Origin of the sequence: Pseudomonas sp. MF6747 (assembly GCF_963890955.1) — a bacterium.
GTDB lineage: Bacteria > Pseudomonadota > Gammaproteobacteria > Pseudomonadales > Pseudomonadaceae > Aquipseudomonas.
Map to the genome: position 1 here is coordinate 1 of NZ_CAWPSZ010000023.1, position 57671 is coordinate 57671.

General features: G+C 60.1%; 47 protein-coding genes and 1 pseudogene (1 of these 48 running past the window's edge). 16 read left to right on the forward strand and 32 right to left on the reverse strand.

Annotation, left to right across the window (positions count from 1 at the left end):
* Positions 1–859: 859 nt before the first annotated feature.
* From sixA to AACW30_RS18890, 3 genes are read right to left on the reverse strand one after another with little or no spacing between them, the layout of a single operon-like run.
* Entirely contained in the window at positions 860–1309 is a 450-nt protein-coding gene (gene sixA / locus AACW30_RS18880; protein ID WP_119739586.1) for a phosphohistidine phosphatase SixA, read from the reverse strand.
* Complete coding sequence (locus tag AACW30_RS18885) at positions 1306–1653, reverse strand: DUF4389 domain-containing protein (RefSeq protein ID WP_119739584.1); 348 nt, start codon at positions 1651–1653, stop codon at positions 1306–1308. Before AACW30_RS18885 ends, sixA begins: the two co-directional genes overlap by 4 nt.
* 10 nt (positions 1654–1663) lie before the next feature.
* Positions 1664–2689 (reverse strand): NAD(P)H-dependent glycerol-3-phosphate dehydrogenase, encoded by a 1026-nt coding sequence (locus AACW30_RS18890; RefSeq protein WP_200622994.1) that lies wholly within the window; start codon positions 2687–2689, stop codon positions 1664–1666.
* A 195-nt stretch (positions 2690–2884) separates the two neighbouring features.
* On the opposite strand from AACW30_RS18890, the gene AACW30_RS18895 reads away from it, so the two are divergent.
* The 5 genes from AACW30_RS18895 (at position 2885) to fabB (ending at position 9831) form a co-directional block, all read left to right on the forward strand.
* Complete coding sequence (locus AACW30_RS18895) at positions 2885–5005, forward strand: TonB-dependent receptor plug domain-containing protein (protein ID WP_325167506.1); 2121 nt, start codon at positions 2885–2887, stop codon at positions 5003–5005.
* A 1-nt stretch (position 5006) separates the two neighbouring features.
* Positions 5007–5936, forward strand: a complete 930-nt coding sequence (locus AACW30_RS18900) for an ABC transporter substrate-binding protein (RefSeq protein WP_200622995.1) — start codon at positions 5007–5009, stop codon at positions 5934–5936.
* Positions 5933–7834 (forward strand): ATP-binding protein, encoded by a 1902-nt coding sequence (locus AACW30_RS18905; protein ID WP_119739576.1) that lies wholly within the window; start codon positions 5933–5935, stop codon positions 7832–7834. The genes AACW30_RS18900 and AACW30_RS18905 overlap by 4 nt, the downstream gene beginning before the upstream one ends.
* A 249-nt stretch (positions 7835–8083) precedes the next feature.
* On the forward strand, positions 8084–8599 hold the full coding sequence (gene fabA / locus AACW30_RS18910) for a 3-hydroxyacyl-[acyl-carrier-protein] dehydratase FabA (RefSeq protein ID WP_003210552.1): 516 nt from the start codon (positions 8084–8086) through the stop codon (positions 8597–8599).
* Between the two features lie 11 nt (positions 8600–8610).
* Complete coding sequence (gene fabB, locus AACW30_RS18915) at positions 8611–9831, forward strand: beta-ketoacyl-ACP synthase I (RefSeq protein ID WP_200622996.1); 1221 nt, start codon at positions 8611–8613, stop codon at positions 9829–9831.
* Positions 9832–10008: 177 nt separating this feature from the next.
* On the opposite strand, the gene AACW30_RS31595 is transcribed toward fabB, so the two are convergent.
* The 3 genes and pseudogenes from AACW30_RS31595 to AACW30_RS18925 all read right to left on the reverse strand — a co-directional run bounded on the left by AACW30_RS31595 (position 10009) and on the right by AACW30_RS18925 (position 12754).
* A complete protein-coding gene (locus tag AACW30_RS31595) occupies positions 10009–10872 on the reverse strand; it encodes a methyl-accepting chemotaxis protein (RefSeq protein WP_371924121.1) in 864 nt (287 codons plus the stop codon).
* Positions 10864–11748 (reverse strand): annotated as a pseudogene (locus AACW30_RS31600) (MCP four helix bundle domain-containing protein); the annotation flags it as partial. The gene AACW30_RS31595 and the pseudogene AACW30_RS31600, both read right to left, overlap by 9 nt.
* Positions 11732–12754, reverse strand: coding sequence for an amidohydrolase family protein (locus tag AACW30_RS18925; RefSeq protein WP_200623001.1), 1023 nt, complete (start codon positions 12752–12754; stop codon positions 11732–11734). The gene AACW30_RS18925 and the pseudogene AACW30_RS31600, both read right to left, overlap by 17 nt.
* A 142-nt stretch (positions 12755–12896) precedes the next feature.
* Between AACW30_RS18925 and AACW30_RS18930 the strand changes: the two genes are divergently transcribed.
* Together AACW30_RS18930 and AACW30_RS18935 are read left to right on the forward strand one after the other, a co-directional pair.
* On the forward strand, positions 12897–13313 hold the full coding sequence (locus tag AACW30_RS18930; protein WP_145164970.1) for an OsmC family protein: 417 nt from the start codon (positions 12897–12899) through the stop codon (positions 13311–13313).
* 64 nt (positions 13314–13377) lie between these two features.
* On the forward strand, positions 13378–14244 hold the full coding sequence (locus tag AACW30_RS18935; RefSeq protein WP_200623003.1) for a pirin family protein: 867 nt from the start codon (positions 13378–13380) through the stop codon (positions 14242–14244).
* Between the two features lie 98 nt (positions 14245–14342).
* Here AACW30_RS18935 and AACW30_RS18940 read toward each other — a convergent pair whose 3' ends face one another.
* The 4 genes from AACW30_RS18940 to AACW30_RS18955 all read right to left on the reverse strand — a co-directional run bounded on the left by AACW30_RS18940 (position 14343) and on the right by AACW30_RS18955 (position 18056).
* Entirely contained in the window at positions 14343–15071 is a 729-nt protein-coding gene (locus tag AACW30_RS18940; protein ID WP_200623005.1) for a dienelactone hydrolase family protein, read from the reverse strand.
* 65 nt (positions 15072–15136) lie between these two features.
* The gene (gene htpG / locus AACW30_RS18945; protein WP_200623007.1) at positions 15137–17041 is read right to left on the reverse strand and encodes a molecular chaperone HtpG; all 1905 of its coding nucleotides are present in this window, start codon (positions 17039–17041) and stop codon (positions 15137–15139) included.
* Between the two features lie 89 nt (positions 17042–17130).
* Positions 17131–17583, reverse strand: a complete 453-nt coding sequence (locus tag AACW30_RS18950; RefSeq protein WP_106576734.1) for a PaaI family thioesterase — start codon at positions 17581–17583, stop codon at positions 17131–17133.
* Positions 17580–18056, reverse strand: a complete 477-nt coding sequence (locus tag AACW30_RS18955) for a PaaI family thioesterase (RefSeq protein ID WP_200623010.1) — start codon at positions 18054–18056, stop codon at positions 17580–17582. The genes AACW30_RS18950 and AACW30_RS18955 overlap by 4 nt, the downstream gene beginning before the upstream one ends.
* A 158-nt stretch (positions 18057–18214) precedes the next feature.
* Here AACW30_RS18955 and AACW30_RS18960 point away from each other — a divergent pair, with 158 nt between their 5' ends.
* Positions 18215–18472, forward strand: coding sequence for a hypothetical protein (locus AACW30_RS18960; protein ID WP_106576736.1), 258 nt, complete (start codon positions 18215–18217; stop codon positions 18470–18472).
* Positions 18473–18574: 102 nt separating this feature from the next.
* Here AACW30_RS18960 and AACW30_RS18965 read toward each other — a convergent pair whose 3' ends face one another.
* From AACW30_RS18965 to sdhC, 11 genes are all read right to left on the reverse strand, one after another.
* Positions 18575–19315 (reverse strand): DUF599 domain-containing protein, encoded by a 741-nt coding sequence (locus AACW30_RS18965; protein WP_200623012.1) that lies wholly within the window; start codon positions 19313–19315, stop codon positions 18575–18577.
* 215 nt (positions 19316–19530) lie between these two features.
* Positions 19531–20844, reverse strand: a complete 1314-nt coding sequence (gene brnQ, locus AACW30_RS18970) for a branched-chain amino acid transport system II carrier protein (RefSeq protein WP_106576738.1) — start codon at positions 20842–20844, stop codon at positions 19531–19533.
* A gap of 418 nt (positions 20845–21262) precedes the next feature.
* Positions 21263–22144, reverse strand: coding sequence for a succinate--CoA ligase subunit alpha (gene sucD, locus AACW30_RS18975; RefSeq protein WP_003172813.1), 882 nt, complete (start codon positions 22142–22144; stop codon positions 21263–21265).
* The gene (gene sucC, locus AACW30_RS18980) at positions 22144–23310 is read right to left on the reverse strand and encodes an ADP-forming succinate--CoA ligase subunit beta (protein WP_003233235.1); all 1167 of its coding nucleotides are present in this window, start codon (positions 23308–23310) and stop codon (positions 22144–22146) included. The genes sucD and sucC overlap by 1 nt, the downstream gene beginning before the upstream one ends.
* Positions 23311–23512: 202 nt before the next feature.
* Entirely contained in the window at positions 23513–24949 is a 1437-nt protein-coding gene (lpdA, locus tag AACW30_RS18985; protein ID WP_106576739.1) for a dihydrolipoyl dehydrogenase, read from the reverse strand.
* A gap of 99 nt (positions 24950–25048) precedes the next feature.
* Positions 25049–26281 (reverse strand): 2-oxoglutarate dehydrogenase complex dihydrolipoyllysine-residue succinyltransferase, encoded by a 1233-nt coding sequence (odhB, locus tag AACW30_RS18990; protein ID WP_106576740.1) that lies wholly within the window; start codon positions 26279–26281, stop codon positions 25049–25051.
* A gap of 44 nt (positions 26282–26325) precedes the next feature.
* Entirely contained in the window at positions 26326–29157 is a 2832-nt protein-coding gene (locus tag AACW30_RS18995) for a 2-oxoglutarate dehydrogenase E1 component (protein ID WP_106576741.1), read from the reverse strand.
* 261 nt (positions 29158–29418) lie between these two features.
* Entirely contained in the window at positions 29419–30123 is a 705-nt protein-coding gene (locus AACW30_RS19000) for a succinate dehydrogenase iron-sulfur subunit (RefSeq protein ID WP_003172807.1), read from the reverse strand.
* 11 nt (positions 30124–30134) lie between these two features.
* Entirely contained in the window at positions 30135–31907 is a 1773-nt protein-coding gene (gene sdhA, locus AACW30_RS19005) for a succinate dehydrogenase flavoprotein subunit (protein WP_106576742.1), read from the reverse strand.
* A 3-nt stretch (positions 31908–31910) separates the two neighbouring features.
* The gene (sdhD, locus tag AACW30_RS19010) at positions 31911–32279 is read right to left on the reverse strand and encodes a succinate dehydrogenase, hydrophobic membrane anchor protein (protein WP_003172805.1); all 369 of its coding nucleotides are present in this window, start codon (positions 32277–32279) and stop codon (positions 31911–31913) included.
* Positions 32273–32647, reverse strand: coding sequence for a succinate dehydrogenase, cytochrome b556 subunit (sdhC, locus tag AACW30_RS19015; protein ID WP_106576743.1), 375 nt, complete (start codon positions 32645–32647; stop codon positions 32273–32275). The genes sdhD and sdhC overlap by 7 nt, the downstream gene beginning before the upstream one ends.
* 364 nt (positions 32648–33011) lie before the next feature.
* Here sdhC and gltA point away from each other — a divergent pair, with 364 nt between their 5' ends.
* Positions 33012–34301: a citrate synthase gene (gene gltA / locus AACW30_RS19020; protein WP_078047629.1), complete on the forward strand. Its 1290-nt coding sequence runs from the start codon at positions 33012–33014 to the stop codon at positions 34299–34301.
* Positions 34302–34638: 337 nt separating this feature from the next.
* On the opposite strand, the gene AACW30_RS19025 is transcribed toward gltA, so the two are convergent.
* The 3 genes from AACW30_RS19025 to AACW30_RS19035 form a co-directional block, all read right to left on the reverse strand.
* Entirely contained in the window at positions 34639–36297 is a 1659-nt protein-coding gene (locus AACW30_RS19025) for a cation acetate symporter (protein WP_106576744.1), read from the reverse strand.
* On the reverse strand, positions 36294–36605 hold the full coding sequence (locus tag AACW30_RS19030) for a DUF485 domain-containing protein (protein WP_106576745.1): 312 nt from the start codon (positions 36603–36605) through the stop codon (positions 36294–36296). The genes AACW30_RS19025 and AACW30_RS19030 overlap by 4 nt, the downstream gene beginning before the upstream one ends.
* A gap of 217 nt (positions 36606–36822) precedes the next feature.
* A complete protein-coding gene (locus tag AACW30_RS19035) occupies positions 36823–37674 on the reverse strand; it encodes a glycine betaine ABC transporter substrate-binding protein (protein WP_200623014.1) in 852 nt (283 codons plus the stop codon).
* 331 nt (positions 37675–38005) lie between these two features.
* Between AACW30_RS19035 and AACW30_RS19040 the strand changes: the two genes are divergently transcribed.
* Complete coding sequence (locus tag AACW30_RS19040; protein WP_106576747.1) at positions 38006–39559, forward strand: glycoside hydrolase family 17 protein; 1554 nt, start codon at positions 38006–38008, stop codon at positions 39557–39559.
* 90 nt (positions 39560–39649) lie between these two features.
* On the opposite strand, the gene AACW30_RS19045 is transcribed toward AACW30_RS19040, so the two are convergent.
* Positions 39650–40018, reverse strand: coding sequence for a hypothetical protein (locus AACW30_RS19045; protein WP_106576748.1), 369 nt, complete (start codon positions 40016–40018; stop codon positions 39650–39652).
* Positions 40019–40253: 235 nt separating this feature from the next.
* Between AACW30_RS19045 and AACW30_RS19050 the strand changes: the two genes are divergently transcribed.
* Both AACW30_RS19050 and AACW30_RS19055 read left to right on the forward strand, forming a co-directional pair.
* Entirely contained in the window at positions 40254–41552 is a 1299-nt protein-coding gene (locus tag AACW30_RS19050) for a serine/threonine protein kinase (RefSeq protein ID WP_106576749.1), read from the forward strand.
* Positions 41545–42333 carry an MlaA family lipoprotein gene (locus AACW30_RS19055; protein WP_119739561.1) on the forward strand — a complete coding sequence of 263 codons (789 nt, stop codon included), beginning with the start codon at positions 41545–41547 and terminating at the stop codon, positions 42331–42333. Before AACW30_RS19050 ends, AACW30_RS19055 begins: the two co-directional genes overlap by 8 nt.
* Before the next feature lie 64 nt (positions 42334–42397).
* Here the strand turns inward: AACW30_RS19055 and AACW30_RS19060 are convergent, their stop codons facing one another.
* From AACW30_RS19060 to AACW30_RS19085, 6 genes are all read right to left on the reverse strand, one after another.
* Complete coding sequence (locus tag AACW30_RS19060) at positions 42398–42769, reverse strand: DUF805 domain-containing protein (protein ID WP_200623016.1); 372 nt, start codon at positions 42767–42769, stop codon at positions 42398–42400.
* A 147-nt stretch (positions 42770–42916) separates the two neighbouring features.
* Positions 42917–43822 carry a DUF808 domain-containing protein gene (locus AACW30_RS19065; RefSeq protein ID WP_200623017.1) on the reverse strand — a complete coding sequence of 302 codons (906 nt, stop codon included), beginning with the start codon at positions 43820–43822 and terminating at the stop codon, positions 42917–42919.
* A gap of 407 nt (positions 43823–44229) precedes the next feature.
* Positions 44230–45642, reverse strand: coding sequence for an efflux transporter outer membrane subunit (locus AACW30_RS19070; RefSeq protein ID WP_200623018.1), 1413 nt, complete (start codon positions 45640–45642; stop codon positions 44230–44232).
* A complete protein-coding gene (locus AACW30_RS19075; protein ID WP_200623019.1) occupies positions 45639–48764 on the reverse strand; it encodes an efflux RND transporter permease subunit in 3126 nt (1041 codons plus the stop codon). The genes AACW30_RS19070 and AACW30_RS19075 overlap by 4 nt, the downstream gene beginning before the upstream one ends.
* Positions 48765–48768: 4 nt before the next feature.
* On the reverse strand, positions 48769–51831 hold the full coding sequence (locus AACW30_RS19080) for an efflux RND transporter permease subunit (protein ID WP_200623022.1): 3063 nt from the start codon (positions 51829–51831) through the stop codon (positions 48769–48771).
* Between the two features lie 13 nt (positions 51832–51844).
* Positions 51845–52972, reverse strand: a complete 1128-nt coding sequence (locus AACW30_RS19085; protein WP_106576756.1) for an efflux RND transporter periplasmic adaptor subunit — start codon at positions 52970–52972, stop codon at positions 51845–51847.
* A 241-nt stretch (positions 52973–53213) separates the two neighbouring features.
* Between AACW30_RS19085 and AACW30_RS19090 the strand changes: the two genes are divergently transcribed.
* Together AACW30_RS19090 and AACW30_RS19095 are read left to right on the forward strand one after the other, a co-directional pair.
* A complete protein-coding gene (locus tag AACW30_RS19090; RefSeq protein WP_200623023.1) occupies positions 53214–53819 on the forward strand; it encodes a TetR/AcrR family transcriptional regulator in 606 nt (201 codons plus the stop codon).
* Between the two features lie 209 nt (positions 53820–54028).
* Positions 54029–54487: an REP-associated tyrosine transposase gene (locus AACW30_RS19095; RefSeq protein ID WP_200623032.1), complete on the forward strand. Its 459-nt coding sequence runs from the start codon at positions 54029–54031 to the stop codon at positions 54485–54487.
* Between the two features lie 117 nt (positions 54488–54604).
* On the opposite strand, the gene AACW30_RS19100 is transcribed toward AACW30_RS19095, so the two are convergent.
* Positions 54605–55045, reverse strand: coding sequence for a GlcG/HbpS family heme-binding protein (locus tag AACW30_RS19100; protein ID WP_106576758.1), 441 nt, complete (start codon positions 55043–55045; stop codon positions 54605–54607).
* 256 nt (positions 55046–55301) lie between these two features.
* Between AACW30_RS19100 and gcl the strand changes: the two genes are divergently transcribed.
* A complete protein-coding gene (gene gcl / locus AACW30_RS19105; RefSeq protein WP_179607024.1) occupies positions 55302–57077 on the forward strand; it encodes a glyoxylate carboligase in 1776 nt (591 codons plus the stop codon).
* A 10-nt stretch (positions 57078–57087) separates the two neighbouring features.
* On the forward strand, positions 57088–57671 hold the 5' portion of the coding sequence (gene hyi, locus AACW30_RS19110; RefSeq protein ID WP_124416852.1) for a hydroxypyruvate isomerase. It continues 199 nt past the right edge of the window; 584 of the gene's 783 nt are visible here — the first part of the coding sequence; the start codon lies at positions 57088–57090; the stop codon falls past the right edge of the window.

Below are 57671 nucleotides of genomic sequence, written 5' to 3' on the forward strand. Positions count from 1 at the left end.
ATCCATGGCCCAACACGGCTAACCCGGCGTCCTGCCGGGTTACCCACGGATTCAAGCCTGCGTTCGGCCAGCGTGGTTTAACGGGGCGCCTAAGATCAAAGTCAAAAGCAGATCAAGATCAAAAGCAAAGCACGGCGGCCTGGTAGCCGACCTGAGTGGTTAGATCAAAAGCGATGGCGAGGCGGCCTGACAGCCGACCTGATCTTGGAAGCTGAACTCAATCAAATGTGGGAGCTGGCTTGCCTGCGATGGCATCAACTGGGTGTGCCTGATGGACCGAGGTGCCTGCATCGCAGGCAAGCCAGCTCCCACAGAAAAGCAAAAGCAGAGCGGTGCAGTGCTGGCGGCTGAACTCGGTCAAATTGTGGGAGCGGGCTTGCTCGCGAAGGCGGTGGCCAGTGACACATGAGCTGACTGACAAACCGCCTTCGCGAGCAAGCCCGCTCCCACATTTGGATCTCTGTGCATCAGATAGAGGTGCGTTGCCGTGCTGTTGATCTGCTTTTGCTTCAACCACTCAGGTCGGCTACCAGGCCGCCGTGCTCTGCTCTTGATCTTGCTTTTGACTTTGATCTGACAGGCCCCGTCAACCACGCTGGCCGAACGCAGGTTTGAATCCGTGGGTAATCCGGCAGGACGCCGGGTTAGCCGCGTTGGGCCATGGATGGCCCGTCACGGCGGCCCACGAAATCAAGCCGGAGTGAGGGCATGCCGAGCCTGGGCGAGGCACCGAGTGGTGGGGCACAGACCTTTTGGTTACTTTTGGCTGGGCCGGCATTCCGGGCGTTTGCCAAAAGTGACCCGCTGTAAGAGCGGAACCCTAAGTGGCCGTTACCGCAGCAACGGATATGCCCCCACCCTATGGACTCTCAACACCAACCAAACTCATCAACCCCGCCAACGGAAAATCCCCCTCAAGCTCCGCAAGGCTGGCAGTGTGCATCGGTTGCGGCTGACGCAAATGCCCATGCTGCAAAAAGCTGATCAAGCTCCCCACCAACGGCTGATGGCTGACCAGCAGCACATTGTCATCGGTGTCGAGCTTTTCCAATACCTGCAACGGACTGCTGTCAGGCGTCAACCACGCCACAGTACGAATCTGCGGCTCAAACCCCAACGCGTCACGCACCAAGTGTGCAGTTTGCTGCGCACGCACATACGGACTGGCAAGGATGGCGCTGATCGGCTGGCCGATCAGGTGCGCGGCGCTGCGCAACACTTCACCGCGGCCATGCTCGGTGAGGTTGCGCTCGGCGTCGGTGCGCGCATGCCCTTCGGCTTCACCGTGACGCAAAATCCACAGCTTCACAGCTTTGGCTCTTCATCACGCACCGGGTGCGGCGCCGGCGGCACGCTGTGGGCGGCCTCGCCTTCAGGAGCACGCGGGGTCGGCCAATCGGCGAACGGCCAGGGCTTCTGCTCGGTGTGAAAGCTGCCAAAACGGCCGATCTGCGCAAGGAACTGGCTGAGGCTGTCGCCAAAGTTCATCAAGCCCAGGTTCGGCGCGCCGTAGACCAGGCGATACACCAACTGCACCACCACCAGCGCACCCAGCAGGAACTGCGCGACTTGCCACACCAGGGCAAACACCAGCATCCACAGGATACGCAGGAGAATGGACTCGTATTTCGGGGCCGCTTTGGGATCGTTCATGGCGCGTTCCTCAGTTGAAACCACTGGTGGAAATAAAGTCGACATCGGTCTTGGGCTCGGCGCGCATCAGCAACTCGATGACTTGGTTCAAGGTGCGCCCTTCAAACAGGATCGCGTGCAGCCCGGCGACCAGAGGCATATACACGCCGACCTCCTGAGCTTTGGCTTTCAACACTTTAAGCGTGTTGACGCCTTCGGCCACTTCGCCCAGGCGCGTGACCGCGTCTTCCAGGCTCAAGCCCTGGCCCAGCGCGAAACCGACCTGGTAGTTGCGGCTTTTCGGCGACGAGCAGGTCACGATCAAATCACCCACGCCCGCCAGGCCCAGGAAAGTCATCGGGTTGGCGCCCTGGTTCACCGCAAAGCGGGTCATCTCCGCCAGCGCGCGCGTAATCAACATGCTCTTGGTGTTCTCGCCCATGCCCAGGGCCACGGCCATGCCGGCGATGATCGCGTAGACGTTCTTCAGCGCCCCGCCCAGTTCGACACCAAAACGGTCGCCGCTGGCGTAGACGCGGAAGGTGCGGCCATGCAACACCGCCTGGACGCGTTCACATAACGCTTCATCTTCACTGGCGACCACGGTGGCCGTCAGCGCGTGCTCGGCGACTTCCCGCGCCAGGTTCGGCCCGGACAGCACGCCAATGCGCGCCTGAGGGGCGATCTCTGCGAGGATTTCGCTCATCAGCTTGAAGGTGTGCGCCTCGATGCCCTTGGTCAGGCTCACCAGCAGCTTGCCCGCCAGGCGTTCGGCATGAGGCGCCAGCACTGAGCGCAAGGCGCTCGAAGGCAGTGCGACAAAGCACAGGTCACATTCAGTCAGCGTGGCCAGCAGATCGGTCACCGGTTCGACCGCCGCATGAATCTTGATGCCTTTAAGGTAACGGGGGTTTTCCCGATGCACGCGGATGGCCTCGGCCTGCTCGGGATCGCGCATCCATTGGCGCACCGCGTGGCCGTTCTCGGCCAGCAGGTTTGCCACGGCGGTACCAAAACTTCCGCCTCCCAGGACCGCAATAGGGCGCTGTTCAGTCATATGCAATCCGTTAATCCATACCAGTGGCGATGGCGGCATTATACGGGGCGACCCGCTTGCGGCCAGCCCCCGTATCAATTCCCGCGCTTGTCGGAAAATGCCACCGTTGTGTGAAGTAATTGCGCGGGCCACGACTGGCAAATGGCCCCACCTCAGTTAACATGGGCGGCTATCCGTAATTATCAAGGCCGTGCCGTGTATCTGGGCCCTCCTCCTCGCTCATCTCTATTGTTGATGCTGTTGTGCAGTGTGCCTGCCGTGGCTGATGACCTGTTTCTGGACAGTCAGCCGCTGCCACAGGTGCTGACGGCCACGCGCCTCAAGCAATCGGCCGCCGCCGTGCCCGGCAGCATGACCGTGATCGACAGCGAGCTGATCAAGGCCAGCGGCGCGCGGGACATCGCCGAGCTGCTGCGCCTGGTGCCGGGGATGATGGTCGGCTACACCACCGGCAACCAGGCGGCGGTGAACTACCACGGCACCAGCGCCAGCGATGCGCGGCGCATGCAGGTGTTGATCGATGGGCGTTCGGTGTACCGCGCGGGCCTGGCCACGGTGGACTGGAGCGATATTCCGGTGGCGATGGAAGACATCGAGCGTATCGAGGTGTTTCGCGGCCCCAACACAGTCAGCTATGGCGCCAATGCGCTGATGGCGGTGGTCAATATCCTTACGCGCTCGCCGTCCAACAGCCACGGTTCGCGGGTCAAAGTGATCCGTGGCGAACGTGGGATCAACGACTTCTATGCCAGCCAGGGCATGGGCTGGGAAACCGGTGACTTGCGCCTGTCGATGTCCGGGCAACAGGACGATGGTTTTGACAGCGACGCCGTCGGCGCCGACCGCCGTGACAGCCGCCGCCTCAGCCGTTTCAGCCTGGCGGTGAGCCAGACCCTGAACGCGCAGCAGAGCATCGATTTGCAACTCGACGCCAAGGAAGGCAGCAACCAGCGCCCTTACACCTACACCCCGGTATTCGCCGGGATTACCGAAGGTGGCACCAATTCCGACGTGACGGCCAAGGACTATGCCGGCTCCGTGCGCTGGAACGTCGAGTTCAACCCCGAACACAGCCTGTATATCCAGGGATCGGCCCAGCAATGGGACCGTCAGCAGGTCTGGAAAGCCTGTGACGCCAAGGTGTCGTTCAGCCCGGAACTGACCCAACTGTGGCAGCTCAACCCCAACTATGCCGAACAGTTGGCCCGCCACATGGACATCTACAGCAAGGGCACGGCCCCGTCTGGCACCGCCGCCGAGCAAGCACTCGGTAACCAGGTGCTGGACCAGTGGCGCCAGGGCGCCAGCCAGAGCGTGTGCGGCAATATCGACCAAAGCACCCGCGAAAGCCGCTATGACATTGAGCTTCAGGACACCCTGAGCCTGTCCGACAGCCTGCGCCTGGTCAGCGGCATGAATTACCGCTACGACCGCGCCGATTCCGACACTTACTTCAACGGCACACTCGACGACACCACTTGGCGCCTGTTCGGCCACCTGGAATGGCGCGCCAGCGAACACTGGCTGCTGCAAGGCGGCGCGATGTACGAAGACACCCACTTGAGCGGCAACTCGCTGACGCCGCGGGTGGCGGTCAACTACCTGATCAACCCGCGCCACGGGCTGCGCGCGGTGTATTCCGAGGCGATTCGCTCGCCGGACATGTTCGAGAACAACGTCAACTGGAGCTATCGCGTCACCAACCTCAGTTCCCCGACCTATGGGCAAAACTCCGGGCAATATTTTGTGGTAACTCGTGGCCCCGGCAACCTCGATAAAGAGTTGATGCGCTCGCGCGAGCTGGGCTACAACGGCTTCTTTGCCGACCTTGGGCTGAACGTCGACGTGAAACTGTTCTACGACGAAATCACCGACATGATCAGCTCGCCACTGCGCAACAACCAATACATTGCCAGCAACGCCAACAGCGCACGGTTTACCGGCGCCGAGTCGCAGTTCGACTGGCGCATGAGCAACGCCGACCGCCTGCGGCTGACCTATGCTTACGTCGACGCCGCTTCCAGCAACCCGCTGGACAAGGCACAAACCGCGCGCAACAGCGGCTCGGCCGGCTGGCTGCGTGAATGGGGCCAGGGCTGGTCCAGTGCGTTGTTCTACTATGGCGACGACGCGCTCAACAGGTATCGCTTCGAACGGGTCGACCTGCGGGTGGCCAAGCGCATTGCCTTGGGCAACGCCAACGTGGAGCTGGCCGGCATGTTGCAACAACGCCTCGATAACCAGCCCACCACCTGGGCCGACAACAATTACGACAGTCGCCACGTGCTCTACTTCAGCGCGGAGTTAGAGTTCTGACATGGGCGATCAGTCACGGATGATCCTGCCGTTTTTCTCCCGGCTCTGGCGGCGAGGCGTGCTGTTGGCGTGCCTGTTGCTGACCGCGCCGGCGTGGAGCGCCGACATCCTGCTGACCGCCGCCGAAGACGGTGCCGGCGTCCAGGCCTTCGTCCAGGCCCTTGCCCAGCGCCGCCCCGACGACCATGTGACCTTCACCCCGCTCAAAGACTTGCCGGCGCCCAGCCAGTTGCCGGCCAGCACCCGCCTGATCCTGTTGGACCTGCCCGGTCTTGACTGGCGCCTGCAGGATGCCCAGGGCCCGCCGACCCTGGTGCTGCGCATCAGCCGCCTGCAAGCCCGCCAGCGGCTGGGCAATACACATCCGGCCAGAATCAGCCTGTTGTGGAGCGACCCGCCGCTGGAACGTCAGCTGAAGCTGATCGCCAGCATCCTGCCCCAAGACCGACGCATCGGCGTGCTTTACGGCATCGACAGTGAATTCATGCTGCAGGAGCTGCGTCAGTATGCGGCGCCCATGGGGCTGGAAATCGTGCCGCAGCGCTGGGACAACATTAATGACAGTCGCCCCTTGCTGAACCTGTTCAAGAACAGTGATGTGTTGCTCGGCCTTGACGACCCGCAGTTGTACAACCCCAAAACAGTGAAGAACCTGTTGCTCAGCAGCTATGCCCAGCAACTGCCGCTGGTGGGCCCCAACGCCGGGTTCGTCAAGGCCGGTAGCCTGGCGAGCACCTACAGCGACCAGGCTGACTGGCTCGACGTGCTCGACCGACTGCTGAACCATCCGCCGGCCAGTTGGCCACGCACGTTGTACCCGGAACACTTCAAAGTCGTGGGCAACCCGCAAGTCGCGCGCTCACTGGGCATCGAACAGGTTGACGAAGTCGCCGTCGCCGCCGGACTGGCCGAAGGAGAAAAACGCCCATGACCTTGCGTCGTCGTTGGGACATCAACACCCGCACCCAGCTCATCACATTGGGCCCGGCACTGTTGCTGACCCTGCTGCTGATCAGCTTCTTTACCTTCGTGCGTATTCAGGATCTGCGCCAGGAACTGGACCACACCGGCCAGCTGATCGCCAACCAACTGGCCCCCGCGACCGAATACGGCGTCATTTCCGGCAACATCGATGTGCTCGACAGCTTGCTGCGCGCGACACTGGCCACCCCGCACGTGCGCTTTCTGGAGATTCAGGACAGCACCGAGAAAATCCTGTTGTACGTCGAACAGCCGTCAGAGAAGCACGACCATTCGCTGTCGGTGAAAGTGTTCCAGGCACCGATCCGTCTGCAACATATCCAGCTGGGCAATGACTTTTTCCAGGACAACCTCAACGAACCCAAGGCGCCGCGGGCAGATTACCTGGGACGGGTAATTGTCGGCATGTCCAATGACGCGTTCAGCCAGCGCCAACAGGAGATTCTGTTCAAGGCCGGGATTCTCGCCCTGTTCGCTCTGCTGTTTACCTTCCTGCTCGCACGGCGTCTGGCCGCCAGCCTGTCGCAGCCGATCAGCGCCATGGGCCACGCGGTCAAAGCGATCCAGCAAGGCGACTACAAGACGCCGCTGCCGATCGTCGACGACTCGGAGCTCGGAGACCTGTCGCGCCATATCAACAACCTCGCCGAGGGCCTCAACCAGGCCAGCCGCGAGCAACACCAGGCCATGGCCCAGTTGATCCAGACCCGCGAAGAAGCCGAACGCGCGAACAATGCCAAATCGGACTTCCTGGCAATGATGAGCCACGAGTTGCGCACGCCCATGAACGGCGTGCTGGGCATGTTGCAACTGCTGGAAACCACCGAGATGACCGAGGAGCAGACCGAGTACGCGGCGCTGGCCTCCGAGTCCACCGAGCACTTGCTCAAGGTGATCAACGACATCCTCGACTTCTCGCGCATCGAGCGCGCCGCGTTGGAGCTGGAGCATATCCCGTTCAATCTGGCGGACCTGATCAGCAGCTGCGCCCAGGCCTTCCAGCACAGCGCCCAGCAGCGCGGCCTGGCGCTGGCGTTGCCGATTCCGGCGGGCATGGAGTCCTTGCGAGTGCAGGGCGATCCGACGCGTATCCGGCAGATCCTGGTGAACCTGATCGGCAACGCGCTGAAGTTCACCGAGCATGGCACCGTCACCGTGGAGCCTCACTGGCAAACCCTCGACCATGAATTGGTCTGGTTCACATGCACCGTGCGCGACAGCGGCATCGGCATTTCCGCCGAACGTCTTGAACTGATGTTCGACGCGTTCCAGCAGGCCGACAGTTCCATTTCAAGACGTTACGGCGGTACCGGACTGGGCTTGCCGATCGCCCGCACCCTTGCCGAACGCATGGGCGGCACGCTGCGCGCCCAGAGCGAAGAAGGCCGAGGCTCGGTGTTTACCCTGGAAATCCCGCTGGCCATCGACCAGCAAAGCCTGCCGACCATCGACCTGCGCGCCGAAGGCAAAACCAGCGCCGGTGACGGCCGCCATGTGTTGCTGGTAGAAGACAACCCGGTCAACCGCACCGTGGTCGAAGCCATGTTGCGCAGCCTGGGTTTTGAAGTGAGCCTGGCCACCGACGGCGCCGAGGCGATCCGCAGTGCCGAGAGCCTGATATTCACCGCCATCCTGATGGATTGCCGCTTGCCGCTGATCGACGGCTATGAAGCCACCCGCCAGATTCGCCAACTGCCCGGCTGCGCCAATCTGCCGATTATCGCGCTCACCGCCAACGCGTTGCAGGGCGATCGCGAGGCCTGTTTGGCAGCCGGAATGAACGATTACCTGGCCAAGCCGTTCAAACGCACGGATTTGCAGCAAATACTGCAACGTTGGGTGCAATAGCGCTGCGCCATCAACCAACTGCGACTGGCGTGAAACACGAAAGTGCGGCAGTCTTAGGCACCCGAACGGGCCTATAAACAGGCTCGGTTTAAAATTTCAGTGAACAAGTGTACATTCAGTGCCTTGACGCTGTGACTTTCACTACAACGCAATAGTCTATGTGTAGGCTGCCGACATGAGGCATGAACGCTTCATTCGGTTCGGGAAGATTTGCCCTACCCTGCCGCATGGGATTATTGAGGAGCTCGCATGACCAAACAAAACGCCTTTACTCGGGAAGACCTGCTGCGCTGCAGTCGCGGTGAGCTGTTCGGCCCAGGTAACGCGCAACTGCCCGCCCCGAACATGCTGATGGTGGATCGCATCACCCATATCAGCGAAGAGGGTGGCAAGTACGGCAAAGGTGAATTGGTCGCCGAGCTGGATATCACCCCTGACCTGTGGTTCTTTGCCTGCCATTTCGAAGGCGACCCTGTCATGCCAGGTTGCCTGGGCCTCGACGCCATGTGGCAATTAGTCGGCTTCTACCTGGGCTGGCAAGGCCTGCCGGGCCGCGGCCGGGCACTGGGTTCGGGCGAAGTGAAGTTCTTCGGCCAGGTCCTGCCGACCGCCAAGAAAGTCACCTACAACATTCAAATCAAGCGCGTCCTCAAGGGCAAGCTGAACCTCGCAATCGCCGATGGTTCGGTCACTGTCGACGGTCGCGAGATCTATACTGCCGAAGGCCTTCGGGTCGGCGTATTCACTTCCACTGACAACTTTTAAGGGTTATCCGCATGCGCCGCGTCGTTATCACTGGTCTGGGCATTGTTTCTTGCCTGGGCAATGACAAAGAGACCGTCACCGCTAACCTGCGTGCAAGTCGCCCTGGCATCCGCTTCAACCCGGAATATGCCGAAATGGGTCTGCGTAGCCAGGTTTCCGGCTCCATCGACCTGCCCCTCGAAGAACTGATCGATCGCAAGATCTATCGCTTCGTCGGCCACGCTGCCGCCTACGCCTACCTGGCCATGAAAGACGCCATCGCCGATTCCGGCCTGAGCGAAGACCAGGTATCGAACGTACGCACTGGCCTGATCGCCGGCTCCGGCGGCGCATCGACCCTCAACCAGATGGAAGCGCTGGACATCCTGCGCGAAAAAGGCGTGAAGCGCGTTGGCCCGTACCGTGTAACGCGGACCATGGGCAGCACCGTTTCGGCTTGCCTGGCCACGCCATTCCAGATCAAGGGCGTGAACTACTCGATCTCCTCCGCGTGCGCCACCAGTGCTCACTGCATCGGCACTGCGGTCGAGCAGATCCAGCTGGGCAAGCAAGACATCGTCTTCGCCGGCGGCGGTGAAGAAGAGCATTGGAGCCAATCGTTCCTGTTCGACGCCATGGGCGCGCTGTCCACCCAGTACAACGAAACCCCGGAAAAGGCCTCCCGCGCCTACGACGCCAAGCGTGACGGTTTCGTCATCGCCGGCGGTGGCGGCATGGTCGTGGTCGAGGAGCTGGAACACGCTATGGCCCGCGGTGCGAAGATCTACGCGGAAATCGTTGGCTACGGCGCCACGTCCGACGGCTACGACATGGTTGCGCCAAGCGGTGAAGGCGCTATCCGTTGCATGCAGATGGCCATGTCCACCGTGGATACCCCAATCGACTACCTGAACACCCACGGCACTTCGACCCCGGTCGGCGATGCCAAGGAAATGGAAGGCGTGCGTGCGGTATTCGGCGACAAGGCTCCGGCGATCAGCTCCACCAAGAGCCTGTCCGGTCACTCCCTGGGCGCCGCTGGCGTGCACGAAGCGATCTACTGCCTGCTGATGATGGAAGGCAACTTCATGGCCGGTTCGGCCAACATTGAAGAGATCGACCCGGTCGTTGCCGATATGCCGATTCTGACCAAGACCGTTGAAAACGCAAAAATCGATACCGTGATGAGCAACAGCTTTGGCTTTGGTGGCACCAACGCTACCCTGGTGCTGAAACGCTGGCAGGGTAAGTAAGACCTGTAAGCTGAGCATGTGAAAAAGCCCCGACTGGTTCGGGGCTTTTTTATGCGTGGCTGGATTTGAGACCGAGTCGCCGCATCGCAGGCAAGCCAGCTCCCACACTTTGATGTGTGAACGCAGTCAAATCTGGGAGCTGGCTTGCCTGCGATGGCGTTAACTCGGTGTATGGCCCTATACCGAAAACCGCGCCACCATCGTGTTCAGGTCCACCGCCAACCGCGACAACTCCTGGCTCGCCGCACTGGTCTGGTTTGCCCCGGTTGACGTCTGATGCGCCAAATCGCGAATATTCATCAAGTTGCGATCCACCTCGCGCGCCACCGCGGCCTGCTGCTCCGACGCGCTGGCAATTACCAGGTTCCGCTCGTTGATCAGGGTAAACGCGGACGCAATCTCTTCGAGCGCCGTGCCCGCCGACTTGGCGATGCCCAGCGTGGACCGTGCCCGCGTATTGCTCTGCTGCATCGAACTCACGGCCTGATCGGTGCCCTGTTGAATGGCGCTGATCATTTGCTCGATTTCCTGGGTCGACTGTTGCGTGCGGTGGGCCAAGGCCCGCACCTCATCGGCGACCACCGCAAACCCACGCCCGGCGTCGCCGGCGCGGGCCGCTTCAATGGCCGCATTCAAGGCCAGCAAATTTGTCTGTTCGGCAATTGAGCGAATCACATCCAGCACTTTGCTGATGCCATACACCTTTTGCGCCAGTTCCTCGACCTGGGTCGCATTGGCGGTCACATCCGTGGCCAGGGCCTCGATCGACTCGACCGTCTGGTGCACCTGTTCACGCCCATGCTGGGCAATGCGGTCGGACTCACGGGAGGCTTGTGACGTCGCCACGGCGTTGCTCGCCACCTCCTCCACCGCCGCCGTCATCTGATTAACCGCCGTCGCCGCCTGTTCGATTTCCTGATTCTGCTGGTGCAAGCCGCGGGTAGCGTCCTCGGTGACGCAACTGAGCTCCTCGGACGCCGAGGCCAATTGGTTGGACGATTCGGCAATGCGCCGAATGGTATCGCGCAGGTTCTCCTGCATGCCTTTGAGCGCTTGCTGCAAACGCGCCGGCTCGTCGCTGCCCGTCACGCTGATTTCACCCGTCAAGTCGCCACTGGCCACGCCTTGGGCGATTTTCAACGACTGTGCCAGCGGCAGCACGATACTGCGGGTCAGCCACACCGCCAGCCCGATGGTGATCAGCGCGGTGACCACGATCATGCCGACCACCCAAGTGCGAGATTGAGCGAACACCCGTTGCGCCAGGCTCGCAGCCTGATTGGCACTGGCCTTGTTCAAGGCCAACAGGTCGTGCAGCGTCCCGGCCATCTCATCGGCAAGTTGATTCATCTCGCCGTTGACCACCTTGATCGCGTCTTGCAATTGATCGGCCTTGGAGAACGCCATGACCTGTTCCTGGCGCTGCAGGTATTGCTGCTCCTCGGCCTTGAAGCGATCAAACAGCGTGCGCTCTTCGGGCAACACAATCAGCGCTTCATAGAGGGTTTGCGCATGGTGCAGGCCACTTTTGAGCTCGGTGAGCTTTTGCTCGTTCTGCGCCAGCGCCTGTGGGTCACGATTGACCAGCAAGCGCAGGGTCAGCGCACGAACCCGCAACAGGTCCTGGCTCATCTCCCCCACCGCCATCACGCTGGGCAACCAGTTGTTTTCGACCTGATCCGACTGCTGGCGCATATTGGCCATCTGCAACAGGGCAAAGCCGCCCAAGGCGAACACCATCATTGCCAGCACGCCAAAGCCCAAACCGGCGCGGGGGGCGATATTCAGACTACGGATACTCATTGCCTGGATTCCTTCCAAATGCGCTGCATTCACCTGCAGCGGGTCTTCTGAAAGGTATCGGCCCGTGGTCAATATTGCGTAAGACGAAAAAGCGATATCAATGTGCCTGCTCATCGCGAACTGATTTCGGCAGAACCGCCAGGAAATTGTCTCGCGCCACCTTGCGGGCTACCTCCTCAGGCAGTGCGTCGAGAAAGGGTGCAAAGCGATGCATTTCCTTACCGAGCTTGTTGAAGCGCCCTACAACATCCGAACCCAGCATAAAACGCTCCGGGAAGCGATCTACCAGCTTTACCCACTCGGGCCGAGGCTTACCCGCCTCATCGAGCAAGTACGGCGTGAGCATGCTCCAGGACAGGTCAATGTAGAGATTGGGGTATGCCTCAAGCAGGCGGCTCAAGGTCGGCAGAAGAAAGTCCATCTGCACCTGATGACGATGAATCTCTTTGCTGGTGCCGGCATGGGCCCAGATAAAGCGGGTATGCGGGTGGTTGCGCAGCGATTCTTCCACCTCCGGCAGGTACAGCGGGTTGCGCTCGCGCTTGGACGTAATGTTGGCGTGCAGCATCACCGGCAGATCGTTTTCGGCGGCGAGGTGATAGATGCGCGTCATGGCTTCGTTGTTGGCGCGCGGGGTGTCGCCAGCGGTCAAGGCGGTGAGGTCATCATGGCGCGTGAACACCTCACCGATGCCCTGCCAAAGCCCGGGGTTGAGATCCAGCATGCGCTGGATATGGGCCGCGGAGTTTTTGTCGTTAGGGTTGAAGCCGGATAGAAACGGGTGAAAGTGCCGACGCTGCTCAGGCGTGAGTTTGTTCACCGCAGCCGCAACGATTACGTCAGTGGCGCTGTACCAATAGGCATCGGCATCGTCACCGGCGTAGTAACGCGGGCGCTTGGGTTCATCTTCGTGCCATTTTTTGGCGACGGGGATACCGGAAATCATCACGTGTTCGATGTGAGCGTCGGCCATCGCCTTGAGCAATGTATCCATGCCCGCCGTTTCCTGGAAAAAATCCACGTAGTGCAAGTGCGCGTCGCTGTAGGCATAGTCGCGCGCCTGCACCGCAACGCTGGCGGCGGCGAGCAGCAGGGCGACACTCAGGCGGGTCAGGGGCACGGTAAAACCTCGCTATTGGCTAAGAACGGGTAGACCGTGTGCACTGCGCCACGGTTCATCGGCCGAAAAACGCGGAACACCTAAGTGCCAGCATGTTCTATAACTGCATGACCTTCATCCTGCCAACCTTGTGAGGTTCACCATGCCCGTTACCGTCAACACCCTGAACCACGACAACTTTCGCCACAGTGTGAATATCAATAACCACGAACTGTTCACCGACCTGCCCAAGAGCCTGGGCGGCGACGACTCGGCGCCCTCCCCGCACGACTATTTCGATGCTGCCCTGGCCTCGTGCAAGGCTTTGACCGTCAAGCTCTACGCCCAGAAAAAAGATATTCCGCTGACCGGCGTGACCGTTGAAGTCACCCATGACAGCACCGAGGAGCAAAAAGGCAAATACAAACTCAACGTCAAGCTGACCCTCAAGGGCGTGCTCACCGACGCGCAGCGCGACGAGCTGCACCACGTGGCCGATCGCTGCCCGGTGCACAAACTGATGACCACCGCCGACGTCACCATCGAGACCACGTTGTCCGAAGGCGCTTTCAGCCAATAGCGCCAACCTCCCGTCGAGCGGGTTATGCTCTTGTTCCCCTAACCCGCTCAGACAGGGACGCACCATGCCCATCCTCACCGTGATCCGCCCGCGTGCCGAAGAGATCGAGGGTCAGCCGATCCTGCGCCCGCTGCCATCGCGCGAATGCCGCAGCGTCGGGCCGTTCGTGTTTTTCGATCACATGCTTCTCACGCGCTATGCGCCGGGTACCGGCATGAACATCCGCCAGCACCCGCATATCGGGTTGTCCACGCTGACCTATTTGTTTGAGGGCGCGTTGCAACACAAGGACAGTCTCGGCTCGGACCAGGTGGTGCAGGCCGGCGACGTCAGCTGGATGACCGCCGGCAGCGCGATTGCCCACGTCGAACGCACGCCTGCGGCACTCAAGGCCGACGGTTTCAGCCTGCATGGGCTGCAAGTGTGGCTGGCCTCCCCCAAGGACCATGAAACCGGACCCGGGCATTACAGCCATCACGCGGCGGCGAGCTTACCGGTCAGCGACAACCTGGGCGTGCGGATTCGCCTGATCGCAGGCGCCGGCTTCTGCCTCAAATCGCCCGTGCCGGTGCTCTCGCCCACCGTGTATGCCGACGTGCAGATGCAGACGGCCACGACGCTGCTGATCCCGGATGAATACGAGGAACGGGCGGTGTATGTGCTGGAGGGCGAAGCGCAGTTGGACGGTGAGGCCTTGGCGGTGCATAGCCTGGCGGTGCTGCCTGCCGGGCAGGAAATGACGCTGTTTGCTGAAAGTGATTGCCACCTGGTGGTGTTTGGCGGCGCGCCGTTGGACGGGCCACGGCGGATCAATTGGAATTTTGTCGCGAGCGACCCGGCGATGATCGAACAGGCGCGGCAACGATGGGCGGCCGGGGATTGGCCGACAGTGCCGGGGGAAACTGAAAGAATTGAGTTGCCTGGGAGATAGCCATCGGGGGCAAGTCCCCTCCCACATTTTGAATGTATTCACACTTCAAGTGTGGGAGGGGCTTGGCCCCCGATGAGGCCCTAACAGGCGCCGAAGATTCAGCCCTTGAACACTTCATCCAGCAAGTTGTGCATCGACTGGAACGCACGCGCAGCGGTCTTTGCGTCATACATCATCTTGCCCGGCACATTGGCGTGCGGGTCGGTGAAGGAATGCACGGCGCCACCGTAGCTCAGCAGTTGCCAATCCACACCGGCCGCGTTCATTTCATCTTCAAACGCTGGCAGTTGCTCTTTCGGCACCAAGGGATCGGACGCACCGTGCAGCACCAACACCGAGCCTTTGATGTTCTTCGCATCGGCCGGGTTCGGCGTGTCGAGGGTGCCGTGGAACGACACGGCGGCCTTCAATGGGGCGCCGGTACGCGCCAGCTCCAGGGAGCAGCAACCGCCGAAGCAAAAACCAAAGGTCGCAAGCCTGGAGGTATCCACCGCCGCCTCGGTCTGGCCTTGCAGTTGCTCGAAGGCCGCCTGCATGCGCTTGTTCAGCAACGGGCGATCATTCTTCAACGGCATCATGGCCGCGCCGGCTTCATCGCCATTGGAGGGGCGCACGGTTTGGCCGTACAGGTCGGCGATCAGCACCACGTAGCCCTTGGCAGCCACGCTTTTGGCAATCTCTTCAGCTCCTGCACTCACACCCATCCAGTTCGGCGCCATCAGCAGACCCGGCAGCGGGCCCTGGTGGCTGGCATCGAACGCCAGGCGGCTCTCATAAGACTGGCCATCAATCTGATAGACCATGGAACGCACAGTGACTTGGCTCATCATTTACTCCAGTTGAGATGCGTAGAACGAAAAAACCCGCCGAAGCGGGTTTTTCTACAACGGTGTTAAACCGACAGTTCAACCAACAGCTTGTTCAGTCGGCGCACGTAGGCGGCCGGGTCTTTCAGGCTGTCGCCAGCGGCGAGCGCCGCCTGGTCGAAGAGGATGTGCGACAGGTCGCCAAAACGCTCTTCGCTTTGCTCGCCATCGAGTTTCTCGATCAGCGGGTGAGCCGGGTTGAATTCGAAGATCGGCTTGGAATCCGGAACCTTCTGACCGCTGGCTTCGAGGATCTGACGCATCTGCATGCCCAGGTCCTGCTCGCCAATGGCCAGGATCGCCGGCGAGTCGGTCAGACGGTGGGAAACCCGCACTTCGCTGACGGCATCGCCCAAGGCGGTCTTGATTCGTTCAACCAGGCCTTCTTTGGCCTTGGCGACTTCTTCGGCTTCTTTTTTCTCCTCTTCGGAGTCCAGGTTACCCAGGTCCAGGTCACCACGGGCCACGTCGACGAAGGTTTTGCCGTCGAACTCGCTGAGGTAGCTCATCAGCCACTCATCGATACGGTCGGTCAGCAGCAGCACTTCGATGCCTTTCTTGCGGAAGACTTCCAGGTGCGGGCTGTTTTTGACCTGCGCGTAGGTTTCACCGGTCAGGTAGTAGATCTTGTCCTGACCTTCCTTGGCGCGCGCCAGGTATTCGGCCAGCGACACAACCTGCTCACCGTCATTACCCAGGGTGGACGCAAAGCGCAGCAGGCCGGCGATTTTTTCCTTGTTGGCAAAATCTTCCGCCGGGCCTTCTTTCATGACCTGGCCGAAGTTTTTCCAGAAGCTCTTATATTGCTCTGGCTCGTTCTTCGCCAGTTTCTCCAGCATGTCGAGTACGCGCTTGGTCAGCGCCGACTTCATGGAGTCGATGATCGGGTCTTTCTGCAGGATTTCGCGCGACACGTTCAACGACAGGTCGTTGGAGTCGACCACACCCTTGATGAAGCGCAGGTACAACGGCAGGAAGGATTCCGCCTGGTCCATCACGAACACGCGCTGCACGTAGAGCTTCAGGCCTTTTGGCGCTTCACGCTGGTACAGGTCGAACGGCGCACGGGCCGGTACGTAAAGCAGCGAGCTGTATTCCAGCTTGCCTTCGACCTTGTTGTGGCTCCAGCTCAGCGGGTTTTCGTAGTCGTGAGCGATGTGCTTGTAGAACTCCTGGTACTCCTCGTCCTTCACCTCGGTGCGAGGACGGGTCCACAGGGCGCTGGCACGGTTGACCACTTCCCATTCCTGGGCAGGTTTTTCTTCGCCCTCGACAGCCGCCTGTTCTTTAGGCAGCTCGATTGGCAAAGCAATATGGTCGGAGTACTTCTTGATGATGTTACGCAGGCGGTAACCGTCGGCGAATTCATCTTCACCGGATTTGAGGTGCAGCACGATGCGGGTGCCACGGTCAGCCTTGTCGATGGTGGCGATTTCGAACTCGCCCTCACCTTTGGAGGACCAGTGCACGCCTTCGCTGGCGTCGAGGCCGGCGCGACGGCTGAACACTTCAACCTTGTCGGCGACGATGAAGGCCGAGTAGAAGCCCACACCGAACTGACCGATCAGGTGCGAATCTTTTTTCTGGTCGCCCGACAGGTTTTTCATGAAATCGGCGGTGCCGGATTTGGCGATGGTGCCCAAATGGGTGATCGCGTCTTCGCGGCTCATGCCGATGCCGTTGTCTTCGAGGGTGACGGTCTTGGCGTCTTTGTCGAAGCTCACACGAATTTTCAGTTCGGCGCCACCTTCCAGCAACTCAGGCTTGGACAGGGCTTCGAAACGTAATTTGTCGACAGCGTCTGAGGCGTTCGAGATCAATTCGCGAAGGAAGATTTCCTTGTTGGAATACAGCGAATGGATCATGAGGTGCAGCAGCTGCTTCACCTCGGTCTGGAAGCCCAGGGTTTCCTTTTGAGTTTCCACACTCATGGTCATCAAACTCCAATTGGATGGCAGTGGCCGCGCCCTTGAGGGTTGGCGGCGGGTTGTCATCAAAGTTGGGGGCTAAGACCAGGATTTCAAGGGCGCGCCGATTCCTCGATTTTGAAATGTGCACGGGCGGTGGCAATCGGTTCGGCCGGGGTACTTTGCCAGGCGGTGATTGCCACATTGGCAACTCGGCGGCCCTGGCGCCAAACCTGGCATTTGGCGTAAGTGTCGCGAAACTGGCCGGCGCGCAGGTAATCGAGGGAAAAGTCGATGATTTTCGGAATGCCGGGCGAGCCGGTAAATACCAGCAGGTGCAACGCCGCCGACAACTCCATGAACCCGGCAATCACGCCACCGTGCAGCGCCGGCAATATCGGGTTACCAATGTTGTCCTTGTTGGCCGGCATGCGAAACAGCAATTCATCTCCCAGACGCGTGCACTCAATGCCGATCAGCTTGGCGTAGGGAATCAGGTCGAGCAGCGCTTCATAGTTACCGCGCTCATGGGCCTGTTCGAGACGGGTTTTGAATCGGTGTGTCATGCTCGCTCTCCCTTGATGGTGCTGCCCAGCCCTTCGGTGCCCTTGAGGCGCTTGCCCATGCGCATGAATGTGCCCACCACATGGGCGATCGGCTGTTGCGGGTCGTCCTGATAAGCGAAACCACGGGTGAAGATCACGTCGGTGGTCACTCGGTAACATTGCGCAAAGCCATAAACCGGTTTGTGCGGTTCGGCGGGGTGCATGTAGTCAACGCGCAGGTCCAGGGTTGGGCACACCTCGAACTCGGGCAATACACACAGGGTTGCCATGCCGCAGGCCGTGTCCATCAAGGAGGTCAATGCGCCGCCGTGAATCACGCCGGTCTGGGGATCACCGACGATATGCGGGGCGTAAGGCAGGCACAGCGTCATGCCTTCGTCGCTGGCAGCATGGACGGTGATGCCCAGCACCTGGCAATGGCGCAGCGCCGAAACAAAGCGCGTGGCACGGGCTAACAGGGGATTTTCGGTCATGTGGTCTAGACTCTTGTTAGTGTTGATCCGCGGAGTATGTCGTGCGGTTGAAAGTTCCTTGATCACCGGTGTTTATATATCTGGGGAATAAAAGGAACTAATGCTGACCCCCTAGGCTCGAAAGGCCAGTAGATATCTTCAATAAGGAGAAACACCCCATGCGCAAGACTTTAGCTATTTCCATGATGCTCGCCGCCGCCCTCGGCCTCGCTGCCTGCGATAAAAAATCCGAAGACAAAGCCCAAGATGCACAGTCGCATTCTGAGCAAGCTCAGAAGGACATGGCGAAAGCACAGGATAAAGTGAACGACGCTGCAAAAGAAAACGCCGATGCTGCCAAAGCTCAGGCTGATGCAAACGCTGAAAAAGCGAAAGAAGACGGTACCGCTACTCCAGTAGCACCTGCCAAGCCTTAATAGCCTGGCAAGTGCTGCGAAAGAAAGCCCGCTTACATAGCGGGCTTTTCTTTGCCTGCTGTTTAGTCGTGGGTCAAAAGTTGGACTAACCGGACGCCCTAGTTAAGACACTGCGTCTTTAGCCACTTCGGATGCCGGCGTATCGGTCGGGGTATAGACCATCACCTGCAGTACGTCGGAATGAAACTCCCGACGGTACAACACCACCACTACCCCACCGCTCATCAACATGAACAACCAGGGGCTGACAAACCAGGCGAGCATGGTCATGCCGAAATAATAAGCGCGCAGGCCAAAGTTGAATTGGTTGGCGGCCATGGAGATCACTCTGGCTGCTCGCAGCGCAAACGCTTTGCGCTCCTGCTCCGATACATGCCGCTCACCGATCATCGGCGCCGACCCCACCAGCACCGCGGCAAAGTTGTATTGGCGCATACACCAGCTGAAGGTGAAAAACGCGTAGACGAACACCAGCGCCAGGCACAGCAGCTTGATTTCCGACATGCCTTGGGACGCCTGCTGCACCATGGGTATGTCCGCCAGCACCGACACCGCCCGCTCGGACGCACCGAGCACGGTAAGAATGCCGGCGAGGATGATCAACGTGCTGGAGGCGAAGAACGAAGCGTTGCGCTCCAGGTTGCCGATCACGCTGGCGTCGGCGATGCGGTTGTCGCGCAGCAACATGCGGCGCATCCAGTCCTCGCGATACAAATGCAGCACGCTGGCCAGGCAGGCGGTGTCACGGGCCTTCCAAGTGGCGTATCGGGTGTAACCCCCCCAGCACAGGACGAACCAGAGGGCGGCGAGCAGGTGGACCTGATGGGTTTCGATGAACGACATGCGGGGCCTTATACGCAGTGAATGGGGACGAACTCGGTTCAAATGTGGGCGCTGGCTTGCCTGCGAGAGCGGTAGATCGGGTGATGCAGCAATCGCAGGCAAACGAGCTCCCACACTGACCGTGCTTCAACTTTAGAGGGGAGTAGTCTCACAGGCATAAAAAATGCCCCGTATCGATTGATACGGGGCATTTCGATGCCGCGTGAAACCGCTCGTTACGCGATGGCTTCGCTACGCTTGCCGAGCATGCGATCAACCACAAATGCAACGACCAGCGTCATCACCGACGGCACCAGCCATGCCAGGCCTTGCTCGCTCAGCGGCAGGTGCGCCAGCTGGGCAGGCAACCAATCAGCCAGGCCTGCGCCCTTAAGCGCATCGATGCAACCAAAGATGAACGACACCAGCATTACCGGGCCAACGATACGGCCCTGCTCCAACCAGAAGTCTTTGCAGAAGCTCAGGGCCACCAGCACGATGCACGGCGGGTAGATTGCGGTAAGCACCGGAATCGAGAAGGCGATCAGCTTGGTCAGGCCCAGGTTGGACACAAACAGCGAGAACAGCGCCAGGATCACTACCAGCGTCTTGTAGGACAGCGGCAGGATTTTGCTGAAGTACTCGGCACACGCGCAGGTCAGGCCCACAGCGGTGACCAGGCACGCCAGGGAGATCAACACGGCAAGGAAGCCGCTGCCCAGAGAGCCGAACGTGTGTTGCACGTAAGCGTGCAGCACCGCCGCACCGTTGCTCGCACCGGCGGCCACGGCATGGCTGCCTGAGCCCAGGCGGAACAGGCTGACGTACACCAGCGCCAGGCCCACGCCGGCAATCAACCCGGCAATGATTGCGTAGCGGGTGATCAGCTGTGGCGATTCGACGCCACGGGAACGGATGGCATTGACGATGACGATCCCGAACACCAGCGCGCCCAGGGTATCCATGGTCAGGTAACCATTGATGAAGCCTTGGGAGAACGGTGCGGCCACGTATTCCGGTGTCGCCACGCCGACATCACCGGCCGGCAGGGCAAATGCAGCGATGCCCAGAATGGCCAGGGCGATGATTTTCAGTGGCGCCAGGAAGCGACCGACAGTGTCCAGCAGGCGGCCCGGGTACAGGGACACGAAGAACACCACCAGGAAATACACCGAGCTGTATAGGAACAGCGCCAGCGGGCTTTCGCCAGTCAGCGGCGCCAGGCCCACTTCAAACGAAACGGTCGCGGTACGCGGGGTGGCGAACAGCGGCCCTACCGCCAGGTATGCCGCCGCCGCGAGCAGGCCGCCGGCGATCTTGCCGATCGGGCTGCTCAACGCGTCCATACCGCCGCCGACCTTGGCCAGGGCGATGACGGTGACCACCGGCAGACCGACCGCGGTGATCAGGAAGCCCAGCGCTGCCATCCAGACGTGAGGCCCGGACTGCAAACCAACGATAGGCGGGAAAATGATGTTGCCGGCGCCCACGAACAGGGCAAAAGTCATAAAGCCTAACGCCAGGATATCCTGGCTTTTCAACACTTTCATTTCAGGAAATACCACACTACTGAATCGGAATTTAGAGAGGGATTCCCTGTGGATGAGGGAACTGCTGCCGGTCCTTATGGGGACCGACCGGTCTGGCGCGCGGCTTCCTTTTGGGATGCGGACGCATAAAGAGGCGGCTAGAGTACAGAATTGGGCTGACAAACGCACTGTTGCGGGGCGAACTGTCCGATAAGCGACATTCAAATGTCGCGTTTTCATACTTAACGTTGTTAATACAGAACAATGTGGGAGCGGGCTTGCTCGCGAATACGGTCTGTCAGTACCCAATTTACCGACTGATCCTGCGCATTCGCGAGCAAGCCCACTCGCACATTTTGATCTTCAACAATCTTTAGAACGCACAAAGGCCACCCGAAGGTGGCCTTTGTGTGGGTGAAGCGTCAGCTAAGCGCGAGGCTTACTTGACAGCCCAACCCGTCAGCTCAGCCAGGGCTTTGCCGATGTCTGCCAGCGAACGCACGGTTTTAACGCCTGCGTCTTGCAGTGCAGCGAATTTCTCGTCTGCAGTGCCTTTGCCGCCAGAGATGATTGCGCCAGCATGGCCCATGCGCTTGCCCGCAGGGGCAGTCACACCAGCGATGTAGGAAACAACCGGCTTGGTCACGTGTGCCTTGATGTAGGCAGCCGCTTCTTCTTCAGCCGAACCGCCGATCTCACCGATCATCACGATCGCTTCGGTCTTCGGGTCTTCCTGGAACAGCTTCAGGATGTCGATGAAGTTCGAGCCTGGGATCGGGTCACCGCCGATGCCGACGCAAGTCGACTGACCGAAACCGGCGTCAGTAGTTTGCTTCACAGCTTCGTAGGTCAGGGTGCCGGAACGCGAAACGATACCGACCTTGCCTGGCAAGTGAATGTGACCTGGCATGATGCCGATCTTGCATTCGCCTGGGGTGATCACGCCTGGGCAGTTAGGGCCGATCAGGACTACGCCCAGCTCGTCGCACTTAACTTTAGCGTCCAGCATGTCCAGGGTAGGAATGCCTTCGGTGATGCAAACGATCAGCTTGATGCCGCCGAATGCTGCTTCCAGGATGGAATCCTTGCAGAAAGGAGCTGGAACGTAGATCACGCTGGCGGTGGCGCCAGTGGCAGCTACAGCGTCTTTCACGGTGTTGAACACTGGCAGACCCAGGTGCTCGGTGCCGCCTTTGCCCGGCGTTACGCCGCCAACCATCTTGGTGCCGTATTCGATGGCTTGCTGGGTGTGGAAACTACCTTGCGAACCGGTAATACCCTGGCAGATAACTTTGGTGTCTTTATTGATCAGGACGCTCATTATTTGCCCTCCGCAGCTTTGACAACTTGTTGAGCAGCGTCGGTCAGGCTGGTAGCCGCGATGATGTTCAAACCGCTTTCTGCCAGTACTTTAGCGCCCAGTTCAGCGTTGTTACCTTCAAGGCGAACAACAACCGGGATTTTAACGCCGACTTCTTTCACTGCACCGATGATGCCTTCGGCAATCATGTCGCAACGAACGATGCCGCCGAAGATGTTAACCAATACTGCAGCGACGTTGGAGTCGGACAGGATGATCTTGAACGCTTCGGTCACGCGTTCTTTGGTAGCACCGCCGCCCACGTCGAGGAAGTTGGCTGGTTTGCCGCCATGCAGGTTGACGATGTCCATGGTACCCATGGCCAGGCCAGCACCGTTGACCATGCAACCGATGTTACCTTCCAGCGCTACGTAGTTCAGTTCGAACTTGGCAGCGTGCGCTTCGCGCGGATCGTCTTGCGACGGATCGTGGAAAGTCTTCAGCTTAGGCTGACGGTACATGGCGTTGGCGTCGATGTTGATCTTGGCGTCGAGGCAGTGCAGATCGCCGTCAGCCTTGATCACCAGCGGGTTCACTTCCAGCAGGGCCAGATCGTGATCCTGGAACAGTTTGGCCAGACCTACGAAGATCTTGGCGAACTGGGCAACTTGCTTGCCTTCCAGGCCCAGCTGGAAAGCCAGCTCGCGACCCTGGAATGGCTGAGCGCCAACCAGTGGATCGATAGTGGCTTTCAGAATTTTTTCTGGGGTTTCGTGAGCGATCTTCTCGATGTCCACGCCACCTTCGGTGGAAGCCATGAACACGATGCGACGGCTCGAACGGTCAACGACAGCGCCCAGGTACAGCTCTTTAGCGATATCAGTGCACGATTCAACCAGGATCTTGGTGACTGGTTGGCCATTGGCATCAGTCTGGTAAGTCACCAGACGCTTGCCCAGCCACTGCTGTGCGAAGGCCTTGGCGTCTTCTTTGCTGCGAACCAGCTTAACGCCGCCCGCTTTACCGCGACCACCAGCGTGGACCTGGGCTTTGACAACCCACTCGGTACCACCGATTTTGTCGCAAGCTTCTGCTGCTGCTTCCGGGGTGTCTACTGCGTAACCCTTGGATACTGGCAGGCCGTATTCAGCGAACAGCTGCTTACCCTGATACTCGTGAAGATTCATGCTTTTTACCGTCTTCGTTAGGTACTGCGCATTCGGCGCTGCGCTCATTATGAGTGCCGCGCCACCTGTGACTGCTGCTTGCACAACTTCCAGGGCTTAACGCCCGTAAAGCTGCGCAAGACTGCGTCCAGCGGATATTCCGCGGTGAGTCTTGCGCGCAAGGCTCACGACGGGCAACCGCCGTGGTTTCTTATTATCTCGCTTAGCGCTTCTTCTTGTTGGCGATGTGGATGGCGCCGCCATTCACAGCCAACGCGGCTTCATGCAGCGCTTCGGACAGGGTCGGATGGGAGAAGACCATCATGCCCAGGTCCTCGGCGCTGGTGCCGAATTCCATACCGATCGCGCCTTGCTGAACCAGTTCTGCAGCGCTCGGGCCAATCACGTGGACGCCCAATACGCGGTCAGTCTTGGCATCAGCGATGACTTTGACAAAACCACCGGTGTCGTTGGCTGCCATGGCACGGCCAGAAGCGGCAAACGGGAAGGTGCCGACGTTAACTTCAACGCCTTCAGCTTTCAACTGCTGTTCGTTCTTGCCGACCCATGCAATTTCCGGGTGGGTGTAGATAACGGACGGGATCAGGTCGTAGTTCATCTGGGTTTTGTGACCCTTGATGCGCTCGACAACCATGATGCCTTCTTCGGAAGCCTTGTGCGCCAGCATCATGCCGCGCACCACGTCGCCGATGGCGTAAACGCCAGGCACGGTGGTAGCGCAGTGATCGTCAACGTGGATGAAACCACGCTCGTCGATGTTCACGCCGCTGTCGGAAGCCAGCAAGTCGGTGGTCACTGGACGGCGACCAACGGCTACGATCAGCTTGTCGAAGGTGATGGTCTGCTCGCCTTCTTTATCGGTGTAGGTCACCACGACTTCTTCGCCGTTGACCTTGGAACCGGTAACACGGGCGCCCAGCTTGATGTCCAGACCTTGTTTGGTCAGGGTTTTCAGCGCTTCTTTGGACACCGCGGTGTCGGCAGCCAGCAGGAACGTGTCCAGGGCTTCCAGAACGGTGACTTCAGAACCCAGGCGGGACCATACCGAACCCAGCTCCAGACCGATGACGCCAGCGCCGATCACGCCCAGACGCTTTGGAACAGTTTGGAATTCCAGGGCGCCGGTCGAATCAACGATCACGTTCTGGTCAACTGGAGCCGGTGGAATGTCGATTGGACGCGAGCCTGGAGCCAGGATCACGTTCTCGGCTTCGATGACTTCTACCGAACCGTCCGGCTTGGTGATTTCAACTTTCTTGCCGGCCAGCAGTTTGCCGTGACCTTGCAGGGACGTAACGCCGTTGGCCTTGAACAGGGTGGCAACGCCGGAAGTCAGGCCTTTAACGATGTTGGCTTTACGGCCGACCATTGCTGGCACGTCCATGGTCACGCCAGCATGGTTGATGCCGTGGATCGCGAAACCGCTCTGGGCTTCGTGGAATTTCCAGGAGCTGTCCAGCAGCGCCTTGGAAGGAATGCAACCTACGTTCAGGCAAGTACCGCCCAGCGCCAGTTTGCCTTCCTTGTCGGTGTATTTTTCGATGCAAGCAGTCGAGAGGCCCAGTTGTGCGGCCTTGATGGCGGCAACGTAGCCGCCAGGACCTGCACCAATCACTACAACGTCAAATTTCTGCGACATGAAAATAGTTCCTCTATTCAGCGACAAGCTTCAAGCGACAAGCCGCAAGCCAAGCTGCTTTTTCCTACAGCTTGTAGCTCGCAACTTGCCGCTGCGTCTTTAAATGTCCAGCAGCAGACGAGCCGGGTCTTCCAGCAGGTTCTTGATGGTCACCAGGAAAGTCACGGCTTCTTTACCATCGATCAGGCGGTGATCGTAAGACAGTGCCAGGTACATCATTGGGCGGATCACGACTTGGCCGTTGATGGCCATCGGACGCTGGATGATGTTGTGCATGCCCAGGATCGCAGCTTGTGGCGGGTTGACGATCGGGGTCGACATCATCGAACCGAAGGTACCACCGTTGGTGATGGTGAAGGTACCACCGGTCATCTCGTCGATGGTCAGCTTGCCGTCACGGGCTTTCTTGCCGAAGCCGGCGATGCCGCCTTCGATTTCAGCCAGGCTCATCAGTTCGGCGTTACGCAGAACCGGTACCACCAGGCCACGGTCGCTGGACACGGCAACGCCGATGTCTGCATAGCCGTGGTAAACGATGTCGCTGCCGTCGATCGAAGCGTTGACTGCCGGGAAGCGTTTCAGCGCTTCGGTGGCTGCCTTCACGAAGAACGACATGAAGCCCAGGCGCACGCCATTGTGGGACTTCTCGAACAGGTCCTTGTACTTCGAACGCAGGGCCATGACTTCGGTCATGTCGACTTCGTTGAAGGTGGTCAGCATCGCCATGTTCGACTGTGCTTCGACTAGGCGCTTGGCCACGGTGGCACGTACGCGAGTCATCGGTACACGCTTCTCGGTGCGGTCGCCAGCGGCGAACACAGGCGCAGCGGCAGCCGGGGCAGCAGCCTTGGCAGGTGCGGCAGCTGGAGCGTTTTTCTTGGCTTCAACTGCAGCCACCACGTCTTCCTTGGTGACACGGCCGTCTTTGCCGGTGCCCTTGATGGACGCCAGGTTGATGCCGTTCTCTTCAGCCAGCTGACGCGCAGCCGGTGCAGCGATTGGATCTTCGCCAGCAGCAGCCGGTGCAGCTGGAGCCGAAGCAGCCGGTGCAGCAGCAGCGGCTGGGGCAGCGGCTGGAGCAGGAGCAGCAGCGCCGCCCTCTTCGATCGAGCCCAGGATCTGGTTCGACAGAACGGTAGCGCCTTCTTCGGCAACGATTGCGCCCAGTACGCCGTCAGCCTCAGCCAACACTTCCAGAACGACTTTGTCGGTCTCGATGTCGACGATCAGGTCGTCACGCTTTACGGCGTCGCCTGGTTTCTTGTGCCAGGTGGCAACGGTGCCATCGGCAACCGATTCCGGGAATGACGGGGCTTTGATTTCGATAGCCATTATCTGTGGGTCCTTAAAATTCGGTTTCAGTCAGCGCGAAGGCGTTAAACAGTGAAAGCATCTTGCAGCAGTTTTTCCTGCTGCTCGGCGTGCATCGACGCATAACCACACGCAGGTGCAGCAGAAGCATCACGACCGGCATACTCAAGGCCAAGGCCTGTTTTGTGGTTACCGATGCTGCGACGCAAGTGATGCTGACTGCTGTACCACGCGCCCTGGTTCATCGGTTCTTCCTGACACCACACCACGTTGGTGAGGTTGGTGTAAGGCGCGATGGCCTCCATCAGGTCGTCTTCCGGGAACGGGTAAAGCTGCTCGATACGCACGATGGCGATGTCTTCGCGGCCTTCGGCACGGCGTTTTTCCAGCAAGTCGTAGTAAACCTTGCCGCTGCACAGGATCAGGCGAGTGACCTTGGCGGCGTCCAGGGTGTCGATTTCTGGAATCACGGTCTGGAACGAACCGTCGGCCAGATCTTCCAGGGTCGAGATGGCCAATTTGTGACGCAACAGCGATTTCGGGGTCAGCACTACCAGCGGCTTGCGCAGCGGGCGGATCACCTGGCGACGCAGCAAGTGGTAGATCTGGGCCGGAGTAGTCGGCACGCACACCTGGATGTTGTGCTCGGCGCACAGCTGCAGGTAACGCTCCAGACGGGCCGAAGAGTGCTCCGGACCCTGACCTTCATAACCGTGTGGCAGCAGCATGGTCAGACCGCACAGACGGCCCCACTTGTGCTCGCCGCTGGTGATGAACTGGTCGATAACCACCTGGGCACCGTTGGCGAAGTCGCCGAACTGGGCTTCCCAGATCACCAGCGCGTTTGGCGTGGTGGTCGAGTAACCGTATTCGAACGCCAGTACGGCTTCTTCGGACAGGAACGAATCGTACAGGTCGAAACGTGGCTGGCCTTCGTACAGGTTCTGCAACGGGATGTAGGTGCCCGCGTCTTTCTGGTTGTGCAATACCGCGTGGCGGTGCGAGAACGTACCGCGGCCGATGTCCTGGCCGGTCATGCGGATCGGGTGACCTTCGAACGCCAGGGTCGCGTACGCCATGGTTTCAGCGTAACCCCAGTTGATCGGCAGGCCGCCGGCTTGCATCTTCTGACGGTCTTCGTAGATCTTCGCAACCTGGCGCTGCACCACGAAGCCATCTGGAATTTCCAGCAGCTTGGCGGACAGTTCCTGCAGGGTTTTCAGATCGAACGAGGTGTCGTGACGCGCAGTCCAGGCGTGGCCCAGGTACGGACGCCAGTCAACGAACAACTCTTTGTTCGGCTCTTTAACCAGGCTTTTTACTACGTGCAGACCGTTGTCCAGCGCGTTGCGGTATTCATCGATCTTCGCCTGAACACGCGCGTCGTCAACCACACCGGCCTTGATCAGGCTTTCGGCGTACAGCTCACGGGTGGTGCGCTGCTTGGTGATTTGCTGGTACATCAACGGCTGGGTGCCGCTAGGCTCATCCGCTTCGTTGTGACCGCGACGACGGTAGCAGACCAGGTCGATCACCACGTCACGCTTGAACTGCATGCGGTAGTCGATGGCCAGTTGGGTCACGAACAGCACGGCTTCCGGATCATCACCATTCACATGGAGGATCGGCGCCTGGATCATCTTGGCAACGTCGGTGGCGTACTCGGTAGAGCGCGCGTCCAGCGGGTTGCTGATGGTGAAACCCACCTGGTTGTTGATGACGATGTGAACCGTACCGCCGGTCTTGAAGCCGCGCGTCTGCGACATCTGGAACGTTTCCAGAACCACGCCTTGACCGGCAAATGCCGCGTCACCGTGGATGGAAATCGGCAGAACCTTTTCACCGGTGGAATCGTTGCGACGATCCTGGCGAGCACGAACCGAACCCTCGACCACTGGAGAAACGATTTCCAGGTGGGATGGGTTGAAGGCCATGGCCAGGTGAACTTCACCGCCGGTGGTCATCACGTTGGACGAGAAGCCCTGGTGGTATTTAACGTCACCGGAACCCAGCTCGACCTTCTTCTTGCCTTCGAACTCGTCGAACAGCTCGCGCGGGTTCTTGCCGAAGGTGTTGACCAACACGTTCAGGCGACCACGGTGAGCCATGCCGATCACGATTTCCTTGGTGCCGTAGGAACCGGAACGCTGGATCAGCTCGTCGAGCATTGGAATCAGGCTTTCGCCGCCTTCCAGGCCGAAACGTTTGGTGCCCGGGTATTTGGTACCCAGGTATTTCTCGAGACCTTCGGCTGCGGTCACGCGCTCCAGCAAGTGGCTGCGTACATCGGCAGACAAAACCGGACGGCCACGCACACCTTCCAGACGATGCTGGAACCAGTGGCGCTGCTCGGAATCGGTGATGTGCGTAAATTCAGCGCCGATGGTGCGGCAATATGTCTGCTGCAACGCTTCGTGAATTTCGCGTAGGCTCGCTTCCTCTTTGCCGATGAACAGGTCGCCGGCACGGAAGGTCGTATCAAGATCGGCATTGGTCAAGCCGTAATGATTGATCGACAGGTCAGCAGGTGCAGGACGCTGCCAGAGCCCCAGCGGGTCAAGCTGGGCCGCCTGGTGGCCACGCATCCGGTAAGCCTGGATCAGTCGCAGTACTTCAACTTGCTTCTTCTCGTGCTCGCTGCTCACGCTCCCGGCGGAAACCGGCTGAGCGCGGCGCTGGTTCTTTGCCAGCAGCACAAACTGATCGCGAATTGTTGCGTGCGATACATCGGTGGCAGCGTTGCCGTCTGAAGACAACGTCTGAAATTTGGTGCGCCATTCTTCTGGCACAGCGTTAGGGTCGTGCAGGTAGAGCTCATAAAGCTCTTCCACATAGGCAGCGTTACCACCTGAAAGATAGCCGCTGTTCCACATGCGCTGCATCACGCTTTCTTGCATGCTTGGTCACCCTCGATTTGGGGACACCACCGGCGAAAACACCGAGTTTGCTTGCAAAAGGCCAAGTGCAGCGACCAAAACAAGCCACTTAGGATCACGCTGATAGTTCGGGTACCAACCCGAATGCCCCTGCTTGTCTCATTTCTTCAAAATAAGAGCCGCGGCTTTGTAAGTCGCTGCTCAAGTTAAAACTACGGCGCCGGTTGAAGCCTGCGCCGTAGCATTTACGGGCACAACGGTCCTGCTTTGTTACAACGTCGGTTACACGCCGCTTTGCAGCAGCATGTTACGGATGTGACCAATGGCCTTAGTCGGGTTCAGGCCTTTGGGACATACGTTGACGCAGTTCATGATCCCGCGGCAGCGGAATACGCTGAACGGGTCATCCAGTGAAGCCAGACGCTCGGACGTCTTGGTGTCACGGCTGTCTGCCAGGAAGCGATACGCTTGCAGCAGGGCAGCTGGACCCAGGAACTTGTCCGGGTTCCACCAGAAGGACGGGCACGAAGTCGAGCAGCAAGCGCACAGGATGCACTCGTACAGACCGTCGAGCTTTTCACGCTCTTCCGGGGACTGCAGACGCTCGATGGCCGGAGCCGGCGTGTCGTTCTGCAGGAACGGCTTAACTTTCTCGTATTGCTTGTAGAAGATGCTCATATCGACGACCAGGTCACGGATAACCGGCAAACCTGGCAGAGGACGAACGATCAGCTTGTTGCCTTTCACCACGGCAGACAGCGGCGTGATGCACGCCAGGCCGTTTTTGCCGTTGATGTTCATGCCGTCGGAACCGCACACACCTTCACGGCAAGAGCGACGATAGGAGAAACCCTCGTCCTGCTCTTTGATCAGGGCCAGTACGTCCAGCACCATCAGGTCTTTACCACCGGTATCAACCTGGAATTCCTGCATGAACGGCGCAGCGTCCTGATCAGGGTTGTAGCGATAAACACTGACTTTCAACATGGCAGCCACCCTTAGTAAGTCCGAATCTTCGGTTCAAACGTCGGAACCGTTTTCGGCGAGAAGTTCACGGCACGCTTGGTCACGCGCTTGTCACCCGGGAAGTACAGGGTGTGGCACAACCAATTCTCGTCGTCGCGGTCTTCAAAGTCTTCACGAGCGTGAGCACCACGGGATTCCTTACGAACCTCGGCGGCGATCGCAGTCGCTTCAGCCACTTCCAACAGGTTTTGCAGCTCAAGGGCCTCGATACGAGCGGTGTTGAACGCCTGGCTCTTATCGTTGATCTTGACGTTGGCGATGCGCTTGCGCAGATCGGCCAGCTGGGCAATACCCTTCTGCATGTATTCGCCGGTACGGAATACACCGAAGTAGTTCTGCATGCAGTTTTGCAGCTCGCGACGCAGGGTTGCCACGTCTTCGCCATCGGTACGCTCGTTCAGAGCGTTCAGACGCGCCAGGGCAGTTTCGATGTTGGCGTCGGTCGCGTCATCGTATTCGATGCCGTCGGTCAATGCCTTCTCGAGGTGCAGGCCGGCAGCACGACCGAATACCACCAGGTCGAGCAGCGAGTTGCCGCCCAGGCGGTTGGCGCCGTGAACCGATACGCACGCCACTTCGCCTACCGCGAACAGGCCGTGAATGATCTCGTCCACGCCGTCGGCGTTCTGAGTGATCGCCTGACCATGAATGTTGGTCGGCACGCCGCCCATCATGTAGTGGCAAGTCGGAACAACCGGAACCGGAGCAACCACCGGGTCAACGTGAGCAAAGGTCTTGGACAGCTCACAGATACCCGGCAGGCGGCTGTGCAGTACTTCCTCGCCCAGGTGATCGAGCTTGAGCAGTACGTGGTCGCCATTGGGGCCACAGCCGTTACCGGCAATGATTTCCTTGACCATCGAACGCGCTACAACGTCACGACCGGCAAGGTCTTTCGCGTTCGGAGCATAACGCTCCATGAAGCGCTCGCCGTTCTTGTTGATCAGGTAGCCACCTTCACCACGGCAACCTTCGGTTACCAGTACGCCGGCGCCGGCAATGCCGGTTGGGTGGAACTGCCACATTTCGATGTCTTGCACCGGTACGCCTGCACGCAGTGCCATGCCAACGCCGTCACCGGTGTTGATCAGGGCATTGGTGGTCGATGCGTAGATACGGCCTGCACCACCAGTCGCCAGAACGGTAGCCTTGGCGCGGATGTAGGAGGTTTCACCGGTTTCGATGCAGATGGCGATCACACCAACGAATGCGCCGTCAGCGTTTTTTACCAGGTCAACTGCGTAGTACTCGTTCAGGAACGTGGTGCCGGCTTTCAGGTTGCCCTGATACAGGGTGTGCAGCAGCGCGTGACCGGTACGGTCGGACGCAGCACACGTACGGGCAGCCTGGCCGCCTTTACCGTAATCCTTCGACTGGCCGCCGAATGGACGCTGGTAGATACGACCCTGCTCGGTACGCGAGAACGGCAGACCCATGTGGTCCAGCTCGAACACGGCGGCCGGGCCTTCCTGACACATGTATTCGATAGCGTCCTGGTCACCGATGTAGTCGGAACCCTTGACGGTATCGTACATGTGCCAGCGCCAGTCATCGTTCGGGTCGGCGGACGCGATGGCGCAGGTGATGCCACCCTGGGCCGATACGGTGTGGGAACGCGTTGGGAACACTTTGGTGATCACGGCAGTCTTGTGACCGCCCTGGGCCAGCTGCAGCGCTGCGCGCATGCCAGCACCGCCGCCACCAATAATGATGGCGTCGAAGGAAATAGTTGGAATGTTAGCCATGAATCAGATACCCCAAAGAATCTGCACACCCCAGACGAAGTAAGCGAACATCGCAACGCCGCATACTGCCTGGAAGAGGAAACGGACTGCAGTCGCGGACTTGCCCAGCGCCATCGGCGTCAGGTAGTCAGTCGCGATGGTCCACATGCCGACCCAGGCGTGAGCGCCCAGAGCTACAAGTGCCAGCAGACTGAAGATTCGCATCGCATTGTGGGAAAACAGGCCGTGCCATTGCTCATAGCCAATGCCCGGGTTTGCGACGAGGTATCCGATCAGGAAAATGAAATAAGCCGCGAGAACGACCGCAGACACACGCTGCGCCATCCAGTCATAGAGGCCTGAACGCGAAAGGTTCGTAACGCTGGTTACCATATCCAAACTCCTGCCAGAACGATCAGCACCACGGAAATGGCGATGATGATTTTCGAGCCCAGGCGGCCGCCTTCCAGCGTCTCACCGATGCCCATATCCATGATCAAGTGGCGCACGCCGGCTACCAGATGATAAAGCAGAGCGGACAGGAGGCCCCATGCTACGAACTTGGCCAGCGGGCTGGTCAAGCATGCCTTCACCTCGGCAAAACCTTCCTCGGAACCCAGGGATTTGCTCAATGCATAAAGCATGATGCCCAAGCCCAGGAACAGGATGATGCCGGAAACACGGTGCAGGAACGACGTAACGCCGGTGATGGGGAGTTTGATGGTCCTTAGGTCTAGGTTTACAGGTCGTTGGCTATTCACGGCTTTTTTTCACACTGAAGAGCCCCTAACAATCAGGGCAAAGTTGTTGGGGAGTGCACTGGTCAGGTAAGCACCACCCAGGGAGTGCGACCCCCAATGAAAGCAAGCCCAAAAGCCCTTGGCGGTCGGTGGCCGAGTATAGACAGTTAGGTTACTAATGACAACGCGCGCTCCTCACCCTAATAGCTGATTGCGCTGGCGGGATAAAAGGCGTAAATGGCAGTCAATTTCGACGAAAAAGTACGGTTAAAGCCTTCTGGAGCAAGACTTTAGGCAAATTGACATCTGAATTTATCTCACTATAGTGGTGCGGGCCCTGCGTGGGGGGTCTGTCTGATGATTTGAAGCATAAATAGGAGGCCACATGGCTGACAAAAAAGCGCAGTTGATCATCGAGGGCGCAGCCCCCGTCGAGCTGCCCATTTTAACCGGCACCGTTGGTCCCGATGTTATCGACGTACGGGGCCTGACGGCCACGGGCCGTTTCACTTTCGACCCAGGCTTCATGTCGACCGCCTCTTGCGAGTCGAAGATCACCTATATCGACGGCGACAATGGCATTCTGCTGCACCGGGGCTACCCGATCGAGCAGCTGGCCGAGCAATCGGACTACCTCGAAACCTGCTACCTGCTGCTAAATGGCGAATTGCCAACAGCCGAGCAAAAAGCCCAGTTCGTCAGCACCGTGAAGAACCACACCATGGTTCACGAGCAGTTGAAGACCTTCTTCAATGGCTTTCGTCGCGACGCCCACCCGATGGCCGTGATGTGCGGCGTGGTTGGCGCCCTGTCGGCCTTCTATCACGACTCCCTGGACATCAATAACCCGCAGCATCGCGAAATCTCCGCGATCCGCCTGGTTGCCAAGATGCCAACCCTGGCCGCAATGGTTTACAAGTACTCCATGGGTCAACCCATGATGTACCCGCGCAACGACCTGACGTACGCGGAAAACTTCCTGCACATGATGTTCAACACCCCGTGCGAGATCAAACCGATCAGCCCGACACTCGCCAAGGCCATGGACCGGATCTTCATCCTCCACGCCGACCACGAGCAGAACGCCTCCACCTCTACCGTACGCCTGGCAGGCTCCTCGGGTGCCAACCCGTTCGCCTGTATCGCCGCCGGTATCGCCGCACTCTGGGGCCCTGCCCACGGCGGTGCGAACGAAGCCGTATTGACCATGCTCGATGAAATCGGCGATGTCTCGAACATCGACAAGTTCATCGCCAAGGCCAAGGACAAGAACGATCCGTTCAAGCTGATGGGCTTCGGTCACCGCGTCTACAAGAACCGTGACCCGCGCGCCACCGTGATGAAGCAGACCTGCGACGAAGTGTTGAAGGAGCTGGGCATCAAGAACGATCCGCAACTCGAACTGGCCATGCGCCTGGAAGAGATCGCGCTGACCGATCCGTACTTCATCGAGCGCTCGCTGTACCCGAACGTCGACTTCTACTCGGGGATCATCCTCAAGGCGATCGGCATTCCAACCAGCATGTTCACCGTGATCTTCGCCCTGGCGCGGACCGTGGGCTGGATCTCCCACTGGAAAGAAATGCTCTCCAGCCCGTACAAGATTGGCCGCCCGCGCCAGCTGTACACCGGCTACGAGTCGCGTGACATCACCAAGCTGGAAGACCGCAAGTAAGCCATCAAGCGCTTAGCTGTACTGAAAACGGCCTCCTTTGTGGAGGCCGTTTTTGTTTGTGTCGCCAGGCCCGGCGCCATCGCAGGCAAGTCAGCTCCTACGGGAGAATGCATTTCAAAGGTGGGAGCCGGGCTTGCCCGCGATGAGGCCAGCCAAGACACCCCAGAAACCCCAGCCACCGACTGATCGTTCGCACGCTCTGCGTGGGAACGATCAACTATCTGCTTTTTATTGATGCCAGACTTGAGAAACAGTTTTGTGAAATCCGTTACCAATAAAAGCAAAAAAATGCCCCGATCTCACGACCGGGGCATTTTTTTTGTAACCGTTACGACGCTTAGTGGTTAACCGCCCCACTCGCCCCCAGGCCCGTTTGTGAACGCACGAACTGCGGGAAGTACAGCGCACGCTCTTTCTCTGCCGCCGCCGACTTGTCGGTGATGGAGAAGAACCAGATGCCGATGAACGCAATGATCATCGAGAACAGCGCCGGGTATTCGTACGGGAAGATAGCTTTCTCGTGGTGCAGGATCGACACCCAGATGGTCGGGCCGAGGATCATCAGGCCAACGGCACTGATCAAGCCCAGCCAGCCGCCAATCATCGCGCCGCGGGTGGTGAGGTTTTTCCAGTACATGGAAAGCAGCAGCACCGGGAAGTTACAGCTGGCAGCAATGGAGAACGCCAGGCCGACCATGAACGCAATGTTCTGGCTCTCGAACAAGATACCCAAGCCGATTGCCAGCACCGCCAGGGCGATGGTGGTGATCTTCGACACGCGAATCTCATCCTTCTCGTTGGCCTTGCCCTTCTTGATCACGCTGGCATACAGGTCGTGGGACACCGCCGAAGCACCCGCCAGGGTCAAGCCGGCAACCACTGCCAGAATGGTGGCAAACGCCACGGCCGAGATGAATCCCAGGAAAATACTGCCGCCCACCGCGTTGGCCAAATGCACCGCCGCCATGTTGTTGCCGCCAAGCAAGGCGCCTGCCGCGTCCTTGAACGCCGGGTTGGTGCTGACCAGCAGGATCGCGCCAAAGCCGATGATAAAGGTCAGGATGTAGAAGTAACCGATGAAGCCGGTGGCATACAGCACGCTCTTACGCGCTTCCTTGGCGTCGCTTACGGTGAAGAAGCGCATCAGGATGTGCGGCAGGCCAGCAGTACCGAACATCAGCGCCAGCCCGAGGGAGAACGCCGAGATCGGGTCTTTCACCAGGCCGCCCGGGCTCATGATCGCTTCACCTTTAGGGTGAACCTTGATCGCCTCGGCAAACAGCGTGTTGAAGTCGAAGTTGACGTGCTTCATCACCATCAGCGCCATGAACGAGGCACCGGACAGCAGCAGCACTGCCTTGATGATCTGCACCCAGGTGGTCGCCAGCATGCCGCCGAACAACACATACAGGCACATCAGGATGCCCACCAGAATCACCGCCACATGATAATCCAGGCCGAACAGCAGTTGGATCAGCTTGCCCGCGCCAACCATCTGCGCGATCAGGTAGAACGCCACCACCACCAGCGAGCCACAGGCCGACAGGCTGCGGATCTGGGTTTGCCCGAGGCGATAGGACGCCACGTCGGCAAAGGTGTACTTGCCCAGGTTACGCAGGCGCTCGGCGATCAGGAACAGAATGATCGGCCAGCCCACCAGGAAGCCGATCGAATAGATCAGGCCGTCGTAGCCGGAAGTGAACACCAGCGCGGAAATACCCAGGAAAGACGCTGCCGACATATAGTCGCCCGCAATCGCCAGGCCGTTCTGGAAGCCGGTAATCTTGCCGCCGGCCGCATAGTAGTCAGCCGCCGATTTGTTGCGCTTGGACGCCCAGTAGGTGATGCACAGCGTTGCGCCGACAAACGCCACGAACATCAGGATCGCTGCGATATTCAGCGGTTGCTTATGCACTTCACCGGTCAAGGCATCCGCTGCCCAAACGGCGGGCGCGAAGATCGAAGCGCCACCTACAGCCAATAAACGCCGGATCATTGCGCAGCCTCCTTGAGAATCGCATTGTTCAGGTCGTCGAATTCGCCGTTGGCGCGCCGTACGTAGATGCCGGTAAGAATGAAGGCCGACACAATCAGCCCGACCCCGATCGGGATTCCCCAGGTAATCGAGGAACCGGGGCTGAGCTTGGCCCCCAGCACTTGTGGCCCGTAGGCAATCAACAGGATGAAAGCGGAGTAAAGCCCTAGCATGATCGCCGAGAGAATCCAGGCGAACCTTTCCCTTTTTCTCACCAGCTCCTTGAAACGCGGGCTGTTTTGAATCGAGAGGTAAATGCTGTCGTTCATTGTTTTTATCCTCGCAGCACAGCTTTTTTATTATTGGAACGTATCCACTGTATGCGGCTGCAGAACAGGTTCCAGACGACCTTAGTATTAGAACGACATTAGCGTTGGCGCCAACTTTGAACTGATTAAAGTGACAGCCTTTACCCCAGAAACGACAAAACCCGCCTGACGAAAACGCCAGGCGGGCTTGCAAGGTGCTAGCTAGACAGCTCGACGGTTATTTACCAATCCACTCGGCCACACGCTCAGGGTGCTTGGCCACCCAGTCCTTGGCCGCCGCATCCGGCTTGGCACCCTCTTGAATAGCGAGCATGACTTCGCCGATTTCATCCTCGGAGGCCCACTGGAATTTCTTCAGGAAGGCGGCGACTTCCGGCGCCTTCTTCTCCAGGCCCTTGCTGCCGATGCTGTTGACGGTTTCAGCAGCCCCATAAATTCCTTTTGGATCGTCCAGGAAACGCAGTTTCCACTTGGCGAACATCCAGTGCGGCACCCAACCGGTGACTGCAATGGACTCCTGTTTGTCTTCGGCACGGGTCAGTTCGGCGATCATCGCGGCGCCCGAGCTGGCTTGCAGCTTGTAGTCCAGGCCATAGGCCTTGATGGCTTCGTCGGTCTTGAGCATCACGCCTGAACCGGCATCGATGCCGACAATCTTGTTCTTGAAGGTGGTGTCGGTCTTGAGGTCTTCAATCGATTTGGCCTTGACGTACTCCGGCACGATCAGGCCGATTTTTGCATCCTTGAAGTTGGGGCCGTAGTCGACCACCTTGTCCTTGTTCTTGGCCCAGTACTCACCGTGGGTCACGGGCAGCCAGGCAGAGAGCATGGCGTCGAGCTTGCCGGTGGCCACGCCCTGCCACATGATCCCGGTAGCGACGGCCTGCAGTTTCACGTCATAACCGAGCTTTTCCTTGATCACTTCTGCCGCCACGTGGGTGGTGGCAACGCTGTCAGACCAGCCATCTACGTAACCGATGCTCAGGGTTTTGCTGTCGGCGCTGGCCAGTGTGGAGCTCATCGCAACTACCAGAGTGGCAGCTGCGCCCAAGAGTCGTCGCATCTTCATAGTACTTCCCCGAAAGTGCTGCGCCCGGCGGATGCCGAGCGACGTCAACCTGTTGTTATGTGGTGCACCGCGCCCCCTTCACGCGCATCGATCCGGCGGCCCAGACATCAGTGGAGTGCTGACACTTCGATCATCAACCTGCCGGGGCCTTGGACCTGCTCTGACTGCGACCTCAGGTGAGCAAGAAACGACATCACATCGCCAGCAGGACGATTTGTAGGACATCGCAGCAAAATCCCGCCCGAACTTTGCATGTCTAAATTATGCGACCGCACTGGGACGGGCTAAATCCGGGTAAGATGCGCGCCTTTGCTCCCCAGATAAGCCGACCATGCCCGCGACTGCCCGCTTCCCTGCCCTGCCCTATATTTTCGCCCTGATCCTCGGCGTGCTTGCCCTTGTCGGCTATTGGTACGGCCTCGGCCGGCCCGTGGTGTTGCCGGACGTGGCCAGCGCCAGCCACAAAATGCAATGCGCCTCGTACACGCCGTTCGACAAGGACCAGTCGCCGTTCGACCAGCCTTTCAAGCTGCGCCCCGAGCGCATGGACGCCGACCTGGCCCTGCTGGCCACCCGCTTTGAATGCATTCGCACCTACTCCATGACCGGCCTGGAAGCCTTGCCGGACCTGGCACGTAAGCATGGGTTGAAGTTGATGGCCGGCGCCTGGGTCAGCAGTGACCCGGTTGCCACCGAAAAAGAAGTCGCCGAGCTGATCGCTGCCGCCAACGCCAACCCGGACGTGGTCACCTCGGTGATCGTCGGCAACGAAGCGCTGCTGCGCAAGGAAGTCACCGCCAAGCAGTTGGTGACGCTGATCCATAAGGTCAAAAGCCAGATCAAACAGCCGGTGACTTATGCCGACGTGTGGGAGTTCTGGCTCAAGCACCCGGAAATCGCCCCGGCGGTGGATTTCCTGACCATTCACCTGCTGCCGTATTGGGAAGATGACCCGTCGGGCATCGACCAGGCGCTCAAGCATGTGGGTGATGTACGTCAGACTTTCGGCAACCAGTTCGCTCCCAAGGACGTGCTGATCGGCGAGACTGGCTGGCCCAGCGAAGGCCGCCAGCGCGAAACCGCCGTGCCGAGCCGGGTCAATGAGGCCAAATTCATGCGCGGCTTTGTGGCCATGGCCGAGGCCAATGGCTGGCATTACAACCTGATCGAAGCCTTTGACCAGCCATGGAAACGCGCCAGCGAAGGCGCGGTCGGGGGTTACTGGGGGCTGTTTGATGCTGATCGCCAGGACAAGGGCATCCTCGCCGGGCCGGTCAGCAATGTGCCGTACTGGCCGCTGTGGCTGGGCGTGGGCGGGATTATCCTGCTGGGCACCTTGGTACTTGGCGGGCGCGTTCGCAGCACGCGCGCAGCACTCATGCTGCCATTGCTCGGTGCCGTAGCGGCCTGTTCCATCGGCACCTGGGCCGAACTGACCCGCGTTACCGCGCGCTTCAACGATGAATGGGTGTGGGCAGGCTTGCTGGTGGTGTTGAACCTGCTGGTGCTGGCCCACGCCGCCCTGGCCCTGAGCGCGCGCGACGGTTGGCGTGAGCGGGCCTTTAATTGGCTGGAGCAACGCGCGGGCTGGCTGGTGGCAATCGCCGGGTTCGCCGGTGCGGTAATGATGCTGGCGCTGGTGTTTGACCCGCGTTATCGCAGCTTCCCGAGTGCGGCGCTGGTGTTGCCGGCGCTGGTTTACCTGGTTCGCCCGGTAACCGGCCCGCGTCGGGAGATTGCGCTGCTGGCCTTCATCATCGGCGCTGGCATTGCGCCACAGCTGTATCGCGAAGGTGTGCAGAACCAGCAGGCGTGGGGTTGGGCAATCGTGAGTGTGCTGATGGTTGTAGCCTTGTGGCGTTGCTTGCGCGTGCGCAAGGCTTAAGGCCGCCATCGCAGGCAAGCCCGCTCCCACATTAAGGCCGAATTCACGCGGTCAAACTGTGGGAGCGGGCTTGCGGGCGAAGAGCGCCTGTCAGGCCGCCCGCGGCTTCCTGACCAGCCGCAACCCTGCAATCACCACCGCAAACACCGCAAACGTGGTGTTGTACAACGCCAGCGCCGGCAAGCCGAACACCATCCCCAACACGGCCAAGCCCCATCCGGCACGGCCCGGCACAAAAAATCCCAGCACCGATGTAACCAACGCGGCCCAGCCCAACACCTTGAAGTGAATCATCAGCCCCAGGTTCGAGCGCAACTGGCATTCCCAGCGGCTGGCCTCATCGGCGCAGATGCCAACCCACTGGCCATCCTCCATAAAGCCGTAACGTGCGCCATAACTGGCGGCCAGCCATAAAGGCAAGGCAATAAGCAGCAGGATCAACGGCAAACGACGGGACATGAGGCACTCCGATAGGCAAAAACGGCGCTCAGCTTAATCCCACGGCGGCCGTTAGCAAGCGGTGTGCGCAGATAAGTGTTCATCCAGGCCTCGCAAAGTGTATCTTCTCGCTACTATTACCCCGATTCCGTGGCTTTTTTCCGACTTTTAGTGCCGAAGGCTGGCACTTCGGTGGCAACGCGGTGGTCATAGCCTGCGAACTTCATTCAGCACGTTTCCTCTTAGGGATTAAGTCATGCTCCGTTCCTTGCGCTGTGCTGCCTTGCTGGGCAGCCTATTTTTGAGTGCGTCAGCACTGGCCGTCGACATCGACCAGGCCAGCTATGGCTACCCTTTGACCAACCCGTTCGAAGCGACCATTGCGACCACCCCGCCTGACCTTCGGCCTAAATTGCCGACCGACGACGAGATCAACCAGTCCGACTACACGCTGAACATGCGCCCCGAGCGCGAGTTCAGCCTGCCGGACAACTTCTGGGCGGTGAAGAAACTCACCTATCGCATCGCCAAACAAGACCACGCCGCGCCACTGATCTTCCTGATCGCGGGCACCGGCGCGCGGTTTGACAGCAGCATCAACGAATACCTGAAAAAACTCTATTACCAGGCCGGCTACCACGTGGTGCAGCTGTCGTCGCCGACCAGCTTCGACTTCATCAGCGCCGCCTCGCGCTTCGCCACCCCGGGGATTACCCAGGAAGACGCCGAGGACATGTACCGCGTGATGCAAGCCGTGCGCGCGCAGAACGCCTCGCTGCCGGTGACTGACTTCTACCTCACCGGCTACAGCCTCGGTGCCCTGGATGCGGCGTTTGTCAGCAAGCTCGACGAGACCCGTCGCAGCTTCAACTTCAAAAAGGTGCTGCTGCTCAACCCGCCGGTCAACCTCTACACCTCCATCACCAACCTCGACAAGCTGGTACAGACCGAGGTCAAAGGCATCAACAACACCACCACTTTCTATGAGCTGGTGCTGAGCAAGCTGACCCGCTACTTCCAGCAAAAGGGCTACATCGACCTCAATGACGCCCTGCTCTACGACTTCCAGAACTCCAAGCAGCACCTGACCAACGAACAAATGGCGATGCTGATCGGCACCTCGTTCCGCTTCTCGGCGGCCGACATTGCCTTTACCTCAGACCTGATCAACCGCCGTGGCCTGATCATTCCGCCTAAATACCCGATCACCGAAGGCACCAGCCTCACGCCGTTCCTCAAGCGCGCGCTGCAATGCGACTTCGACTGCTACCTCACCGAACAAGTGATCCCCATGTGGCGCGCGCGTTCCGACGGCGGCAGCCTGCTGCAACTGGTTGACCAAGTGAGCCTGTACGCGCTCAAGGACTACCTGCACAGCAGCCCGAAAATCGCGGTGATGCACAACGCCGACGACGTGATCCTCGGCCCTGGCGACCTCGGTTTCCTGCGTAAAACCTTCGGCGATCGCTTGACCGTCTACCCGCTGGGCGGCCACTGCGGCAACCTCAATTACCGCGTCAACGCCGACGCCATGCTGGAGTTCTTCCGTGGCTAAATATCTTCTGCTGCTCGCCGCCCTGATGTGCGCGGGCGTCGCCAATGCCGACAACAGCAAGGCGCATGAACCGGTCAAGGTTGATTCCGACGGTTTCAAGGAGCCGCTGACCAAGCTCAAGTTCAACCCGGGCCTGGACCAGCGCGAGTTCGAGCGTTCATCGCTGACCGCGCTCAACGTGTATGACCCGCTGGAGTCGTGGAACCGCCGCGTGTACCACTTCAACTATCGCTTCGACCAGTGGGTGTTCCTGCCGGTGGTTGACGGCTACCGCTATGTCACCCCGAGCTTCCTGCGCACCGGCGTGAGCAACTTCTTCAACAACCTGGGCGATGTGCCCAACCTGTTGAACAGCCTGCTGCAGCTCAAGGGCCATCGCTCCCTGGAAACCACCGGGCGCCTGCTGCTCAACACCACCATTGGCGTCGCCGGCCTGTGGGACCCGGCCACCGCCATGGGCCTGCCGCGCCAGAGCGAAGACTTCGGTCAAACCTTGGGTTTCTACGGCGTACCCGGCGGCGCCTACCTGGTGCTGCCAATCTTCGGCCCGTCGAACCTACGCGACACCACCGGCCTGATCGTCGACTACGGCGCAGAAACCGAGATCAACTTCCTCAACGTGTCCAAGGTCAGCGAAAACCATCCGGAAATCTGGGCTCTGCGCGCCGTCGACAAGCGCTACCAGACCAGCTTCCGCTACGGTCAGATGAACTCGCCGTTTGAGTACGAGAAGGTGCGGTATATCTACACCGAATCGCGCAAGTTGCAGATTGCCGAGTAAACGCCATCCAGATGCGAAAAAGCCACTCACCTAAGTGAGTGGCTTTTTTGTTTATGCTCCAACATTACTCAGCAGTACGTGACGTATCCACAGAGCGACTGCCAGATTGTTCTTTAACGCCCGGGCATAACCCAAAACCAACCCAGAAGAGCGACCCGACAAAAGGCAACAACGTCCAGAACGAGTTGACCTGGCTAATGCCGTTATCGGTGAGCCTTCGGCATAACAGAGTGACCCTGGCTGGCAGCGTCAGCAGCAAATAACCCAAGCCAATACCCAAGGTAATTTTTATCCAATCTTCAAAAAACCAACTGCAAATCGCTATGTATGCCCCTGCAATTACCTTATCAACCAACTGAAAATACCAGAAAGCTCTCCTGCTCGACCGCCCCTCGAATACAAATGATTTCTTCAGTGCGTCCAGATACCAATTCATTTAAAACTCCCTGATTAACAGACTCTGTAAAACGCCTGGATAGGCCAAACAGAGCCGCAGATCTTAGGAAGGATTGAATGGGTCCTCTGTAGGGAAAAGCCTAAAGCGCTGCGACTAGACTGACTCACACGCCCTGGCAAACACCTGTCAATGTCTTACTGCGTGCCAAATTTTCTCGAAGATTTGAACCACCACCAACGCTACCGCCCCCGCAATAATGCCGGCCACCGCATTGAGCAGCGTCGGCATCAGCCACGCCATGGCGCCGACGCTCTGGCTCACCGTCTCAATCCAGTGATGCACCACCGGCACGCCGTGGGTGAGAATCCCGCCGCCGACCATGAACATCGCTGCCGTGCCGATCACCGACAGGCTTTTCATCATGTAAGGTGCGGCACGCAGAATCGCCCCGCCGATGCTACGCGCGGCCTGGCCGGGCTTTTGGGTCAGCCACAGGCCGAGGTCATCGAGCTTGACGATACCGGCGACCAGGCCGTAAACGCCGATGGTCATGACAATGGCGATGCCGGACAGCACGATCACCTGCTGCATCAACGGTGCATCGGCGACCGTGCCGAGGGTGATGGCGATGATTTCCGCCGACAGAATGAAGTCGGTACGGATCGCGCCCTTGATCTTGTCCTTCTCAAACGCAACCAAGTCAGTCGCCGGGTCCGCCACCGCTTCAACCAAGTGCGCCTGTTCCTCAGTGCGCTTGTGTATGAAGCTATGCGCGAGCTTCTCAAAGCCCTCGAAACACAGATAAGCCCCGCCCAGCATCAACAACGGCGTGACCGCCCACGGCGCAAACGCGCTGATTAGCAGCGCCGCAGGCACCAGAATCAACTTGTTGAGAAACGAACCCTTGGCCACCGCCCACACCACCGGGATCTCCCGCTCGGCCCGCACCCCGGAAACCTGCTGGGCATTCAACGCCAAGTCATCGCCGAGCACCCCGGCGGTCTTTTTGGCGGCCATCTTGGTCATCAACGCCACATCATCGAGGACGGCGGCGATGTCGTCGATCAGTACCAGTAAGCTGCTTCCTGCCATGACGCGGTCATCCTGAAATTAGAGTGCCGCGAATATAACGCGGCGACCGTGAGGGAATATAGGTTTCCACTGCGTGGATTGCTTTTGATCTTGATCTTGATCTGAGTCGCCCCGTCAACCACGCTGGCCGAACGCAGGCGAGGCACCGAGTGGTGGGACGAAGACTTTTTGGTCACTTTTGTGTCTTTACAAAAGTGACCCGCTGTAAGAGCGGAACCCTAAGCGGCCGTTACCGCAGCAATGGATATGCACTCCGAATCAATATCCCAGCAAACTGACATATAGCCTTCGCGAGCAAGCCCGCTCCCACAGTTGGAATGTGCTGGGTCAGCAAAATACTGGGCGGCCCGGAGGCGGCTATCGCAGGCAAGCCAGCTCCCACAGTTTGATTGCGGTGTATCAACTCATCAGGGCGCCTGCCAACCACCGCCCAGGCTCTGGATCAGCGCCACGCTGCCCTGGCTCAGTTGCCCTTGGGTATCACGCAGGTTCTGCTCCGCTTGCAGCAACACCAGTTGCTGGGTCAGCACCGTCTCCTGGCTGACTGTGCCCGCACGCAACTGCGCTTCCTGGCTGCCAAACAGTTGCTGGTTGCGCGCGTAGACCTGCTGGAACGCATCCGCTTGGGTTTGCAGATGATTGATCGCCGACAAGTTGTCCTCGACATTCTGCAAGGCACTCAACACCGTGCCCCGGTAGTTGGCGGCAATCTGGTCATAACTCGCCTCAGCCTGCTTGACCGCCGCCTCCCGCGCACCGCCGTCAAAAATCGTCTCCGCCAAGGCCGGCCCCAGCGTCCAGATGCGGTTAGGCAACGAAAACAACCCACCCAAGGCACTGCCGCGATAACCCAATTGAGCCGTGAGATCGAGGGTCGGAAAAAACGCCGCCTCAGCCACGCCGATCTTGGCATTCGCCGCCGCCGCCGAGCGCTCGGCGGCAACCACGTCAGGCCGGCGTTGCAACAAAGTCGAGGCCAGGGTCAACGGTGGCCGTGGCACCACGAATGCAAAATCAGTGCGTGGCGCAATGCTGAACTCACTCGGCGCCACGCCCACCAGCACCGCCAAGGCATGCTCGTACTGTTCGCGATCACGCAGCGAGGTCTGCAAGCCGGCTATCGAGGTGGTCAATTGATCCTGAGCCACCAGCAACTGGTCATTGGTCGCCACGCCCTGGGTGAACTGCGCCTGGATCATGTCGAGCAATTGCTGATTGATGCTCTGCTGCTGTTGCAACAGGCGCACATCGATATCCATCTGCCGCAACGCCAGGTAATTGCTCGCCACGCTGGAACTGATCGACAACCGCACACCGGCCAGCAGCGCATCCGATTGCTGGGCGGTGGCCTGGCTCGATTCGATCCCCCGGCGCACTTCACCCCACAAATCCGGCTCCCAGCTCGCGGTCAAGGTGGCGTTGACGCTGTTCTTCACCCCGGTCGATGCGGTGGTGGTGCTGGACGTGCTGCCGTCGCCGCCCTCGCCGCGCGAACCGGACAAGCCCACGCCCACCGTCGGCCACAACCCGGCGCGGCTCGACGCCACCTGCGCCTGGGCCAATCGATACGCCGCCTCGGCCGCAATAATCGACTGGTTCGCCTTGGCCGAACGCGCCACCAAGTCATTGAGCACCGGGTCCTGATAGGCCAGCCACCACTGGCTGTCCAGCGCCCCTTGGGGGTTGGACACCGCGCGCTGCCACTGCGCGCCTTCCTTGAACGATTGCGGCAGCTCCATCGCCGGTTTCTGGTAATCCGGCCCCACCATGCAGCCCCCCAGCACCAGGCTGGCCAACAGCACGCTATATCTGAGTTTCATGACCTTGCTTCCTTGTGCCGCCCCAGGCGTTGCGACGCCCGGTCGAGCCAGAGGTAAATCACCGGGGTGGTGTAGAGCGTCAGCACCTGGCTGAACAACAGCCCACCAATAATCGCAATCCCCAACGGCCGGCGCAGTTCCGAGCCATAACCTGAGCCGAGCACCAGCGGCAGCGCGCCGAGAATCGCCGCCAGCGTTGTCATCATGATCGGCCGGAAGCGGATCAGGCAGGCGCGCCGGATCGCTTCCTTGGCCGTGAGGCCGAACTCACGCCGCTCGGTGATCGCGAAGTCGATCATCATGATTGCGTTCTTCTTGACGATGCCGATCAACAGGATCACGCCTACCAGCGCGATGATCGACAGTTCGGTGCCGGTCAGCAGCAAGGCGATCAACGCACCGACGCCCGCCGAGGGCAAGGTGGAGAGGATGGTCAGTGGGTGCATCAGGTTTTCATACAGAATGCCCAGCACGATGTACACCGAGAGCAACGCGGCGACGATCAGCAGCGGCTCGCTGGCCACCGACGACTGGAACACCTGGGCCGTGCCGGCAAACTGGCCGGTGACGCTGGCCGGCATGCGCAGCTGTTTCACCGCGTCCTCCACCAGCGCGGTGGCCTGGCCGATCGAGGTGCCGGGGGCGAGGTTGAACGAGACGGTCACGGCCGGAAAAGTGCCTTGGTGGCTGATCGAAATCGCCGTGCGCGAGATGCTGTTATCGGCCAGCGCGGACAGCGGCACCAACGTCGTGGGCGTGGTCAGGTTCGGCGCGACGGTGGTGCCCTTGGCCGCCACTGCCGTGTTGCCGGCCGGCACGTAAATACCCTCGAGCGCTTGTGGATCGGTCCAGTACTGCGGGGCGATTTCCATCACCACGTGGTACTGGTTGGCGGCGCGGTAAAGGGTCGAGACCTGACGCTGGCCGAACGCGTCGTACAGCGTCTGGTCCACCGCCGACATGCCCACGCCGAGCCGCGCGGCGGTGTCGCGGTTGATGCTCACATTGGCCAATAGACTGTTGTCTTGCTGGTCGGTGTTCAAGTCGGTGAGTTGCGGCAACGTGTGCAGCACTTCCACCACCTTGGGCACCCATTCATCCAGGGATTGCTGGTCGTCGGCAGTCAGCGTGTATTGGTACTGCGCGCCGCTTTGTCGGCCCCCCACGGTGATGTCCTGGGCGGCCTGCAAAAACAGCTTGGTGCCAGGCAGATCGCCGAGGCTGCGGCGGATCTGGCCGATCACATCGACGGCACTGTCCTTGCGCTGATCAATCGGCTTGAGCAGCACAAACAGCTGCGCACTGTTGACCGCCCCGCCGCCACCGCCACCACCGCCGACAAACCCGGCAGCGGTTTGCACATTGGGGTTTTGCATGACCTTGTGGTTGATCGCGGTGAAGTCCTTTTGCATCGCCCCGTAGGAAATACTCTGCGCTGCGATGATGCTGCCCTGCAGGCGGCCGGTGTCTTCCTGGGGAAAGAAGCCCTTGGGCACCAGCACGTACAGCACGCCCGCGAGCACGATCACCAGCACCGTCACTCCGCCCATCAGAATCGAGTGCTCGATGACCCAGCCCAGCGTGCGGTCGTAAAAGCGGTGAAAGCGTGAATCGGGGTGTTCATTGCCTTCGCGGATTTCCTTGGGCGCGCGCAGCAGCACGCTGGCGAGCATCGGCGTCACCGTCAGCGAAATCACCATCGAGATGACGATGGCCACCGACAGCGACACCGAGAACTCGCGAAACAGCCGCCCGACAATCCCGCCCATCAGCAGCAACGGAATAAACACCGCCACCAGCGACACGCTGATGGTCAGCACCGTAAAGCCGACTTCCTGCGCCCCGGCCAGCGCGGCTTCGACCCGCGTCTTGCCGCGCTCCAGGTGGCGCATGATGTTTTCTACCACCACGATCGCATCGTCGACCACAAAGCCGGTGGAAATGGTCAGCGCCATCAGCGACAGGTTATTCAGGCTGTAGCCGAGGAAGTACATCGCGCCAAAGGTGCCAAGCAACGACAACGGCACCACCACGGCGGGCACCAGGGTGCTGCGCCAGTCGCGGAAGAAACCGAAGGTCACCAGCGTCACCAGCAGGATCGAGGCCAGCAAGGTCACTTCCACGTCATGCAACGACGCGCGAATGGTGGTGGTGCGGTCCATCAACAGGTTGAGCTTGATCGACGCCGGGATCGAGCTTTGCAAAAACGGCAGCGAGGCTTTCACCGCATCCACCGTGTCGATCACGTTGGCGCCCGGCTGCTTGAACACCACCAGCAGCACCGCCGGCTTGCCGTTGGACAGGCCGAAGTTGCGCAGGTCCTGCACGTCTTCGCGCACATAGCCGAGGTCGGCAATGTGGATCAGGTCGCCGTTTTTGGCCTTGACCACCAGCGGCCCGTAGTCGTTGCTGTCGAGCAACTGGTCATTAGCGCCAATGCCATACGAGCGGTCGCCGACCGCCACGTTGCCCTTGGGCAAGTTGGCGTTGGAGGCGCTGATAACCTGGCGCACCTGCTCCAGGCTGACGCCGTATTGGCTGAGCCGGTCCGGGTTCAGCTCGATGCGCACCGCCGGCAACGCGCCGCCGCCCACGGTCACGTCGCCGACGCCGGTGGTCTGCAACAGGCGCTGCTCAAGCACCGTCGAGGCCGCGTCGTACATCTGCCCCGGCGTGGCACTGTCGGAGGTCAGGCTGATGATCAGGATCGGCGAATCGGCCGGGTTGACCTTGCGGTAAGTCGGGTTGCCGGACAAGTCGCTGGGCAAGTTGCTGCGCGCGGCGTTGATCGCCGCCTGCACATCCCGCGCGGCGCCGTCGATGTCGCGGCTCAAGTCGAACTGCAGGGTGATGCGCGTGGACCCGAGGCTGCTGGCCGAGGTCATTTGCGTGACCCCGGCGATCTGCCCGAACTGGCGTTCCAGCGGCGTGGCCACGGAGCTGGCGACGGTGGTGGGGTCGGCGCCAGGCAACGAGGCGCTGACGCTGATGGTCGGGAAATCCACTTCCGGCAGCGGCGCCACCGGCAACAGGTTGAAGGCCAACACACCAAACAACGCCAGCCCGGCCGCCAGCAACGTGGTGGCAATCGGGCGATGGATAAACGGCGCGCTGAGGTTCATCGCATCATTCCAACGCCACCGGGCGGCGGCTGAAACGCTGCCCCAGGCCGTGCATGGCGAGGAAGATCACCGGCGTGGAAAACAGCGTGAGCAACTGGCTGAGCAACAGCCCGCCGATGATCGCGATGCCCAGCGGGTGGCGCAGCTCCGAGCCGATGCCGGTGCCCAACGCCAACGGCACCGCGCCGAACAGCGAGGCCATGCTGGTCATCAGGATCGGCCGAAAGCGCAGCTCCGCCGCCTGGCGAATCGCTTCCACCGGGCTCAAGCCGCCCTCACGTAAAAGCTCCAGCGCGAAGTCGACCATCATGATGCCGTTTTTCATGACGATGCCGATCAGCAACACAATGCCAATCAGGCCGATGATGTCGAACTGCGTGCCCGTCACCAGCAACGCCAGCAACGCGCCGAGGGCCGCCGACAACAGGGTCGACAGGATGGTCACCGGGTGCACGAAGCTCTCGTACAGAATGCCCAGCATCAGGTACACCACCACGATCGCCGCCAGCACCAGAAACACCTGGTTTGACAGCGATGCCTGGAACGTCGCCGCCGCACCTTCAAGATTGGCTTGCACCGACAACGGCAGGCCGACCTTGGCTTCAATGTCCTGCAGCCGCGTCACCGCCGCGCCCAGCGTCTGGCCGGGCGCGAGGTTGAACGACACATCCGCATAGGGAAACTGCCCCAACCGGTTGATGGTGACCGGCGAACGCACCACCTCCAGGGTCGCCATGCTCGACAGCGGCGCCACGCCACCGCCAGGAATGTCCACGTACAAACCGGTGAGCAAGTCCGGCAAGTTGCGCGGCGGGTGGTCGGTGGCGATCACCACGTGGTACTGGTTGAGCTGGGTGTAGATGGTTGAGACCTGGCGCTGGCCGAACGCGTCGTACAGCACATCGTCAATGGCCTGCGGTGTAATCCCCAGGCGCGAGGCGGTGGCGCGGTCGAAGGTCAGCTTGATCTGGTTGCCAAACTGCATGGCCTGGCTTTGCACGTCGGTGAACATCGGGTCTTGCTTGATCGCGGCCAGCAGCTTGGTGGTCCACTGCTCCAGCTCATCCGGGTCGGTGGCTTGCAGGCCCAGGCGGTAACTGGTGGTGGACACCGTGGCGTCCAGGGTCAGGTCCTGCACCGAGTGCAGGTACAGGCGGATGCCGGCGTCGTCGGCATTCGCATCGGCCAGGCGGCGGATCACTTCGGTGCTGCTGTCTCGCTCGCCACGCGGCTTGAGGTTGATCAGCAAATTGCCCTGGTTGATGGTCGGGTTGGTCTGGTCGATACCGACGAACGACGACAGGCTTTGCACCGCCGGGTCCTTAAGGATGCGTGCGGCCAGGCGTTGCTGTTCAACCTGCATCTGCTGAAACGAGATGGTCGGCGAGGCCTGGGAAATGCCCTGGATCAGGCCGGTGTCCTGATCGGGAAAAAAGCCCTTGGGCATGATCACCAAGGTGAACAAGGTCAGCGCAGCGGTGAGCACCACCGAGATCAGGGTCAAGGTGCGGTGCGCCAACACCCAATCCAGGCCGCGTACGTAGTGGTTGTTGATGCGGTCGAAGAAGTCCGGGCGGCGCTCCTCATGCTTGGACTTGAGCATGCGCGCGCACATCATGGGCGTCAGCGTCAGTGAAATCACTGCCGAAATCACGATGGTCACCGCCACGGTCATGGCGAATTCGCGGAACAACCGCCCAACCACATCGCCCATGAACAGCAGCGGGATCATCACCGCAATCAGCGCGATGGACAGCGAGATGATAGTGAAGCCGATCTGCTCCGCGCCCTTGAGCGCCGCTTGCAACGGGGTGTCGCCGGCCTCCAGGTAGCGCGTGATGTTTTCGATCATGACGATGGCGTCATCGACCACAAAACCGATGGCGATGGTCAATGCCATCAACGTCAGGTTGTTCAGCGAAAAACCCAGCGCGTAGGCCACCGCCAGGGTGCCGATCAACGTCAGCGGGATGGTGACGGCAGGAATGATCGTGGCCGCAATATTGCGCAGGAAGATGAAGATCACGATCACCACCAGCAAAATCGCCAGCCCCAGCTCGTACTGCACATCGGTGACCGAGGCGCGGATGGTCTGGGTGCGGTCGGTGAGCACCGCGACCTTCAAGGTGCCCGGCAGGCTGGCGCGTAATTTGGGCAGCAGTTGCTGCACGCGGTCGACCACTTCGATCACGTTGGCGCCGGGCTGGCGCTGGATGTTCAACACGATGGACGGCGTGTCATTGGTCCACGCCGCCTGGCGGGGGTTTTCCGCGCCCTGGGTGGAACTGGCGATCTGCGACAGGCGAACCGGCGCGCCATTTTTGTAGGCAATCACCAGGTCACGGTATTCCTCGGCCGACTGCAGTTGGTCGTTGGCGCCAATGGAATAGGCCTGAAACTTGCCATCGATATTGCCCTTGGCCTGGTTGACGTTGGCCGTACCGAGCGAGGTGCGCAGGTCATCCAGGGACAGGCCGAGGCTGTTCAGCGCCGACGTGTTGGCCTCGACCCGCACCGCCGGGCGCTGGCCGCCACTGATGGTGACCAGGCCGACGCCGGTGATCTGCGAGATTTTCTGTGCCAGGCGTGTGTCGGCCAGGTCTTCGACCTTGGTCAGCGGTAACACGTCGGAGGTCAATGACAGGGTCAGCACCGGAGCATCTGCCGGGTTGACCTTGCTGTACACCGGCGGGTACGGCAGGTTGGCCGGCAGGAAGGTGCCCGCCGCGTTGATCGCCGCCTGCACTTCCTGTTCGGCCACGTCCAGCGACAGCGACAGGTCAAATTGCAGGGTCACCACCGAGGCGCCGTCCGAGCTGGTGGAGTTCATCGACTTGAGCCCCGGCATTTCGCCGAGCTGGCGCTCCAGCGGCGCGGTAATCGAAGAACTGACCACGTCGGGGCTGGCACCGGGGTATTGGGTGAACACCTGGATGGTCGGGTAATCCACCTCCGGCAGCGCCGACACCGACAGCAAGTGGTAACCCAACAGGCCGAGCAACAACACCGCGACCATCATCAGCGTGGTGGCCACCGGGCGTTCGATAAAGGGCCGCGAAATATTCATGCTCGGCAGCTCCTCACTGGGCGACGACCTTCACCGCCGAGCCGTCGTCGAGCTTGTCGGCGCCTTCGGTGATCACCTGCTCACCGGCCTTGACGCCATTGTCGAGCACCGCCGAGACATCGCCGGTGGACGGGCCGGTCTTGATCGTGCGCAGGCTGGCCTTGTTGCCGTTGACCACAAACACGAAGTCGCCCTTGCTGCCGTGCTGGATCGCACGAGTCGGGACCACGGCGATCTGGCTCAAGGTGTCGGCCTTGAGCCGTGCGTTGACGAACTGATTGGGAAACAGCGCATTGCCCGAATCATCGAACTGCGCCTTGACCTTGATCGTGCCGGTGCTGGTATCCACCTCGTTGTCCAGCGCCAGCAGCGCGCCGGTGGCAAGCAGGGATTTCTTGTTGCGGTCGTAGGCCAACACCGTGACGCTGCCATGGGACATGGCCTGGTTGATCGCGCCCAGGTCATCCTCGGGCACGGCAAACACCACGGTGGCCGGGCTCATCTGGGTGATCACCACGATGCCAGTGGTGCTGGCGGTGGTCACGTAGTTGCCAGGATCGACCAGGCGCAGCCCGACCACGCCATCCACCGGCGAGGTGATGGTGCAGTAGCTCAATTGCACTTCGAGGTTTTGTACGTTGCCTTGGTCGGCGGCCACGGTGCCTTGTTGTTGCTGCACCAGCGAGGCTTGGGTGTCGAGGGTTTGCTGGCTGGTGGAGCCGGCTTTGACCAGGTCGCGGTAACGGGCCAGGTCGCGCTGGGCATTGCTCAACACTGCCTGATCGTGAGCCAGGGTGCCCTTGGCCACGGCCAGCTGCGCCTTGAGCGCGCGGTCGTCGATACGGGCGATGACCTGGCCTTTGCTGACGTGCTGGCCTTCCTTGAACTCCACGCTGCTGAGGATGCCATCGACCTGGGTCACCACCGTGACACTGCGGGTGGGCGTGACGGTGCCGAGGGCGTCGATGTACACCGGCACATCCTGCAAGGCCACCGGCACTGCTGCCACCGGTTCGCCGGGGGACACGGGCTTGCCTTTATGGGCGCCGCCAAACAAATGCATGCCCAGGCCAATCAACAGCGCCACCACCAATAACGCGCCAACAACCCAGGCGAACGTACGTCGTCTGCTTTTCTCCACGGTTTCTCACTCGAACGCCGAATACAGGACTGAACGCAGACCCGGATGGCCGCGTCCTTGCTCTGAACTCTAGCAGCGCGCCCAGCCTGTGCCTGTACTACCGTGAATGCGTTCAGCATCAAGACAGACAAAGTCAGCTGCAAGGCCCGGCGTACAAGGGCTGCGCCGGCATTCTTGAGCGCTGCGTCAAGCCGGTGCTACCATGCTCGACCGCCTGTCCTGGCAAGGAAAATCCTGGTTTATGAGCACCATTCGCGAGCGCAATAAAGAAATGATCCTGCGGGCGGCCAGCGAGGAGTTTGCTGACAAGGGCTTCGCCGCGACCAAAACCAGCGACATCGCCGCCAAGGCCGGGCTGCCCAAGCCCAACGTCTATTACTACTTCAAGAGCAAGGACAACCTCTACCGCGAGGTGCTCGAAAGCATTATCGAGCCGATCCTGGCGGCGTCCACGCCATTCAATCCAGACGGCGAGCCCGCGGTGGTGCTGAGCAATTACATCCGCTCCAAGATCCGCATCTCCCGCGACTTGCCGTTTGCCTCCAAGGTATTCGCCAGCGAAATCATGCACGGCGCACCGCACCTGAGCAGCCAGCAGGTCGAGCAACTGAACGCCCAGGCCAAGCACAACATCGACTGCATCCAGAGCTGGGTGGATCGCGGCCTGATTGCCGCCATTGACCCCAACCACCTGATGTTCAGCATCTGGGCGGCGACGCAGACCTACGCCGACTTTGATTGGCAGATATCGGCGGTGACCGGCAAGGCCAAGCTGGATGACGCCGATTATGAAGCGGCGGCGCAGACGATTATTCGGTTGGTGCTTAAGGGGTGTGAGCCGGACTGAGAGACCGCGGCGCCTGTGCCATTCGCGAGCAAGCCCGCTCCCACAGGTTTTTGCGCTGGACACACAGTGTATGAACGCCGCAAAGCCAATGTGGGAGCGGGCTTGCTCGCGAAAGCGCCCTCCCAGACACATCCTGCCAAAAGCCTACAGATCAGCATCTACCATCGAGATCTAGCCTCTCAGAACCCCACCTGAAGAGAGGCCATGGAATGCCTGATCTTGCTACTTCATACCGCCTGCGCATTGGGCGGTTCAGCGAACCAAACCGCATCTACCTGATCACCACCAACACCCACAAACGCGTACCGATATTCAGCGACTTTCACCTCGGTCGCCTAGTGGTCTGGCAGTTCAGATTGGCCCAGTACCAAGGGCTGGCTAACTCCCTGGCCTGGGTGGTGATGCCTGACCATTTTCACTGGCTGATCGAACTGAAAAAAGGCTCGCTGGGGGACCTTCTGTGCCAGGTGAAATCCAAAAGCACTCGGACTGTGAACGGTGCCACGGGCCGCAAGGGGCGGCTGTGGCAGACCAGCTTTCATGATCGTGCGCTGCGCAAGGAAGACGACTTGGTGAAAATGGCCAGGTATGTTGTCGCCAACCCTCTGCGGGCCGGGTTGGTGACGCGGGTTGGCGACTATCCGCTGTGGGATGCGGTTTGGGTATAGAGCCGGGACCGAGTCGTCGCCTTCGCGAGCAAGCCCGCTCCCACATTTGATCTGTGAACACGGTCAAAACTGTGGGAGCGGGCTTGCTCGCGAAGGGGCCAGCCCAGTCATCTCAAATCAAGCAGACACCCCCGCATCCGCCAACAACCCCACCCCCTCAATCGCCGTAATCGCGCACTGCTCATCAATATCCGAAGTGTCCCCACTGATCCCGATCGCCCCCAGTACCGCCCCCGCCTGATCCCGAATCAACACGCCGCCCGGCGCCGGCACTACGCTGCCCTGCCCGAGGCTGTTCAACGCCGCGATAAATGCCGGGCGCTGCTGCGCATCCAACGCCAGCAAACGCGACCCCTTGCCCAGCGCAATCGCGCCCCAGGCCTTGCCGATGGCGATTTGCGGGCGCAGCAGGCTGGCGCCGTCTTCGCGTTGCAGGGTGACCAAGTGGCCGCCGCTGTCGAGCACCGCAATGGTCAGCGGCGCGGCGCAAATGGTGCGGCCTGCGGTGAGGGCCTGGCTGGCCAGTTGGGTGGCGAGTTTCAAGGTTAAAGCGCTCATGGGTGCCGTCCTTCTTTTGTTATTGGGAAAGGGTTGAAGTCTGTTTGATCAGAAGCTTGATCAAACAAATAGAACACAATGAAATTATTTTTTGTATACAATATTTCCGCACAAAGGCTCCATACGTCGAAAAAAGCTATCCAGACTCGCGTAAAGGCCAGTTTATAAAATGCATTGACCTGCCCCGCTCGCCGTGAATACACTTCGACCAGAAACCACTTGTATACAATTACAAAACGCAAGAGGCACCAAAACCATGAGCAAAATGAGAGCAATCGAAGCCGCCGTCCTGGTGATGCGCCGTGAAGGCGTAGACACCGCCTTCGGTATTCCAGGCGCCGCCATTAACCCGCTGTATTCGGCCTTGCAGAAGGTCGGTGGCATCGATCACGTCCTTGCTCGCCACGTTGAAGGCGCCTCGCACATGGCCGAGGGCTACACCCGCACCAAGGCCGGCAATATCGGTGTGTGCATCGGTACCTCGGGCCCGGCGGGCACCGACATGGTCACCGGCCTGTACAGCGCCTCGGCCGACTCGATCCCGATTCTGTGCATCACCGGCCAGGCCCCGCGTGCACGCATGCACAAAGAGGATTTCCAGGCCGTCGACATCACCAGCATCGTCAAGCCGGTGACCAAGTGGGCGACCACCGTCCTGGAGCCGGGCCAAGTGCCTTACGCGTTCCAGAAAGCCTTCTATGAAATGCGCTCCGGCCGCCCAGGCCCGGTGCTGATCGACCTGCCATTCGACGTGCAGATGGCCGAGATCGAATTCGACATCGACGCCTACCAGCCGCTGCCCCTGGCCAAACCATTGGCCACGCGCATCCAGGTCGAAAAAGCGTTGGCGCTGCTGGACCAGGCCGAACGGCCATTGCTGGTCAGCGGTGGCGGCGTGATCAACGCCGATGCCAGCGAACTGCTGGTGGAGTTCGCCGAGTTGACCGGCATCCCGGTAATCCCGACGCTGATGGGCTGGGGCACGATCCCGGACGATCACCCGCAGATGGTCGGCATGGTCGGTCTGCAAACCTCGCACCGCTATGGCAACGCGACGCTGCTCAAATCGGACGTAGTGCTGGGCATCGGCAACCGCTGGGCCAACCGCCACACCGGCTCGGTGGAGGTGTACACCGAAGGGCGCAAATTCATCCACGTCGACATCGAGCCGACGCAGATTGGCCGCGTGTTCACCCCGGACCTGGGCATCGTTTCCGATGCCGGCTCCGCCCTGACGATGTTCATTGAAGTGGCCCGCGAGTGGAAAGCCGCCGGCAAACTCAAGGACCGCAGCGCCTGGCTGCACGACTGCCAGGAGCGCAAGGCCACCCTGCACCGCAAGACCCATTTCGACAACGTGCCGGTCAAGCCGCAACGCGTGTATGAAGAGATGAACCAGGTGTTCGGCAAAGACACCTGCTACGTCAGCACCATCGGCCTGTCGCAGATTGCCGGCGCGCAATTCCTGCACGTCTACAAGCCACGTCACTGGATCAACTGCGGCCAGGCCGGTCCCTTGGGCTGGACCATTCCGGCCGCGCTCGGTGTGGTCAAGGCTGACCCGAGCCGCAAAGTGGTGGCGCTGTCGGGCGACTATGACTTCCAGTTCATGATCGAAGAGCTGGCCGTGGGCGCGCAGTTCAAGCTGCCGTACATCCACGTGGTGGTGAACAACTCCTACCTCGGGTTGATCCGCCAGGCCCAGCGCGGGTTTGAGATGGACTACTGCGTGCAGCTGTCCTTCGACAACCTCAACGCCCCGGAACTCAATGGGTATGGCGTCGATCACGTGGCCGTCGCCGAAGGCCTGGGGTGCAAGGCACTGCGTGTATTCGAACCGGGCCAGATCGCCCCGGCGCTGCGCAAGGCCAAGGAAATGATCGAAGAATTCAAGGTTCCGGTGATTGTTGAGATTATTCTGGAGCGCGTGACCAATATTTCCATGGGCACCGAGATCAACGCCGTCAACGAATTCGAAGATCTGGCCCTGGTCGGCAACGATGCGCCGACTGCCATTTCCCTGCTCGATTAAGGAGAACCCTATGCCGCGTTTTGCCGCCAACCTGTCCATGCTGTTTACCGAGCAGGACTTTCTCGCCCGTTTCAAAGCGGCTGCCGATGCCGGCTTCCAGGGGGTCGAGTACCTGTTCCCGTACGAGTTCAGCTCCGCCGAGATCAAGGCGCACCTGGACGCCAATGGCCTGACCCAAGTGCTGTTCAACTTGCCGGCCGGTGACTGGGCCAAGGGCGAACGCGGCGTGGCGTGCCACCCGGACCGGGTCGAGGAATTCCGCGCCGGGGTCAAGCTGGCCATCGCCTACGCCCAGGTGCTGGGCAATACCCAGATCAACTGCCTGGCCGGCATCCGGCCGCAAGGCGTTGACGACCAAACCGTGGAAAAAACCTTTGTCGCCAACCTCAAGTACGCCGCCGACAAGCTGCAAGCCGCGGGCATCAAGCTGGTCATGGAGATGATCAACACCCGTGACATCCCGGGCTTCTACCTCAACAACACGGCGCAGGCCCTGTCGATTCGCGAGCAGGTGGGCAGTGCCAACCTGTTCCTGCAGTACGACATCTATCACATGCAAATCATGGAAGGCGATCTGGCCCGGACCATGGCCGC

Coding starts and splice junctions, on each gene's coding strand:
- AACW30_RS19040 (WP_106576747.1), top strand. CDS start 38,006: ATGCCCGCGACTGCCCGCTTCCCTGCCCTGCCCTATATTTTCGCCCTG.
- gcl (WP_179607024.1), top strand. CDS start 55,302: ATGAGCAAAATGAGAGCAATCGAAGCCGCCGTCCTGGTGATGCGCCGT.
- AACW30_RS18960 (WP_106576736.1), top strand. CDS start 18,215: ATGCGCAAGACTTTAGCTATTTCCATGATGCTCGCCGCCGCCCTCGGC.
- AACW30_RS19100 (WP_106576758.1), bottom strand. CDS start 55,045: ATGAGCGCTTTAACCTTGAAACTCGCCACCCAACTGGCCAGCCAGGCC.
- AACW30_RS18885 (WP_119739584.1), bottom strand. CDS start 1,653: ATGAACGATCCCAAAGCGGCCCCGAAATACGAGTCCATTCTCCTGCGT.
- AACW30_RS18930 (WP_145164970.1), top strand. CDS start 12,897: ATGCCCGTTACCGTCAACACCCTGAACCACGACAACTTTCGCCACAGT.
- lpdA (WP_106576739.1), bottom strand. CDS start 24,949: ATGTCGCAGAAATTTGACGTTGTAGTGATTGGTGCAGGTCCTGGCGGC.
- AACW30_RS31595 (WP_371924121.1), bottom strand. CDS start 10,872: ATGCAGGAGAACCTGCGCGATACCATTCGGCGCATTGCCGAATCGTCC.
- sdhD (WP_003172805.1), bottom strand. CDS start 32,279: ATGGTAACCAGCGTTACGAACCTTTCGCGTTCAGGCCTCTATGACTGG.
- odhB (WP_106576740.1), bottom strand. CDS start 26,281: ATGGCTATCGAAATCAAAGCCCCGTCATTCCCGGAATCGGTTGCCGAT.
- AACW30_RS19035 (WP_200623014.1), bottom strand. CDS start 37,674: ATGAAGATGCGACGACTCTTGGGCGCAGCTGCCACTCTGGTAGTTGCG.
- AACW30_RS19060 (WP_200623016.1), bottom strand. CDS start 42,769: ATGAATTGGTATCTGGACGCACTGAAGAAATCATTTGTATTCGAGGGG.
- fabA (WP_003210552.1), top strand. CDS start 8,084: ATGACCAAACAAAACGCCTTTACTCGGGAAGACCTGCTGCGCTGCAGT.
- htpG (WP_200623007.1), bottom strand. CDS start 17,041: ATGAGTGTGGAAACTCAAAAGGAAACCCTGGGCTTCCAGACCGAGGTG.
- sucC (WP_003233235.1), bottom strand. CDS start 23,310: ATGAATCTTCACGAGTATCAGGGTAAGCAGCTGTTCGCTGAATACGGC.
- AACW30_RS18890 (WP_200622994.1), bottom strand. CDS start 2,689: ATGACTGAACAGCGCCCTATTGCGGTCCTGGGAGGCGGAAGTTTTGGT.
- AACW30_RS18955 (WP_200623010.1), bottom strand. CDS start 18,056: ATGACCGAAAATCCCCTGTTAGCCCGTGCCACGCGCTTTGTTTCGGCG.
- AACW30_RS18900 (WP_200622995.1), top strand. CDS start 5,007: ATGGGCGATCAGTCACGGATGATCCTGCCGTTTTTCTCCCGGCTCTGG.
- gltA (WP_078047629.1), top strand. CDS start 33,012: ATGGCTGACAAAAAAGCGCAGTTGATCATCGAGGGCGCAGCCCCCGTC.
- AACW30_RS19050 (WP_106576749.1), top strand. CDS start 40,254: ATGCTCCGTTCCTTGCGCTGTGCTGCCTTGCTGGGCAGCCTATTTTTG.
- AACW30_RS19095 (WP_200623032.1), top strand. CDS start 54,029: ATGCCTGATCTTGCTACTTCATACCGCCTGCGCATTGGGCGGTTCAGC.
- AACW30_RS19075 (WP_200623019.1), bottom strand. CDS start 48,764: ATGAACCTCAGCGCGCCGTTTATCCATCGCCCGATTGCCACCACGTTG.
- AACW30_RS18995 (WP_106576741.1), bottom strand. CDS start 29,157: ATGCAAGAAAGCGTGATGCAGCGCATGTGGAACAGCGGCTATCTTTCA.
- AACW30_RS19090 (WP_200623023.1), top strand. CDS start 53,214: ATGAGCACCATTCGCGAGCGCAATAAAGAAATGATCCTGCGGGCGGCC.
- AACW30_RS18965 (WP_200623012.1), bottom strand. CDS start 19,315: ATGTCGTTCATCGAAACCCATCAGGTCCACCTGCTCGCCGCCCTCTGG.
- sdhA (WP_106576742.1), bottom strand. CDS start 31,907: ATGGCTAACATTCCAACTATTTCCTTCGACGCCATCATTATTGGTGGC.
- fabB (WP_200622996.1), top strand. CDS start 8,611: ATGCGCCGCGTCGTTATCACTGGTCTGGGCATTGTTTCTTGCCTGGGC.
- AACW30_RS19045 (WP_106576748.1), bottom strand. CDS start 40,018: ATGTCCCGTCGTTTGCCGTTGATCCTGCTGCTTATTGCCTTGCCTTTA.
- AACW30_RS18940 (WP_200623005.1), bottom strand. CDS start 15,071: ATGAGCCAAGTCACTGTGCGTTCCATGGTCTATCAGATTGATGGCCAG.
- AACW30_RS19030 (WP_106576745.1), bottom strand. CDS start 36,605: ATGAACGACAGCATTTACCTCTCGATTCAAAACAGCCCGCGTTTCAAG.
- AACW30_RS18935 (WP_200623003.1), top strand. CDS start 13,378: ATGCCCATCCTCACCGTGATCCGCCCGCGTGCCGAAGAGATCGAGGGT.
- sucD (WP_003172813.1), bottom strand. CDS start 22,144: ATGAGCGTCCTGATCAATAAAGACACCAAAGTTATCTGCCAGGGTATT.
- AACW30_RS19025 (WP_106576744.1), bottom strand. CDS start 36,297: ATGATCCGGCGTTTATTGGCTGTAGGTGGCGCTTCGATCTTCGCGCCC.
- AACW30_RS18905 (WP_119739576.1), top strand. CDS start 5,933: ATGACCTTGCGTCGTCGTTGGGACATCAACACCCGCACCCAGCTCATC.
- AACW30_RS18950 (WP_106576734.1), bottom strand. CDS start 17,583: ATGACACACCGATTCAAAACCCGTCTCGAACAGGCCCATGAGCGCGGT.
- brnQ (WP_106576738.1), bottom strand. CDS start 20,844: ATGAAAGTGTTGAAAAGCCAGGATATCCTGGCGTTAGGCTTTATGACT.
- AACW30_RS19000 (WP_003172807.1), bottom strand. CDS start 30,123: ATGTTGAAAGTCAGTGTTTATCGCTACAACCCTGATCAGGACGCTGCG.
- AACW30_RS19070 (WP_200623018.1), bottom strand. CDS start 45,642: ATGAAACTCAGATATAGCGTGCTGTTGGCCAGCCTGGTGCTGGGGGGC.
- AACW30_RS19080 (WP_200623022.1), bottom strand. CDS start 51,831: ATGAATATTTCGCGGCCCTTTATCGAACGCCCGGTGGCCACCACGCTG.
- AACW30_RS19065 (WP_200623017.1), bottom strand. CDS start 43,822: ATGGCAGGAAGCAGCTTACTGGTACTGATCGACGACATCGCCGCCGTC.